Raw genomic sequence first — 57671 nt, 5'->3', positions numbered from 1 at the left:
ATCCGCGGTCGAGGGGGGACACGGCGATCAGGATCAAACCGCTTGCAGACACGAGTAGAAAGGAGCCTTCCGTAGGCGATACGACTCGCGACTTCCACCACAATAGTGTGCCGACAGATATTCCCAATGCAGTGGTCACGAAAGAAATGTTCATCAACCAGTACCAACTGCACACGCCCGCACGACTGTCGCAGACACGAACACCTAGTTCACTTACGAATTGATTTCGGCGCGAGTAGTTTCCTCGCCAGCTCCACACAGTCAAGTATTCAGATACGAAGAACAAGAATGTCGAAGTCCATGCGAATCTGGCAGACAACTCGATAATCCGAGATGATTTGTCATTCCCTTTTTTCGCGACGGATTCTTCGTTGTAGTCCGAGCGAATCATTCAGCGATTCCTTCCCTGAAGAACTTCAGTGGATTCTTGCACGCATTCTCGAAGGCGGATTCGATTCTTTCGGCGTCGAATACATTGTCGTGAAACGAAAACGAGACATTGTTCAAGGTTCCCAGTCGTCCGACTGCAATCACGATATGTTCGGGACTTTCGGGTAACAAAGTCGCGATATAGACAGATTCTTTCGGGGTGCCGGTCAATGGAAAATTCTTGAACTGCGGAGCGCCTGACATATCGCTGTAAGCGATGCGCGCACGAGGGTGTGCAGGAGCGCTCGTCACAGCGTCTCCCGCCGGCCTGCGCGTAATGCGACCCAGTCGGGATTTTACTGAAGTGGCGGCGAGATTGAGCAGCGGTCGACCCGAATCGGCCGCAGCGGAGATGCCGTCCCCGACGGATGCAGGTGAGCCCGCATCGTCGAATGGCAAGTCCAGGCCTGCCGCGAAGTTGGAGAGCGTCCGGTGGTTCTCGGGGAGGTACCGCCTGGCGTCGAACAGGACCTTCACGGTGTTGTCCACCTTGATACCTTCCTCTCGAAGTGCGCGCACCATGGAGGCGAAGAAGATCGACGACAACGACGCGGGAACGGCGTTTGCTTTTCTCCAAGCGGCGAGATCATCAAGCGCAGTGGGTGACGATGTTGCGAATCCGACGTGATGGGAAGGTTGCCACTTCGCTGTAATTGGTTGTGAAGAAACCTGTTTCGGTCTCTCTGCGGTCACGCTGCGGAGAAGCTTGCCGGGACTCGACGCATAAAGATTCCAGGAGGCAGCCGTCAACGGGAATCGTGTCGGTTGTAGCGCAGTGCACCATTGCGGGACTTTGCCGGCACGCGTTGCAGGGTCAGCGAGCGCGCGCGTGAGATTGACTGTGGTCTGGCCGTCTCCCACCCCGTGCGCTAGTCGCACGATCAGGTATCGGCCGCAGACCGTCACCGCAATAGGCAGCGACTCGTCGGCCAGGCGGACCGCGGCGGCGAGGGTGGCGGGTAGGTCTTGTGTGTGAACAGCAGGGATTTCGAACACGCCGCGCTGCAGTGAGTCCGGTTCGAACATCCAATTGCGAGTTCGACTGCTCGGGATCAGTCCGACTCGCGCGTGTGGGCCCGCGGACGCGATTGTGCGGAGCGCAGCGCGAACTCCTTCTACGCCTCCGTGGTCGATTGGCCCCATTGCGACTAATGTCCAGTTTTCAACCATGGCAACGTCGAGATCGGTAACTTTGTAGCGCGTGGGATGAATCTCATTTCGCACGGTGAGGCCTTTCTAATAGTAGAAAGTGGGGAGATATGCGACATTTCGGAAAATGTGTCCTCATGGCGCGTGATTCGTTCTTGGTATGCTAATTCAGTGACGCGTACCGAGGTTATCAAAGTGCTTGGAGTGACGCTGTCGGAGAATGTCGGCGGAACCGATCACAGCTTCCGAAATCTGGCTCTCGCTCTTGCCTCGGGAGGTATTCAATTGTCGCTGGCAGGCCCGTCCGGAGATACCCCGACTCGGCGCTGGTGGACAGAATCGAACCTTGACTATATTCCGCTGGAAATTCCCAAACGAGTTGGATTGCGTCAGACAAGCGGGGAAGGCTTCAATTCCAAGTATGACCTTTTCTCGCAAGTCCCGAAAAGTATGCGCGCGGTCAAGGCTCTGATCCCGAAGGTTCGTTCCTTCGATATCGTCCATTCGAACGACTTGATGACTCACGTGGACGTTGTGCTCGCCGCGCGACTAGCAGGACGGCCGTCGTTGCTCGAGTTGCACGACATCGTGCCCCCAGGTGGTGGGCGGTTGGTGATGAGTAGTGCAGTGTCCACCGCAAACACAGCAGTCGCCGTGAGCGAGGCTGTATTCGAGCAGTTGGGCGCGCTGGCACGGAGGAAGACCCGAGTCGTCCATCAAGGTGTTGACGCTGTTCGATTCAGTCCGGGAGTGGCCGATCCATCGATCCGCGCTGAGTTGTCAGCAGATCCCCGAGCGTTGCTCGTGGCAGTGGTGGGGAGGTTGGACAGAGAGAAAGGCATCGGCGAGTTGATCGAGGCACTGGGGTCGTTGCGACGATCGGGAGTTGACGTACATCTGGCTGTTGTCGGCGCACCGGCCAAGAATGACGCTGCATTTGTCGACTCGTTGCACGCCTCGGCGCGGGTATCGATGCCGGGCGCCCATCGGTTCCTGTCGCCCCGAAATGACATTCCGTCGATTCTGCGTGCCGTCGACGTCCTCGCTTGCCCGTCTCACGACGAGCCTTTCGGACTGATCGCGTTGGAAGCTCAAGCCTCCGGAGTCCCGGTGATAGCCAGTGACAGTGGAGGATTGCGCGACTTCGTTCACGACAACAGGACCGGCGTCGTCTTCCGGACAGGGGACGTCGATTCTTTGACCGTTGCCGCACAACGGCTTCTCGGCGATCCCGCACTATGCACCCGAATCGCCGCCGAGGCGTTGGGCCGGTCCAGGGACGACCTGTCGATCGAGCGCCGAGCAGATTCGTTCGCCACGACGTACAGGGGTCTGCTCCGTGGCGCAGGACGGCGAAGGCGAATATCGAGGTTTGATTCGAACGGGCAGGGGTGATCATGTCTTCATCGGTTTCGGTTTCGAAGGTCGAATTACTCGACAAGACAACATGTTCGGTATCCGTGGTTATCTGCGCGTACAGCATGAGTCGGCTCGAGATGCTGTTCGCTGCGGTTGATGCTGCCATCATCGAGGCAAACGGCCCAGGCGACGAGGTCGTTGTCGTCATCGATCACAACGAGTCCATGCTTGCTCATGTTCGTGCACACGTACCAACGGGGGTCCGGGTGGTGCCCAATACTGGCGAGCAGGGCTTGTCCGGCGCGAGAAACTGCGGAATCAGTGCAGGCAAGGGCGATCTGGTGGCATTTCTCGACGACGATGCGATCCTTCGAACTGGCGGGATCGACGCGATCCGAGCAACGATGAGTGCAGATCCCACGATTGCAGCAGTCGGAGGGGCAGTGCACGCAAGGTACGAGGAGTCTAAGGCTCGGTGGTTTCCGGAGGAATACGGCTGGGTGGTCGGCTGCGACTACCTCGGGCTCCCGCCAGACGGAGAACAGATTCGCAATCCGATCGGCGCATGTATGGCGGTTCGGCGCACCGCGCTCGAGTCCATCGGCGGGTTCTCGAGCGAACTCGGGCGGGTCGGCACGTTGCCGGTCGGTTGTGAGGAGACGCTGATGGGAATCAAGATCCGCCAGCGGGATCACACTGCCAAGATCCTGCGAGTCTGTAATTTCGCAGTCGATCATTTTGTCCCTGCCGACCGCCAGCAATTTCGCTATTTTCGTCGACGTTGTTTCTACGAAGGTCGGTCCAAGCGAATTCTCACCCATGCGGTGGGGAGCGCGGACGGGTTGTCCAACGAACGGGCGTACGTCATCGGTGTCTTGAGCCGTGGAATCCTCACTGCAGCCGAGGATTCGATTCGAGGTGATCGCTTCGCGCCAGCCCGCGCTGCAGCGCTGATCTTCGGGTTCCTTGCCACCTTGCTCGGGTTCCTTTCGGCGAGAACTACATTCGGTGGAGAGCAACTGGTCGATGACTGCAACGACATAAATGCCGATGAACTGGTGTCTGTGGTCGTGGCCACCGTCGGCCGTGATTCGCTCGCTCGGACACTGGGCGCTCTCTTGGGTCAGAGCCACCACAATCTGCAAATTCTGGTGGTCGACAACAAACCTGATACCGGTCGCGTGGACCAGGTCCTGTCGGCGATGGACGATGAGCGTTGCGTGATACTGAGACAACCGGTCAAAGGTGCTTCTGCCGCACGTAATCTCGGACTTCACCACGCGAATGGGCGAATCGTGGCTTTCACCGACGACGACGCGGAGCCCGATCCCTTGTGGATCGAGAAAATTCTGGACGTCTTCGTGCTCGACGCCTCCCACGAGGTTGCTGCGGTGACCGGTCGCGTTGTGGGAATTGGCATCGACACCGCCGAACAACGGTGGTTCGAGGAAGTGGGCATATTCGACAAGGGCGAGACCACGACCTTGTGGGCGACGGAGACGCCGAAGATTGCTTCGATCGGGTTGGGTGAGCGGGGGACTTCACCGCTGTTCCCCTACACGGCAGGCGAACTCGGTAGTGGAAACAACATGGCCTTCCGCACCGAAAGCATCCGACGTCTCGGCGGGTTCGACGAGGCACTCGGGCCCGGAACACCGACGCTCGGCGGCGAAGACCTCGACCTGTTTCGGCGGGTAGTTCTCGCTGGAGCGACGCTGGTTTACGCCCCCGAGGCAATAGTGGGACACCATCACCGCGCGAGTATCGCGGAGTTGCGGGACCAGATGTACGGCTACGGAACGGGAATGTCTGCGGTTTTGGTCAAGATCATTTCAGGTGGCGGCCGGACTGCTCTGGGTTTGTTGAGGGTCGTGCCCCGAGGTGTGCTCATGCTTCTTCTTCCCGACGCTGCCCGCTTCGGTGACCGAAATACAACGATGCCCGGCGATCTCAAGCGAGTGGAACTGGCAGGGTATCTGGCCGGCCCGTATCTGTACGCCTCCAGCAAGCTACGCCTGCGTCGTAGGCGGGCGCAGGCGGATCAGTTGTCCCGATGATCGACCGACAGGAGTCGGCGAAGGACGAAGGGACGACGAGGCGAGGTCGTCATCGAGGTGTTCTCGATGACGGCGGAACCAATCGCACCGCACAACTGGGACTTGATCATGTCGTCCTCATCGCAATCGCTGTATTATCTTGTGCTGCTCTCATTCTCGCGTTGCTTGTTCACCGCGATGGAGGTGAGGGGGTTCCTTTCTCACTGCGCGTGTTGATCGGGGTCGCGACGACGGTTCTGGTTCCTGGTGTGCCCATTGCACTCATGGTTCGCATTCCGGATGCAGTGATCACGACGGCGGTGGGGATAAGCCTCTCACTCGCGGTCAACATCATCGTTGCGCAGTCTCAATTCGTGATCGGCGCATTTCATCCGACTTTGGTTCAGACAGTGCTGTGCGTGCTGTCCCTCCTCTCCTGCGCAGTGGCGTGGAAGGTTGTGCCCTATCGAGAGATCGGACCGCCGCGGGTAGGGCGTCGGCGAATGCTTGCGGGTGTGACAATCGCGGTTGCAGTGCTCTTCTTCGCAGTGGCAGTACGAACTCTGGACACCGATGCTGCAGGTGCAGCAGGAATCATTCCAGAAGTCGGGTGGGCGTACTACGTTGCGCTTTTCCTGGTCTCATTCGTAGCCGGGATCGCACTGACTTCGCGCCGACTCGACGCGGTGGTGCTGACCGTCGCAGCGCTGACGTTGATCACGTTCACGACTTTGCTGGTAAGCCTTGCAGACGGGGTGACATCGATCCCCACAGCTTACGTACATCGTGGTCTCATCGAGATACTCGTCCATTTCGGAGAACTTCCACCCCCCTCCGACGCGCGCTTTAGTTGGGCTGGATTCTTCGCCGGGAGCGCCCAAATGAGTACCGCCTACGGGATCACCGATTTCACCGCCATTTTCATCTGGGCACCCGTGTTCTTCAACGCGATAATCGCGCTGCCGATCTACTCGATCGGGTTGTCGATATCACGGAGTCGGCGTGTGGCATGGCTGGGCGTGTTCGTCTATCTGCTTTTCAACTGGTACCAGCAGGACTACTTTGCGCCACAACCAACCGCAATGATGTTCTACACCAGCGTGATTGCAGTGCTTTTGCGGCAACTGCGTCATGCTCCTCTCCCCGCGATCGAGGGAGGGTTGGTGGCGAGAACTGTCGGCGCATCTCGTCGCACTCCGGGGCGTGCGCCTGGACAGAGTTCGGCACAGACCCTCGCCGTAGAGGCGATCCTGGTTGTGATTCTGGCGGCGATGGTGGTGACACACCAGCTGACGCCGATGGTGATGGTCGGTGCACTGCTGATGTTCACGCTGACGGGATCGACTCGCTATCGGTTGTTGTGGGTGGCCGCCGGCGCGCTCTTTCTCGTCTGGTTCAGCTACGGCGCAGTTGACTACTGGAAAGGACACCTTCAAGCGTTGCTGTCGGATGTCGGGCAGGTGAGCGGCGCGGTGCAAGGCGGTGTCAGCAAACGCATCGGCTCCGGGCCGACCTATCAAGCAATGCAATATCTGCGGCTCGCAGCAACAGGTTTCATGGGGTTGCTCGGGCTCCTCGGCTGGGTCCTGACCCGTGGACGAACGACGTGGTTGATGTCGGGAGTGCTGTGTGTGGTTCCCTTCGGATTGGTGGCGGTACAGAGTTACGGCGGCGAGGTGGTCATCCGGTGTTTTGTCATGGCAGCTCCGATTCTGGCTCCGCTTGGGGCCGTGACAATTGTGCGTAGTGCCGCTGCGGTTCGGAACGTTCTGGTCAATTCGAGACGACGGCGGGACAGGCGTATACCGCGTGTTGTCATGGCGTCGGTGTCGATTCTCGTTCTCTCCGTCGTTCTCACCGCTACTCGAGGGTTGAACACCTCATTCGAGCACTCGTCGCCCTATCAGATCCGGATTGGTGATGCACTCCTCGAATCGGTACCGGACGGCGCCACGATCATGGCGTGGGGACCGTCCGCGCAACTGGTCTCCCCGCGAATTCTCACCGGAGTGACGGTTTCTCAAGTTGATTCGATCGATTGCCTGGACAACTTCGATACATGTGTCGCTGATCGAGATCCGGACTACGTGTTCGTTGCGCAGCAGGCTTCCGCCCAGATATCCCTTCAATACGGATACCCGCCGGGAATGTTCGACGATGCGATCGTCGATATGCTCGCGTCCGGCAATTTCGAGATCGTCGTCAAGGATGCGGATGTCACGGTGCTGCGTCGCGCTGGTGCCCCCGAGATCGACCTGGAACAACGATGACAAATCTGTTGGGGGCATGCATATTCGGACTGTTGTTCGTTGTGCTCACTCTGATTTCGGTGACGCGGGAAGGGCAGGTGCCGGACCGCGGCGCAATCGGCCGTGGGAAGGTTGCGAGAGCTCTTACCATTCTCGGGGTTGTCCTGGTCCTGTGTGCAGTCGCCGTGGTGTTCTTGCGATTCGACCAGATCGCGCTGATCTCGAGTCAGGAGTGAAACACTTTGTTTTCCAACAAGATCACGGCCCTGGGTGGAGTTGTCGCTTTGTGCCTTTTGGTGGGGTGTTCGGTCACGGACGACGTGCCAACCGACGCATGTGGAGAAGGACCAAGCGCGCCAGGCACCACGAACGCCCCGACAGGGGATCTACGCGGGTGGAAGCAAGTATTCGTGGACAACTTCGATCGCTGCGAGCTGGGAAAAATGTGGGGGGCGTACAGCGGCCAACCTGGTGGTGATCCTCACAGTTGGTGGGAGCCTGAGCAAGTCAGCGTCACCGAAGGAGTTTTGCGCCTGCGTGCGCAGCAGGATGGCGACCAGTGGGTTACTGGCGGTGTTTCCAACAGTGCGGTGGCGCAAACCTATGGGAAATGGACGGTTCGCCTGCGGGCGGGGGTATCGGACGAGATCAGCTATCACGTGTTGCTGTGGCCGCGAGACGAGGTGTGGCCGCCAGAGATCGACATCGCGGAAAGTGTGTTAGGTCCACGTGAGTCGATGTCATCTTTCATTCATTGGTCCGACGAGGGGGAGCGTCACTTCGCACAAGCGGACACAACCGGTCGATTCGACGAATGGCATACCGTCGGTGTGGAGTGGGGCCCGGGAATTGTTCGATACCTTGTCGATGATCGTGAGTGGGCTGAATTCGAATCATCGTTTGTTCCATCGACTTCCATGTGGTTGGGGATTCAGGCGCAAGCCGGGGCATGTGACAAGCAGAGGGAGTGGGGAACGGGGGATTGCCCGGTTTCGGGGTCGCCGGCAATCGCCGACATCGATATCGATTGGGTCAGCGTCTATTCGTCCGATTTCGAGGCTCTGGCAGCTGTCGAGTCTGCGCGAAGTACTGATCTCGAACTGATCGAACTGACTCCGCGCCGGTAGTAGCTGTGGGTTAATTGCCGTCGAAAATTTATACCTTTAGTCCCAATTGGTGCGTTATGCTCTCGTAGCAGATGAACATTCACTGCGACTAGACGGTGGCATGATGGAAAATCCACGGCAGCTTTTTTCAAGGCGGTTCTTCGGTTGGCTCAATCTCTTTCTTCTGTCTGTTCTTGTGGGAATAGTGCCGCAGGCAACTGTGAGCGCAGCTCCACTGTGTTCTTCGGTAGCGAGCGCCGGTACCAAACCTGCTCCGGTCGGGAATATTTCGGCCTGGCCGAAGTGGCGGCAAATCTTCATCGACAACTTCGACCGGTGTTCGCTGGGTGGGGACTGGGGGCCTTACTATGGTGCACCAGGCGGTAATCCGGCGAGTTGGTGGGATCCGTCGATGGTTCGCCTCGACGGTGGCAAGTTGCAACTTCGCGCGCAACAAGTCGATGGTCGATGGCTCACGGGTGGGGTTTCCAACTTCACCCGCGCACAGCAGTACGGCAAATGGGAAATGAGATTTAGAGCAGACAAGTCGGACGAGATCAGCTTCCATTTTCTGTTGTGGCCGAAGAACGAAATATGGCCGCCCGAGATCGACATTGCGGAAACTGTTGACGGAAAACGGAAGTCGATGTCGGCGTTCGTACACTGGAACACGCCGACAGATGGATTCGGTCAGGGGCAAGCAGACATCACCGGCGACTTCAGCAACTGGAACACGGTTGGAGTGGAGTGGGGGCCAGGAATTGTTCGCGGCACTCTCAACGGTCGCGTATGGACGACGTTCGAATCTGCAACCAAGGTTCCGGCGACGCCGATGTGGCTCGGACTGCAAACCGAGTCCGGGGCCTGCGCACGGAAAGTGGCTTGGGGAGTGGGGTCCTGTCCTTCCGCGGGTACGCCCGCGGTCTCGAACGTCGAAATCGATTGGGTGAGCGTCTATGCCCCGGGCTGGTGATCGACCGTCGATTCGTTCGACCCGATTTGAACCCGAGTACGTGCCGCGCGTCGCAGCATTCCGACTAATGGAACCGAAACGATTGCTGCGGAGATAATTTCGGCCGCGAGGTACGACCAGCCGACGCCGGCTATGCCGACGTGAGGTGTCAGGACGATTGATCCGGCAATGACTACGATGGTGTTGAGTACTTGCGCAACAACAGCTGCACCCATTCTTTGGTACACCCTGGCGAGCGCGTTGTGCAGTACGACGAGTGCGGATATCGGAATGATGATCGCAGACAAGCGAAGTAGGGTCGTGCCTTCTGTCCGATAGTGATCGCCGACGAATCCCAGCGCAACTGGTGCCACGAGTGCGAGAAAGATTGCACCGAGGACGGCGAGACCTGACAGTAGTGCGAGGAATCGACGGGTCAATGACTGTATCTGCGTCGGAAAGGCGCTCGCCTCTGAGACGAAGGGGCCCATGAGCATGTAGAAGAGTACGAACAGGGCGCTCACCAATGCCCACGTTATCGCGAAGTATGCGTTCTCCTCCGCGCCGAGAAGCGAAATGACAACGAGCGGCACTGCAAGTGGGGCAAGGGAACCGAGCGTCATGAGTCCGTACGAATGACCGAAGTACGACCACAGTTCACGTGCAGGGGGAAGTGCAGGTTGGGCCGCGGACTCAGCTCGCGTGCGCAGTTTACGACGTATAGCAACGCCGAGAACCAAGGCCGCGATCGCCGCCGACCCACCCCAGGCTCCGATGACGGCAAGTTCATGCGCTGTCCATGCCAGTGACGCGACAAGAGCTAGTTTGGCGACGGCATGAACGATGTTCTTCGCGGCTGACCACCTCGCAACTCGAAGACCGTTGGTGGTCTGGTCTTCGAGGGCGAATAGCGCGAGGGCAACGACGAGCCCTACATACGCGAGCATGGCCCACCCCGAGGTGAACAGTTTTTCACGTGGACCGAACATCAACAGTGCGGTGGCGAGGATTGTCGCGAGGAGCGCTACGAGGAGGTATCCGCGCGCCACCAGTGCGCCGGCACGGCTTCCTGCCAAAGGAAGGAATCGCTCATACATCGATCCGAGGCTCAACGTGGCCAGAGTGGAGAGCACCACAGCCGAATTGATCACCGCAGATGCCCGGCCGACAACGTCGACCGGATACATTCGAGCTGTGACTGCCCAGAACACCAGCCCGAGGACTGCCGTCACGGCGCCCGAGATCAGAACGGCGATGGAGTCGTACTCGAACTTGCGCTTGTCTGTCTCTGGCGTTTCTGGTGATGCCACGGTTGTGGCCGGTGATGATTGCGTCATGTCCACTTTCGGAAGTCGATCTTCCGATGCTACTTGCCAGTAGTTAACGAACGCTTGTCGAGGGGGCGGCGTAGATCGCCTTATTCGCAATAGGTGCAGTTCAACGCGGATAAATATTCGAATAACTTGCGAACTTCAGTGTGCGGTCGATTTGCCCGATACGACCGACCGGTCGGGTTTGTGTAGTACCGTACGATAGCGCCGTGGCTAATGGTGAGGGCGAAATATGTGCGTGTGGTCACGCAGAGGTGGCACACAGCCATCATCGTGCGGGAACTGACTGCGCTCTCTGTGACTGCGTCAAGTTCAAGCGTCGTGGGAGCATATTTTCCCGTCTGTTTCGCTGAACAACTGGTGTCAACGCTTGGAGTGGCGTCCACCTGAAGTCGAACCGGCCTTTACCGCACTGCCGGGTGGCCGCGCGAGAATCACGGCGATGGCAGTGGTGAGCGGAACCGAAAGAGCCAGAGCTATTCCGCCGACCGCGGACCTTACGATTTCGATCGCGACGGCATCACCGACCAAAACGTCCTGCAGCGGGCGCCCGCTGACACTGAAGAGCAGCAGCAGCGGCAGCGCCCCGCCCGCGTACGCGAGAACCAAGGTGTAGACCGTGCTGGCGATGTGATCGCGTCCGACCCGCATCGCACCGCTGAAGACTTTTCGGCGGGACGCATGTTTGTCCAGTTCAGCCAACTCGAACGCCGAGGATGCCTGGGTGATGGTGACGTCGTTGAGAACGCCCAGTGAGCCGATGATGAATCCCGCCAACAGCAGGCCGGTGATGTCTATGTGTTCGATGTAGGTCTGAACATTGGTGTTCTGCTCTTCGGACAGTCCGGTGAGATGAGTCAGTTCGATACAGAGGTAGGAGAGAACGGCAGCGAGCACCATCGCGGCGAGGGTGCCCAGCAATGCCGAACTGGTTTTCAACGAGACACCATGCGCCAGATAGAGAACCGCGTACAAGATCACCGCCCCGGCGACCAGTGCAACGGGTATTGCAGGCTTGCCGTCCAGTAAGGCGGGGAGGAGAAATCCGACGACAACGCCGAAGGCGATCACCAGGCCGACGAGTGCGCGCAATCCGCGCCACCGCGCAACGGCGATGATGACGACGGCAAACGCGACGACGATCAACGCCAGCGGGAGTCCACGCGAATAATCCTCGAAGGAGTACTGTGCATTGCCGTTCGGGTCCGTCTGACGCACGAGGCGAATGTGGTCACCCACGCGAAGGTCCGGTTGACCGGCACCCGGAATGACCTCGAGCAATGTCTTGGTTCCGTCATTGGGCCCGGATTCGATATCGACGATACTGCGCTGACACTGATAGGCAGAGGTGGGTGGCGGTTGTGGTGCACCCACGAATACCCTTCCAGCGGAAGCGCTTCCGCAGTCGCCAAGGTCTTGCATCGTGACAGTGCCCGCCTCGGTTTCCACCGAACTGCCGTCGGCGTTCTGAAACGGGAGCGGGACGGGAAAAGAGTTCTTGTCGGGCCACAGTGCGATTGCTGCCGCGACGACAACCATGCCGATGACGACGAGCAAGCCGATGACGACGCGGGATGCGGTGGGCCCGATCTGAATGGGTCCGCCGTGGCCGTGGCCGTGGCTCATCGGAAACGGAGTGTCGGACTGGGGATTTGCACCGGTGCAATGTTATCGGCTCCGAAGCGAATGATCAGCTTCTGTGGATAGTGTCGATCGACGGCAGTGTTGATCGACGGCAGTGTTGATCGACGGCAGTGTCGGCACAGGTAATAACCGGGAGAGAAGTACCGGAGAGCGAAAACTGAGATTGGTCGAGCTGGGTGGCGGGGAACAGGGGGGGGTTGTCCCCGCCACCAACCTGGTATCCACAGGGGGGGGAGGGATACCAGGTGCTCGCGGCACCGAAGTGCTGATAACTAATGTACCCAATTTCAAACCGATTTGGCGCGTTGTCCAACTACCAATTTCACAACGAATCACGTACCGGTTGGACCGTTTTCACATCAGGGCAGGTCACTAATTAGTTAAAGTGTCAATCAAACCGTGTGGTTTGCGAAATATGTGACCAAGGTCGCACAAATGCCCCGCCGTTTTACGTTTACGGGGCATTTGTACAACGAATTGTTTACTCGATTTCGCCCGGATTCGGCCGGAGAATCTACTGCTTGTAACTGGTGAGGAAGTTGCCGAATCGTTCGATGGCCACGGCAAGATCTCGGGCCCACGGGAGCGTCACGATCCGAAGGTGATCGTGGTTCGGCCAATTGAATCCGGTGCCCTGAACCATCAGGATCTTCTCCTGGAGAAGCAGGTCCTGAACCAACTTCTCGTCGTCGTGGATCTCGTAAACGTTCGGATCCAGACGAGGGAACGCGTAGAGCGCGCCGCGAGGTTTCACGCACGAGACACCAGGAATCATGTTCAGCCGCTCCCATGCGACGTCGCGCTGCTCGAGGAGGCGGCCGCCGGGCAGGATCAGGTCCTCGATGCTCTGGTGTCCGCCGAGGGCGACCTGAATGGCGTGCTGTCCGGGGACATTAGGGCACAGCCGCGTCGATGCCAAGAGATCGAGCCCCTCGAGGAAGCCGGCCGCATGATCCTTCGGCCCGGTGATCGCCACCCATCCGGAGCGGTAGCCCGCGACACGGTAGGCCTTCGAGAGGCCGTTGAAAGTCAGGCACAGCAGATCAGGGGCAAGTGTCGCCAGCGAGATGTGCTTCGCGTCGTCGTAGAGGATCTTGTCGTAGATCTCGTCGGCGAGGAGCAGAAGCTGATGCTTGCGCGCCAGATCGACCAACTGCTGCAGAACCTCCATCGAGTACACCGCACCCGTGGGATTGTTCGGGTTGATGACGAGGAGAGCCTTCGTCTTGTCGGTGATCTTGGATTCGATATCGGCGATATCGGGATTCCAGTCGTTGGCCTCGTCGCAGAGATAGTGGACGGGTGTGCCGCCGGACAAGCTCGTCATCGCGGTCCACAACGGGTAGTCCGGCGCTGGGATCAGCACCTCGTCGCCGTTGTTGAGGAGGGCCTGCATGGTCATCGTGATCAGCTCGGAAACACCGTTGCCGAGGTAGATGTTGTCGACGTCGAGTTCGGGGAAGCCGGGAACCAGCTCGTATCGCGTCACGATCGCGCGCCGCGCCGACAGAATGCCCTTGGATTCCGAATAGCCCTGCGCATAGGGCAGAGCAGCAATCATGTCCCGCATGATCACATCGGGAGCATCGAATCCGAACGGTGCCGGGTTGCCGATGTTGAGCTTGAGGATCCGGTGCCCTTCCGCCTCCAACCGGGCGGCGTGCGCGTGCACCGGTCCACGGATTTCGTACAGGACGTTCTGGAGCTTCGACGACTGCTCCAGCTCGCGCTGCGGCTGACGATGGCGGGCGGGTTCTGGTGTGCTCACGAGTTACATGATCCCACCACTGTGCAAGTGCATTGTCGGGGACTGTGCAAGTGCATTGTCGGGGACCGTCTCGCACGACCCGTTGGCTATTGTCGAGCGATGACCCCGAGCGAGCAGATTGCAGCCCCGTACGGATCGTGGACTTCGCCGATCACAGCAGCTGATCTCGCTGCAGGCGGGCACCCCGTCGAGGGCGGACGATACGTCGGCGACGAGATCTGGTGGGCCGAACTCCGGCCGACCGAGAGCGGTCGGACGTCGATTCGTCGGTCTGGTCTCGACAACCAACCCGTCGACATTCTCCCCGCGCCGTGGAACGCGCGGACCAGGGTTCACGAGTACGGCGGTGGCGCCTGGACCGTCACGGAGTCCGGGAAGCTGGTCTTCAGTGAATTCTCCGATCAACGTGTGTACGTCCTCGACGGCGTCACTCCGCGGGCTCTGACGCCAGAGCCGGCGTCGCCGGCCGCGCTGCGGTACGCGGATCTGCAGATCGTGAACGGCGAAGTGTGGGCGGTTCGGGAAGCGCACGCTGATGACGGGACGATCACTCGCGACATCTGTGCGATACCGCTGGACGGCTCCGGTGAGATTCGCTCGATCGTCGGCGGCTCCGATTTCCTCTCCTCACCGAGGCTTTCGCCGAGCGGAACCAAGATCGCCTGGATCGCGTGGGATCATCCCCAAATGCCCTGGGACGGTACCGAACTACGGGTCGCTCCACTCGTCGACGGCGTCGCGCAAGCGTATTCCGTGCTGGTCGGTGGATCCGAAGAGTCTGTCCTGCAACCGGAGTGGATCACCGACGACGAGCTCTACGCAATCAGTGATCGCAGCGGCTGGTGGAACATCTATCGCGTCGGCGCCGAGATCACCCCGATCTGCCCGACGGATGCGGATTTCGGTGGGCCGCAATGGCGATTCGGCGCACGCTGGTTCGTCGAACTCGACAACGGACACCTTCTCACCGCACGCACCGTGGGAACCGACACACTGGCGGTACTCGACCCGGCGTCGGGAGAACTGCGCGACATCGCGATCCTTGGCGTCACCAGCATCGGCCTCATGCAGGTCCGTGGAGACCGACTGCTGCTCACCTCGGGCGGAGCAAAACTGGCGAGTGCGCTACGTGAATTGAACCTCGGTACCGGCGAACTCGAAGAAATCCGTTCTTCGGTCGAAGAATTGCCCGAGTCCGCCTATCTCTCGGAAGCGCGGGCCGTCGTCGCCCACGGACAGGGGCGAGAAGTGCATGCCGTCGCGTATCCGCCGCGCAGTCCGCGATACAAAGGTCTCGACGGTGAACTGCCGCCATACGTCGCGTTTGTTCACGGTGGCCCGACGGCGCACGTAGCACCGGCACTGAACCTCGTCTACGCCTTCTTCACCAGCCGCGGAATCGGCGTCGTCGACGTGAATTACGGAGGGTCGACCGGTTACGGACGGGAGTATCGCAACCGACTGCGCGGACAGTGGGGCGTCGTCGACGTGCAGGATGTCGTCACCGCCGTCACCGGGTTGGCCGAGCAGGGACTTGCCGATCCGGCCCGCCTTGCCATCGAGGGCGGATCTGCCGGTGGATGGACCGTTCTGGCCGCACTGACAACCTCCGACGTGTTCGCTTGTGGTGCTTCCTATTTCGGCGTGGCCGAACTGGACCTGTTCGTGCGGGAAACTCACGATTTCGAATCGCGCTACGTCGACGGTTTGATCGGCCCGCTGCCGGAATCTGCCGACCTGTATGCGGAACGTGCTCCGCTCAACAACGTCGACGGGTTGAACTGCCCGGTGTTGCTGCTCCAGGGTCTCGACGATCCGATCGTGCCACCCTCGCAGGCGGAGCGATTCCGAGATGCTTTGGTGGCCAAGGGTATTCCGCACGCGTACCTGGCCTATGAGGGTGAATCCCACGGATTCCGCAAGCAGTCGACCATCATCAGCTCACGTAACGCCGAGTTGTCCTTCTACGGGCAGGTACTAGGATTCACCCCACCGGGCATTCCGGCACTGGAGCTGTGGGAGCCGGCTAGTACCTGACCGGCCCGCGCGAGAAGGCCGCCGTGATCCGACCTGCCACCACCGAAGGAGTCGACAGGTCGGACCAGGTCCACCTCGCGACCTGCCAACCTGCGTCACGGAGCCGGTCTTCGCGGAGTTTCTCGTTCCAGAGCACGTCCTCGGTGCTGCGACCGGCGGGTACCAGTCGGCCGTACTTGATGCGACCGTCGAATTCTCCGACAGTGCGCTGTTCACGCCACAGGAAGTCGACGCGACCGACCAGCCCGCGAGCGCCGTGGATTTCGACCTGTGGCTCGGGGAGCGGCAAGTGCTCGCGGATGAACAGCGCGAGGCTGCGTGATTCGCCGACGCTTTCGATACGGGAGTCCATCGCAGCGAGGGCGTGGAGCGCGTGTCGATGTCGCGGGTGGTTCGGGCTGAGCGCAATCGAGTCCGTGAGCGCTTCCGTCGTCAATGATGACCGGTGCAGTGCTGAATTGCCAACCACGAGAGCCTGTTCGAAAGGCAGCACTCTGGCGAGATCGGCAACTGTGCGAGCCGGAGTCGTGACGCGCAGACCATCGACTTCGGTGATCTCGTTGTCCGTCAGCGATGCCGAGTGCACGTGACGTCGAGCGGACTTTCGGCCACCACCTCGCCGGTTCCGGGACAGGTGGACGACCTCGAGCGGAGTGTTCCAGAGTTCGAAACCGTGCAGAACCGCAGCCGAGATGTGGCTGACAGCGGCACCGGTTGAAGCGGCGCAGGCCACGGCCTCGGTCCGCAATCGATGTCGTCCGTACGCGTCGAGGCGGGACAGGTGGCCGCTGTTCACGTACACACCACGATGGATTCTGGCCCAGGTTCCACTGGCGCAGGCCTGTCGGATCTCGGCATCGGTGCGACCGATCGACAGTTGGTCCGGCCTGCGGATTATATGTGTCTGTCCCCCCATGCCGATCGATCTTGGTGCACGCGGCGACGAGAGGGAAGTGGTGATCCGGAGGCTGTGGATAAGTTCGAGTGAGCACCACTTGTCCACAGTATGAACTGGTTTCACCCCGTTGGAGGGGGTGTTGAGTAAACGAAAACGGTGCCAGGTTCGTGATGTATCGCCCGGGTGTTCCTTGCGTTCGGAGCGTTTGCGTGCCACGCTGTAGAACTATGACTACAGGAAAGGCGGACACCGCCACCGTCGCGTGAGCGCCGCACCGATTCGCTCGTCGGCATCACGTCGAGCGACATTGCCCGAGAACTTCAATCTCTTCGATGAAGACAGTCTGGCCTTGGAAAAGATCCGCGACGTTTGGCTCGAACGCGGATTGTGTACTCGTCCTGCTGATCGAAACACTGCAGAATCCTCTGTCTCGCAACTGTATCGGCGGTCCGGATTCCCGAAACCGGAGTTCGTCTGGGTTCCGTCTCCCCGTGCCGGTTCGGACCTGCTCGTCACCGAAGGACTGTCGACCAAGATGTCCTTGGACGGCGCCGGACTCGACTGCGCATCTGGGTATATCGCGAGCATGTTTGCGGCATCGCGCCGACGCATGGACGCGCGAATCGAATGTCGGAGAACCGGCTGGCAGATAGAACGCCGGCAGAGGGAGCGCCTTATCAGGGCATCCGTTTGGGAATCGTTGCACACCACGCTGTTCGACGGCGTCGCAGCTGCGATACGAACGATGTTGACCCCGGTGGCCGGCAGGGTGACCTGGTACGGACAGCAAGAAGCCCATCGAATCGCGTACTACGACACGTTCCGCCGATATGGTCTTGCGACATTCGAGTCGGAAGACCGTGAGCTTCTGGACGTGCAAACGGCGCTGGCTGACTCGACCGGGTGGTGGTGGGCGTTCGACAATGTGTGCATCATGGCTGAACGACCCACCGCCTTACATGCCGAACCGATTCCGGGCAGCGCGCAGGGAGCGCAGCGGTTGCACCATTCTGATTCCCCCGCAATCGAATTCGACGACGGCACAAACGCGTTCGTTCTGCACGGGGCGATCGTTCCCGACTGGGTGGTGCTCGACCCGAACCCCGACCGGATCGCGCAGGAGCGCAATGTCGAGATCCGCCGATGTGCGATCGAGCGCATCGGCTGGGATACCTACATCGAGATTGCCGGACTGACACTGGTCGACGAAACTGACGATCCCGGCAATGCAGGTTGTCTCCTTCAGCTCTACGCGTCACCGGAAGCCTGGGGCCGAAGTGTACGAATCCTGCTCGCGATCAACGGCTCTCTCGAGCGCGATGGGCATCGTCGGCGATACGGTCTTCACGTGCCGGGATGGTTCACGTCCGCGATGGATGCCGCCGGATGGACCTACGGCATCACCGGTGCCGCCTATGCACGCCTCGTTCGCCGAACCTGAACGTCAAACGCACCCCAACCTCAAACCTCAGGTGATACTTATGAACTCGAACATGACCTTGTCCGCTCTTACCACCCTCACGGGCCTCGATGTCTTCGACTATCTCGACAAGGAAGTGTCCATTCCTGTGGTCGACGGTCTTCAGGCACAGGGCGATCTCATCGTGATCCCGTTCTCGCTGCTTGCAAACATCGTCGCGCCTCTGCCGTGGACTCGATCAGTGAACGTTCCGCTCTCCGGAGTGGAACTGCTGCGAAGTGCGGCGGGCGGGAACCCTCACAGCTTGGTTGCAGATGCAGGGGAGTGCACCTGGTCGACGCCGGTGAAAGATGCGCGGGGCCTTGCACTCGGCGTGCTCGACACCCGGGTGACTGCGTACCTCATCCATCCGGAGCACGGCGCGACCGGCATCGCTCCGGGGCGGTACGTCATCGGACGGCAGCAGGAAAGGGGTGTCGGGCGTGCGCGCGGTGCGGTGATGCTTGTCGCTGATTGACACGCCGGTCTCGAGTTGGCGGGGGAGTGAGCACCACTTGCGTAGGGCGAGCACCGGTTTCCGCGTGCTGCACGGTGTGTTGGGTCGAGGGAAAGGGTGCTCGGTCGGCTAGGGGTTCCCATACAAACGCGAATGCCCCCACCATGACGGTGAGGGCATTCGCAGGTGGTGCGTCTACTTCTTGCGGCCGGGAGCCTTTGCGCCGGCCTTGAATCCGAGTCCGCCTGCCTTGGGGGCGGGCGGCGCAGCAGCAGGTGCCGGAGTTTCCGCGGGTGCGGACGCCTCAGCAGTTGCTTCGGCAGTTGCTTCTGCCTTCACGGGTTCTGCCTTCACGGGTTCGGCCTCCGCAGCCGGTGCCTCCGCAGTCGGTGCCTGCGCTGCCGGCGCCTGGGCTGCCTTCCGAGCACCGGGAGCCTTTGCGCCCGACTTGAATCCGAGTCCGCCGGCCTTGGCGACCGGTGGAGCCTTCGGAGCTTCCGCCTCGGCGGCCGGAGCCTCTGCCGGTGCAGCAGGTGCAGCGGCGGGTGCTTCGGGCGCAGCGGCAGGTGCTTCAGAAGCAGGGGCTGCCTTCGCTCCAGGCGCCTTGGCCCCGCCCTTCATCTGCAGTCCCTTGCCGCCGGGAGCCTTGGCGCCGGACGCCAGGCCCAGACCCTTCGGCTTGGCGACGGGTGCAGCAGCTTCGGGTGCAGCAGCAGCCTCAGCAGCGGGAGCTTCCGCTGCCGGTGCGGCTGCAGCCTTGGCTCCGGGTGCCTTGGCGGCGCCCTTCATCTGCAGTCCCTTGCCGCCGGGAGCCTTGGCTCCGCCCGCAAGACCGAGGCCCTTGGGCTTTGCCGCCGGTGCGGCGGGTGCTGCGGCTTCGGCAGCGGGAGCTGCGTCGGCTTCGGCAGGAGCTGCCTTCTTGGCGCCGGGAGCCTTGGCCCCGCCCGCCATTCCGAGTCCCTTGCCGGGTGCCTTGGCGCCGGGAGCTTTCGCCCCGGGTGCCTTGGCAAGGCCCTTCATGGCGAGGCCCTTGCCGGCGGGAGCGGCCTTGGCTTCCGGCGTCGCAGCTGCTTCCTCGACTTCGGCGACCCGATCCTGCTCGACGGTTTCGGCCTTTGCCTCAGCAGCGACCGGTGCCTTCTCCCGCGGGATCACCTTGATGTTCTCGGTGAGCTTGGCGGGTTCGAGACGGGTGACGGAGTTGAGCATCAGCTGTGCGACATCGACAACCTCGACGCCTTCGCCCTGGCCTTGCTCCTGGCGGGCAGTGACGCCGTCGGTGAGCATGACGCGGCAGAACGGGCAACCCGTGGCGATCTTCTTGGGGTTGGTGGAGAGCGCTTCGTCGACGCGGTCGACGTTGATGCGCTTGCCGATGTTCTCTTCCATCCACATGCGGGCGCCACCGGCACCACAGCACATGGAACGTTCACCGTGACGCGGCATTTCGACGAGCTTGGCGCCGGAGGCTTCCATGAGTTCACGAGGAGCGTCGTAGACCTTGTTGTGGCGTCCGAGGAAGCACGGGTCGTGGTAGGTGACGTCTTCGCTCACGGATGCAACGGGGATCAGCTTCTTCTGGCGCACCAGGCGGTTGAGCAGCTGGGTGTGGTGCACGACCTCGTAGTCGCCGCCCACCTCCGGGTACTCGTTGCCGAGGGCGTTGAAGCAGTGCGCACACGTGACGACGATCTTGCGCTTCTTTTTCTCGATACCGTCGAAGACGGAGTTGAGCATCTCGATGTTCTGCATCGCGAGCTGCTGGAACAAGAACTCGTTGCCGGCACGACGAGCGGAGTCGCCGGTGCAGGTTTCGTCGGCGCCGAGAACCATGAACTTCACTCCGGCGGTGGCGAGGAGCTCGGCAACGGCCTTGGTGGTCTTCTTGGCACGGTCTTCGTAGGCTCCGGCGCAGCCGACCCAGAAGAGGTACTCGTAGTCCTCGAAGCTGTCGGCATCCTTGCCGAAGACGGGGATCTCGAAGTCCATCTCGCCTATCCAGTTGAGACGGTCCTTGGAGTTCTGACCCCAGGGGTTGCCCTTGTTCTCGAGGTTCTTGAACAGGCCGGCGAGCTCGGAGGGGAATTCCGATTCGATGAGGACCTGGTAGCGGCGCATGTCGATGATGTGGTCGACGTGTTCGATGTCGACGGGGCACTGCTCGACGCAGGCGCCGCAGTTGGTGCAGCTCCACAGGGTTTCGGCGTCGATGACCGGGGCCATCTCACCTTCGACGGTCTCACCGACGAGCTTGCGGTCGGCCTCGAGTCGTGCGGCCTCCGGGATCGCGGCGAGGGCGGCTTCCTTGACGTTGCCTTCCGCGTCGACGAGACCGATCTCGTCGCCGCCCATGTCCTTGCGTCCACCGGCCAACAGATACGGGGCCTTGGCATAGCCGTGGTCACGCAGCGACATGATGAGCAGCTTGGGGGAGAGCGGCTTTCCGGTGTTCCACGCGGGGCACTGGGACTGGCAACGCCCGCACTCGGTGCAGGTGGTGAAGTCGAGCCAGCCCTTCCAGGAGAAGTCTTCGATGTTTCCGGCGCCGAGGGTGTCGGTGTCGGGGTCGACGTTGTCCATGGTGAGGGCTTTGCCCTTGGACATCATGGGCTTCGCGGCGCCGAGGGCGACGGTGCCGTCGTCTTCACGCTTGAAGTAGATGTTGAAGAACGCCGAGAAGCGGTGCCACGCGACGCCCCAGGTGATGTTGCGGCCCACGATCGCGAGCCAGATCATGCCGGTCATCAGCTTGACGAACGCGAACACCGAGATCATGACGGGGCTGGCGGGAAGCAGTTTCGCGACCTGCATGGTGAAGAAGTCGGTCCACGGGTTGGCGTGGCCGTAGGTCGCGATCTTGCCGGCCTTGACCATGATCATGCCCAGGCCCTCGAGCAGGACGATGCCTTCGATGACGTAGGCAGCCTTGAAGTTGGAGCCGCCGAAACGGGACAGGCGCGCGGGCAGACGCGGGTGGTTGAGCTGACGGATCACGATCAGCGTGGTGATACCGATGACGGTGCCCAGGCCGAGGATCTCGTCCCACAGGTGCCACGCCCACGTGTTACCGAAGATGGGCCAGTGGAACTCGGGGTTGAACGTCTGGCCGTAAGCCTCGAACCACAGCAGGAATCCGCCGAGGAAGCCGACCATGACGAGCCAGTGGGCCCAGCCGACGCTGCGGAACTTGTTCATGCGCGTGTGCGCGATGAACTCGATGATCATCTGCTTGAAGCGAGGGAAGAACGGGCGCCATCGATCGGGTGCCGACTGGCCGATGCGCACGGTGTTGAACATCCTCAATGCACCTGAGAGGAAGATGTACCAACACACCAAGCTCAGCAGTGCACCAATCGTGCCCAACGTAATCGTCAGGGCATTCATGTCGCGGCCTTTCGTTTCAGGGCGACGCGTCGGCCACCTCGGGACAGCCCACTGATACTAACCTGCGTTATGTTACCCGCCAGTAACTAGCATTACCAGCCTGTAGGTACCGGCTGGTAACCGCTCGTGGCCTGGAGAGATCAATCTTCTGCGTCCGACGGGCTTGGCCAGACGCAGACATGTCTGGTCGTCACGTTAGGCGGTGCCCATCAGGTGTCCATCTGTCAGGCAGCCCTAACTCGGGTTCCGAGCAGGTGAGGACAACCGACCGGCTGTTATCGTTACGCCCGTCACGCACAGGGGAAACGGGTGGTGTGAGTCATCGACTTGCGCCCGCCCGATCCCGGGGAGGATTGAAAATGTTCATTCGTAAAGCTGCGGCCGTCGCAGCGATGACCATTGCCGCTACGGGCATCGCTGCAGGTACTTCTTACGCAGCTCCGGAGACGTCACCCGACGTTTCTTACACCGCCGAGGTCGTCGACCAGGCTGTCGTCACCACCATCGATGCCGGGGCATTCCGCGTATCCGGTGACGGAACACACGTCGACCTGCAGAACAGCCAGGGCGCAACTCTCGTGAGCCTGCCGCTCGCGTTCAACCTCGGCGACGTTCAGTTCCCGTTCGACGAGACCATCAGTGAGGACGGCAAGACCCTCACCCTCAAGCCGAACCTGGATCCGGCCAGTTCCAAGCCGAAGCCGGTCGCTGCCGAGTTCACCCCGGTTGCGTCGCCTGACGAGGATCAGAAGGCAATCGAGAAGTTCCAGTCACAGCTCGGGCTTGCCACGCAGATCGGTAGCCTCACCGGCACGATCGTCGGGGCGGTCATCGGTTGCATCGTGGGTCTGGCCGGCCTGGTCGTCGGTTGCCTGCCCGGCTTTGTCACAGGGGCCGGTATCGGTGGAGTCGCCGGTACCATCCTCGCCGGCGGTGGAACCGCCATCGTCGCGGGTATGGACCTGATCAAGGTCCTGAACGCTCCGGCTGGAACAACTCTCTTCCAGTAGAACGTCACAAACGCCGAAACGGGCGCCACACCTTCAGAAGGTGTGGCGCCCGTTTTGCTGTCTCGAGGAATGCGTGTGATCAGTAGTCGCGAACCTTCAGACCCGGATTGGCCGCGAGGATGTCGTTGATCGGCGTCGCGTACTGCGTCGGTGCTTCCTGTCCGAACAATGTCTCGGCCTGAGCGATCTCGCACAGGGGAGAGGTGGCGACGTTGGAGGCGCTCGTGATGCCTACTGCCAATGTTCCGGAGACGATGGGGCCACCGCTGTCACCCTGCAGGACGCAGATGTTCGTGGTGAAACCGTTGTCGAGGGTGTGATCTAAAACCTTGGCGACGCGGTTGACGCCGGTGACGACGCCGCAGCTGAAGCCGGTGGTCGACCCTGCCTTGCAGACCGGGGCTCCCACAACAGGATCGGCGGTACCGGTGATGTTGACCGAGCGGTTGAACGGGACCCGCACGCTGTTGTTCTCGAAGCGGTACTTCGCGTTGTCGTCGATGTTGATGATCGAGTAGTCGCGTCCGTCGAAGCTGCTCTTGGCGAAGTATCCGACGCGGGGTCCGGTCTGGTTGTTCACCATCGGGAAGACCTGGCTGGAGTTCGAGGTGCCGGCAGCGGCGCGGTTGGGATCACAGTGGCCGGCGCTGATGTTGACCGTGCGTCCCGAACCGTCGGTGCCGTTGAAGCCGAACGAACAACGCAGCCCGGTGTTGCCGGAGGTTGCGCCGAAGGCGTCTCCGCCCAGTGCGGCGTCGCCGGTGGCGGACCCGGTTGCGGGGATGAGGTCCGCGACGATCGGGGGAACCAGTAGCGGGGCAGCGGTGTGCACGACAGTCCGCTTCAGGAATTCAGGCAATTCGATGCCGGCGGCAGGATCGGCCGTGAGGGCGACTCCGTTGCCGACTACGTCGACGGCAATGCCACGCACGAGGTCAGCGACCTCGGCAGGCTGCGAATCGAGCCACGTGTTGAGCGCCGAGAGCTGACCCTGCAGAGCCTGCTCGCTCTGAGCGACGTCCTTGACCTCGAAGCCCGCCTTCTCGGCAGCCTCGCGGGCGGCGTCCTTGTCTCGACCGTCAGCGAGTGCGACGACGCCCTTGCCGAGGTCGTCGAGCCAGACACCGGCAAAGGAGTCGGGGAACTGGACGCGCGCGATGGCGGCGAACTCGGCGAGCTTCTGCGCGAGCTCGGAACGTGAGACGAACTGGTCGGGCGTCAGCGCCAAGTCATGCTGTAGAGCTTCGGCGAGTTCTACGGGCAGATGGGCTGCCTGATCGGATACCCCGGATTCATTCGGTTCTGCGTTCGCGACCGCGGTAATCGGTCCGAGGAGCAGCAGCGCGGCCGAACCGAACACTGCGGCACGACGTGCGATGGAGCTTCGCATGAGGGCCTTTCCACTTCGTTGACCGCGTACCACCCCCCTGGGAGCACACGGATACGGCTCACGGACTTGTGGTGAGCCGATCACAGTCGACCATGACTATATGGGTTCGAACGCACTAATCCCACCCGTTACACAAGCGCGCAGCGGTGACTCCGACCGCCGACAGCACTGTGCCCGCCGATCGAGAAACGGATCGGCGGGCACAGTGAGTAGCTCAGGGCTTGGTCAACCCGCCGTGCGAACGCGGATTCCGGAACCGACACCGCCACCGGATGCGCGATCTGCCGCGTCGAGAATGTCTCCGACCGGAATACCGAGATTCGAGGTTCCACCCGAGGTCGCCAGTACCAGGTTCGCTTCGTTGCAACTGGGGGCGCCGCTGCTGTTCGAGCCGCTGGTGATGCCCAGCGCCAAGGTTCCGGAGACGATGGCGCCGCCACTGTCGCCGGCGAGGGTGCACGCGGTACCGGCGAATCCACGGACGGTTCGCGAATCTCCGTCGGCCATGACCAGCTGTGTTTCGACTCGATCCGCCGCCACGACGCCACAGGTGAAGGACGACGTCTGGCCCGACTTGCAGATGGGGGCACCGATCACGGGGCGTGCTGTTCCGGTGATCGCGAGGGTGGTGCCGTTGGCGCCGCGGACGGCAGCGCGATCGAGGCCGGCGTCGATGCCCGACTGGTCGAACTTGATGACCGAGTAGTCGAGATCGCCGGCGTTGTTGCCGACGGAAGACTGTGAGAAGGCGCCGATCAATTGACTGTCGTCGACGTTCGCGTGATTCGGCAGGTAGACCGGCGACTTCGAACCCTCGGCCGGATTGCAGTGTCCAGCACTGATATTGAGTGCGTTGTCCTGATTGTCGACGGCATTGAACCCGAACGAGCAGACCGAGATGTTCTCGGTCGGTGTCTCGCGAATGGGGCCCGTCGACGTGATGTAGGTGTCGCCGCCGAGTGCCCGGGGATCAACCGATCCGCCACCGTCCGGGCTGAGAACGATCTTGGTGTTCTCGAGCCGGGTCGGAAGATTGAGTGCCTGCCCGACGGGGCTGTTCGCGACGTCGATGACAACCTGGTTGTTCAGGACGTCGATAGTCGCCGAATTGACCGCGCGTGAAATTTCCTTGGGCAGCCCGGCAATCCATCCGTTGACGTCGGCCAGTGTCTTCTCGAGAGTGTCGGCGGAGACCGGGGCGACGTGCGTGCGGTAACCGTCGTCGGCGGCGATGCGTGCAGCTTCGGTGGCGGTGACGGCTACGACGGGTTGACCGTCGAGTCCCATCCACGAGCCGGCATAGTCGCCGGGGCGCTCGGACTTGAAATCCTGGGCGTATGCACCGAGCTCCTGAGCTTTGGCAGCGCGGTCCAGATACTCCTGCGGGGAGATCTTCAGATCGCGGGTGATCGCCTCGACAAGCTCAGCCGGAAGCTGGTCGGCTTCGAGCTGTTCGACATGCGTGTCGGAGGCGGGCTCTGCCGATGCCGTCGTGATGAATGGAGCTGCGAGCAGTAGTGCCGAGGCGCCGACCACAGCGGTGCGGATCGCCAACGAGTTACGCATGAAATCCCTTCAAGTCCCCGGCACCGAGCCGGTAGGTACCGCACCCACCATAGGGGAAAAGTTTCGACGAGGAATGTGCGCCTCCCGTCGAACACTTGAATTCTTTTGGCTAACTGGGCATTCCAGGTCTCGGGGCCACTGGCATTGCAGGCATGTCGGGATTCGGTACCACCGGATCGGTTGTGACGGTCGGGTTGGACGGCTCCGTCGGCGTCGTCTGTGTATCAGTGGGGTCGGTCACGGTGGGAGTGTCCGGGGTGGCCGGATCCAGCGGTCTGACGACCGGCGGCAGGTGCTCGATCCGAAGCGGGTCGATCTGGACGGTGATCGGGGATCCCTGCTGCACGGGGGCATTCGCCGTCGTCGATTTCTCTGCACTGGCGCGCGGGCTCTCCGGCGTTGGCTGGGATTCGGATGAGGTCGATTCTGCTTCGGATGACCACCACTGCGCCGTCGGCTGCGCGCCGAGTACGGGTACTTCCGAAGGGAGCGTGGTCGCTGATTGTGAAACCGCGCCGGACGGACTCGCCGCGGTGGTGGGAGTGGTGCCGGGTGCCAAGGGAGATTGTGCGTCGAGAATCCCGGGTGCCGGAACTGTCGGGGTGTGTCCGATGATGACCGCTGCCGCACAGCCCGACACCGTCAGAAAAACTGCGGCGGCTGCTGCGGCGATGATCGGTCGGCGCTCCGACTGCCACTGACGACTGCGCCAACTGTCGACACTCGCTGCTTTCGTGACCGTTGCCTCCACGTCGGATTCCGGCTCCGGTTCGATCAGGACGAACGGCGGAAACTCCTCGGGGGTCTCCTCCGGTTCGAAAAGAGCGGTTGGCTCGGGTTCGGAACACGCAGTGGTGATCGAGAAGGGCGCGGCCAACGCTGCGGCTCCGCGAGCCGCACTGTCGTCGGCATCCGGATCTGCGAGCCAAGCCGCGGAGGCGTCCTCTTCCGGAATCAGTTCGACGCCGTCGAGATCCATGCTGTCGAGTGCGACGCGCAGTGCGTCGACGGAATCGCTCGACCAACCTGCGGGAATCACGGCAGAGATGTCCAAGTTGTGTTCGGTGAGTGCGCGAACCTCCCTGACCAGGCAATACATAGCCGTCGCTACGAGTTCTTCCCCTCGCGTCATGTGCTCGGAGAAGTTGTCGATATCGTCAGTTCCGACCCTGTCGAGGAACCCCCGCAACCCGGCGGAACCAGTCGCGGTTTCACCTAGCTGAACGGTGCCGTCAGGGGCGTGGTGCAGCACCGATTCGCGTTCGAGGGTCACCAGCACCGAGTCAGGTTTCGCGATCGCAGCAATGCTTCGTTTATTGCCGACGGCGAGTCCGACTCCCCAATTCATAGCGATCCCCGTTTCACAGTTACCGAACTTTGCTCGGCATGCATGTCCTGATTCCTGTGAAAACTATCACTTAAACGGATATACGCAACCCTCCGGACAATATTCAGCTAACTATTTGTTCGCCGGTGTCATGCTTCGAAGGATGGTGAGCAATTCCGAACGGGACTGTGCCCCGACGCGCCGCTTGATGCGTGCGACATGGTGCTCGACGGTTTTGGCGGAGATATAGAGACGTTCGCCGATTTCCCGATACGTCAGGCCGACGACGACGAGTTCGGCAACTTCTTGTTCGCGCTCGGTCAGTACCGACGGTGGTGTCGCGCTGTCGGCCGAATCGGTTGCGATCGTCTCGGCCGTCGACGTTGTGCGTAGCGAGCGTGCAACGTGGAGCAATGCCGTCGCCGATTTGGTGTCCGGGGTGCGCAGCGCTGCTTCGCCGGCGAGGCGGGCCGCGTCCCAGGGGAGTCCGATTCGGCTGAGCGTTCGCGCAGCGGCTTCGACTTCGTCTGCGTCGACGCTGCCCTGCATGAGTAGGAGCCACTGGCGGCCGGCGGTCGCCAAACCGGCTGCGTAAGTGTGGGTTTTGGCTGATTCCGCGAGTGCATGCGCGTGTGGAAGGAGGTCGGCCGGCGACTGCGCGAGGATCGATGCCTGGACGCCGTACCAATGAAGCGGCGAAGACCACAGCGGCGGCTCGCCGAGTGCGCGGAGGAGTGAGCGCGCGTCGTCGACAAGATGCTCGACCTGCTCGGCCTCGTCGAGTCGTACTGCTGCAAGCCACAGTTCGCCGATGGGAAGCAAATTGAAGAGATCCACGCTGCAGGACGCGAGGGTGCCTGCCGCGCCCGACCAAGCCCGACGCAACTGCGCGAGATCACCGGAGCGCCGAGCGAGACCCACCATCAGAGCATGTAGAAACAGTGCATCACGTTCGCGGAGGGGGCCGCGGACTACATCGTCCGGTAGGTCGTCGACAGCAGTTTCGTTCCCACGAATCATCGCGATCCAGGCGCCGAGAATGTGAAGCCGCGCCCACGTGTGGCTGCTTGCGTCGTCGCCGGCGATCGCGGCGGTGACAACAGCGGCGGCGCGTTCATGGGCACCGTTGTGCAGGAGCGCCAGAGCGACCAGTGCCGGGGCGGAATCTGGCTGGAATTGCGAGGTGTCGGCGCCGCCGGGGAGGGAGAGTGCGCGTGACATCGTGTTGAGCGCACTCGGTGCACCCCCCGTTACCGATTGCATCAGTCCGTTGGCGAGTGTGGCAGCGCCGACCGTGGTGCTCGACGGTGATCCGGTGTGTCCGGTGAGCGCCGCGTTCGCGTCGTCGACCTTGCCGATGCCGAGGAAGGTGATTGCGGCGAAGGGGGATTCGGTTCCGGTGCGCTCTGGCCCGAGCCAGGCGTAGAGATCAGCAGCAGCGCCGAGTTGACCACAGCTAGCGGATGAAGCCGCGCGGACCCGCACTGCCGTCGCCAGTTTCGCGTTGTCGAGATCGGGTTCGGCGATGACGGAATCTGCCAGGCGGCACGCGGTGTCGAGGTCACCACTTCGAGCCGAGGCCTGGGCGTACAGCAGCGTGTCGGTCAGGTCGAGAGGCTCGATCGAATGCACACGACGAAAGAGATCTGCTGCGACCGCCGGCATGATGCCGTCGACTGCGTCTCGTAGCACGGCCGTGAGATCTCGGTGGCGGATGCCGGAGTCGAAAAGCCTTATTGCTGTGTCGATGTCGAGAGTTCGCGCGTGCGCGCGTGATTCGACGATTCTGATCAGCTCGCTGCGGATACGCCCCGTACTGGTCGACTCTGCCAAAACGGTTGCGACGAGAGGAGATCGTGAACCGAACAGTCCGGACGCCAGTGCGCGGTCGAATGCGGCTGTGAGGCTGAACTTCTCCTGTCCCAGATCGAGTTCGAAAGCGTCGACGTCCGGGACGGCCAGTGAAACCTCGAGGATCTCCCGCTCGATCGGATGCAGAGCAGTGACCTGATGGAGAAAGTGTGTGCGTACAGCCGGCGCCATTTCCGGGCGGCCCGCCGCGGCGGCGGCGAAGTACGCTTCGATTGCCCCGAAGGAACCACCGGCAAGGTGCTCGAGCGTCAGCACTGCACGGTCGTCAAGTGGGATTCTTCGCTCTGCGGCGATCTTCCGAATATCGGATCGGTTCAACGGGTTCAGGTGAAGGACGGTACCGAAACTCGAGATGCTCGCGTAGATCGGTGCGAGTGGAGGATCGATCCGATCGGAGGCGATGACAACTCCGAGGTCGTCGCGTTGAACAAGCTCGTTCAGGGCGCGGATTTCATCGGAGGTCAGAGCCTGCGCGTCCGCGATCACCACAATCGCATCGGCCGGGGCGTCATGTGCGAGCGTGGTGACCACGGGCTTGTCACCCGATTCGATTCTTTTCCGGACTGCCCTCGACACCTGGGGCCGAGCGCTGGCGTCGGTCCCGGTGATGAACAGGCGCAGTGGCGATGCAGTCAGATCGATGCCGCGCAAAAGTCCTGCGATGTACGACGATTCGGTGCCGCTGTCACGGTTCATCGAAGGCCTGCCGGTCAGCGGATCGGCGCGGTGACGCCGCCGACGACACCTCCGACGACGTTTCCGACACCACCGACGACGTTACCGAGACCTCCGACCACGCCGCCGACACCGTTGACCAAACCGCCGACTCCGTTGCCGATGCCGGTCGCAGCATCACCGATACCGGTTCCGACGCCAGCTCCAGGTGCAGGCGCAGGCGCGGGCGCCGGGGCGGGAGCCGGTGCGGGCGCCGGGGCGCCGGGTGCGGCAGGTGCAGGCGCCGACTGGGCGGTCTCGCCCGGTGCGGGCGCTGATCCAGCTGGTGCGCCGGCAACCGGAACTGCCCCTGGCGCCGTCGTCGAACCGCCTGCGGCAGCAGGAGAACCGGGCTGATTGTTCTGAGTTCCGTTGTTCGCAGTCGTGGATCCGGTACCTGCCGCTTCGGCTGCCGTCGTGCTGCCGGGAGTAGAGCCTGCGGTGGTCGATGCGGTCGAGGAGGTGGACTCGCTCGTGGTGTTCGCTGAACTGGACGGGACGTTGATCTTGTCCATGGCTGTTCCGATTCCGAGCCCGCCTGCGGCGAGCACGATGAATGCTCCAACCACCGCAGCAACTACGCCCACCCTCGACGAGCGTCGAGTCGCCGTGTTCTCTTCCTCGGTCGGCTCGGCAAGCAGCGGAGTGGAGAAGGCAGGAACCGGTGCGGGCTTGCGGGTGGGCTCGGCGGGGACAACAGGGACAGCGAGTGCCGTGGTGGCTGTCATTTCTGTCGCCAGCGTCGCAGCGCCGGACGCCGCGCACGACGCCGGATCGGCGTCGGCGATCACGGGAACACGAAGCTCCGCAGACAATAGTTCGGCGACAAGGGGAATGGACGAACTTCCGCCGGCCAGAACAACCTGATTGACATCGCTGGATTCGACGCCGGCAGATCGCAGGCTTTCGCGAACCAAGGCCACCGATTCAGTGAGGGCGGGGCGGATCAGATCCTCGAGCTCGGAACGAACGAGTCGAACGTCGCTGATTGCACCGGGAAGTGCGACGCGGGCAACGGTTTCCGTCTCGGTGGAAAGCTCCTCCTTGGCTGCGCGAGCATGCTCACGCAGCGTTTCCAGCGCTTCAATCGTCTGGGGAGCAAAGGGATCGAGGGCTGCGAAGTGATCCGACACCGCATCGAGCAGGTGCACGGTGACGAGGTGATCGAATTCGTCACCGCCGATGTCCTCGCTGCGCAGCGGCTTGCCGAAGATGTCGCTCCGTCCGCCGGTCGTGGACATCATCGTGACGTCGAGCGAACGGGCGCCGAGGTCGTAGACGACGGTCAGACCGTCGTTGACAACAGTTCCGGAAGCGGCGAGCCACGCCATGACGGCCGCGGGTTCGGCGACGAGAGTTGCGCCGTGAACCCCGGCGCCATCCAGCGCGGACTCCATGGTGCGTGCTGTGTGGCGGTTCCACCCCACAGGGTGAGCCAGGACAACCGTCGGCCCTTCGCCGCTGCCCGCCTGGCCGACGAGCGCGTCTACCGCTGTTGCCGCGAGATCCTCGCCGCGGTACTCGGTGCCGTCGGCGGCAAGTATCGGAATCGGATCGCCGACGCGCTCGACAAATCCGGTGATGACGGATCCGTCGTCCAATTGCAGTGCACTGGGTAAGCGGACCTGTTGCGTTTCACCGGTTGAGCCGTCGCTGACAGCTACGAGAGTGGCCGAACCGATGCTGATGCCGAGCCCTGCCGCCATGAACGAACTCCCCTGGTCGTGGGCGACAGAAGGACTGTCGCGGTTGTCTGCGATGTCGGTTTCAGGACCAAGATCGTTACCGGATTGGAGGCGCTCCGACGAAGTAGGGGGCCGATCCCCTAATCGGGGCAAATCCCCTAACCAGGCCAGTCGTGGCCCGTAGGGGACTTCCCCGTCCGCCCCGGCAGAAGAGGGGGGTGCTCCCCGTTGGCCCCGGTCGCAAAAGTTCTTAGCGTTGATTCCACTCGCTACCTCTGGCAGCGCACCAGTTTCCGGAGCACCGGCAACAACCCACCGGCAACATCACGGTCAACATCACGGTCAACGAACTTCAGGAGAACCCGCCATGGCAACGAACGCCGTACTCGAATTCATCCTCGGGCTACTTCGCGACGACGAGGCAGCTGCCAACTACTGCGCCAACCCGACCGCGGCTCTCAACGCTGCAGGTCTGTGCGACGTCAGCCCCGCCGACATCGTCGCTGTTGCTCCGCTGGTCGCCGAGTCCGGACTCTTTGCCGGTGGCGGCGCCGACCTGTCCGCGATCGTCAACGCCGGCGCGTCCGCTGCCGGTGCGATCGGCGGCGGGCTCGGAATCGGTGGTGGACTCACCGGTGGCCTCGGTGGCGGTCTGGGGGGCAGCCTGGGTCTCGGCGCCGGTGCGGGCCTGGGAGTCGGAGGCGCCCTCGGCGGCCAGTTCGATCTGGTCGGCGACTTCGCAGCAGCCCTCAGTGCTGCGCTTGCCATCGGCGGCGAGATCAGTGCCGACCTCGGCGCAGCCTTCGGCGCCGTCATCGAAGCCGGCCTCGGCCTCGGTGGCGCACTCGACCTCGGCGGCGCACTCGATCTCGGTGCACAGCTCAGCGCGGCTCTGGGTGGTGCGCTCGGAGTGACCGGCGGCCTGACCGCGGAACTGGGAGCAGCGCTCGACGCCGCAATCGGCGCAGTCGGCGGACTCGACCTGACGGCAGGGCTCAGCGGAGCCCTCGCACCCGTCTTCGCCATCGGCGGCGACCTCGGAGCGGACCTCGGACTGGCTCTCGGTGGACTCCTCGGCGGCGCAGCAGACCTCAGTGGTCTCCTCGACATCGGCGGCGAACTGGGTGCAAGCCTGACCGGCGCACTCGAATCCGCCCTTGCCCTCGGCGGCGGCCTGGACCTGGCCGGCGCTCTGACGGGTGACCTCAGCACGGCGTTGTCCGGCGCGCTCTCCGGTGTCCTGGGAGCCGGCGGCACGATCGGCGCTGATCTGGGTGCATCGCTCGGCGGCGTTCTCGGCGCGATCACCGACGTCAGTGTTCTCACGGATATCGCGGGAGGGCTCGATCTCGGTGCTGCCCTCAGCGGCGCCCTCGGCGGAGCACTCGGCGTCGGCGGCGGCTTGGAAACTGCACTCGGAGGCGCACTCGACGCAGCACTGGGCCTCGGCGGCGGACTCGACCTCGACGCAGTGCTCGGCGGCGGCGCAGACCTCGGCGCGCAGCTCAGCGCGGCACTCTCCGGCGCTCTCGGTGCCGGCGGGACGGTCGGAGCCGACCTGGGTGGCGCACTCGGCGGACTGCTCGGGGGAGCACTCGACATCGAAGGTGGACTCGGCGCCGACCTCGCGGCGGCTCTGGGCGGCGGCGCGAATCTGTCGACGGCCCTCGAAGGCGTCCTCGGTTCGGCACTCGGCGTTGATGCCGGGCTCGCGGGCGGCCTCGGCGGCGCACTCGACGCAGCACTGGGCGCAGGCGGACTTACCGGAATCGACCTCGGTGGTGCACTCGGCCTGGGCGGCGAAGCAGGCTTGGCTGCCGGTGTGGCGGCGGCTCTCGACACCGCTCTCGCGGGTGCAGGCGGCCTGGGTGCTGTCGGTTCGGTGGGTACAGACCTCACCGGCGCGCTCGACGGTGCCTTGGGCGCAGGCCTCGGGGCTGGATTGGGCGGCTCTCTCGACAGCATTCTCGGTGCCGAAGGTGCCCTCGGTGGAGCGCTGGACTCGGCACTGAACATCGGCGGAATCGGTACCGGCGCTATCGGCGCCGACCTGCCCTCCGTCGACCTCGGCGCAGTGAACCTCGGTCCGATCTCCGCCGAACTGCCTTCAGTCGACCTCGGAAGCATCGCGGCGGACGGCCTGAACCTCGGCGCTGTGACCGGCGATCTCGGAGCAACGGTGGGCGGCGCTCTGGACGCAACAGCAGGTCTCGACGCAACCGCAGGCCTCGATGCAGCCACGAACGCGGCGGCCGGCTTGGGCGGGTCGCTCGGCGGTGCACTGAACGGCGTCACCGATCTCGGTGGATCGCTCGGCGGGGCTGTCGGAGCAGTCACCGACGTGACCGGTTCGATCGGTGCAGACGCAACCGCGGCTGCCGGTGGCACCGTCGACGGTGGCGGTACCGTTGGCGGCGGTGGAGTCGCTGACCTGGGTGGATCTCTCGGTGGAGCGGTCAGCGGAGTGTCCGACCTGACGAGTTCGTTGACCGGTGCGCTGAACCCGTGGTCGTCGATCGATGCGACCGACGCTTTCGGTTCGGGTTCCGCTTCGGGACTGAGCGCCGATACCGGACACTCGCTCTTCGCCGAGGATTCGGTTGCAGCACCGGTCGATCACATCGACCCGGTTGCGGTTGTCGATCACCTGCATCCCTGATCTGCTGACGCAGGAACTGAAATCGGTCAAAATGACCTGATGTAACAAATCCGGCCCTGCGCGCGCTATGCGTTCGCAGGGCCGGATATTCGAGTCGGGAAGAATTGCGGGTCAACGTAGCTCATGAGTGATTCAGCGAGTCAGGTAAGCAACCGGAAGGCGCGCGTCGCGTCGTCGACGGCGTCGTTGCTCGAACGGACAGCCGCAGTGGCGAAGGATTTCGGGCGCACGGATCTGGTGCGGCGACTCGAGAACGCTCAGGTCAGAGTCAACGACCCGCGTATTCGCATCGTGGTGGTCGGCCCCCTCAAGCAGGGCAAGAGCCAGTTCGTCAATTCGCTGCTCGGCATCGACGTCTGCTCGGTCGGTGACGACGAGACCACTGCCGTGGCGACGGTCGTACAGTACGCGGAGACCGCGGTTGCCGAACTTATTCTCGCCGATCCGGGCGCGACGCCCATCCGGGTACCACTTCCGCTCGAAGAACTCATGGGGATCACCCCGGCCACACCTCGCGCCGAAGGGCGCGAGGTGTTGCGCGTCGAGGTCGGTGTTCCCAGTCCGCTGTTGGCCGACGGTTTGGTACTGATCGACACCCCTGGCGTCGGCGGTCATGGAAATCCGCATGCTGCAGGAACATTGGGTTTGATCACCGCGGCCGATGCCGTGTTGGTTCTGTCGGACTCCAGTCAGGAGTTCACCGAACCCGAGCTTGGATTCATCCGCCAGGTCGTCAATCTGTGTCCTGCGGTGGCCGGGCTGATCAGCAAGACCGATCTGTACCCGCACTGGCGGCAGATCCTCGACGCCGACCGCGGACACCTCCAGCGCGCCGGGTTGGACCTGCCGCTCATTCCGATCTCCTCGGTACTGCGCTCGCACGCGCTGAGGCTGGGGGACAAAGAACTCGAAGCGGAATCCGGCTTCCTGGACCTCTATCAGTTCTTGCGGGACAACGTCGTTGCGCGTGCCGAGTCGAACACCCGACGCGCGGTAGCGATGGACGTGCGTTCTGCGGCAGCGCATCTGACGTTGGAGATGGGCAGTGAGCTTGCGGCGCTGAAGGATCCGTCGACCGCTCAGGCGGCGGTCGCCGGACTGCAGCGCGCCCGGGCGGCGGCCGAGGAACTGCACAAGAAGACCTCACTCTGGCAACAGAGCCTCGGCGACGGCATCGCGGACCTCGCCGCCGACATCGATCACGACCTCCGGGACCGGTTGCGCCGGGTTACCCGCCAGGCCGAGGAGACGGTCGACGAAGGCGATCCCGGTAAGGACTGGGACGTCGTGGGGGAGTGGCTCGAGCAGGAGATCGCCACCGCGATCGGTGACAACTTCGTATGGGCGCATGATCGCGCACAGTGGTTGGCAGAAGTTGTGGCGCAGCACTTTGCGGAGACCGGTGACGTCGCGCTACCGCATCTCGACGTCGCCGACACCGACGGTTTCCTGGAACCGGTCGGTGCATTGGCGGACCTCGAATCCGGCCGAATCGGCATCACTCAAAAGGTTCTGGTCGGTATGCGCGGCTCGTACGGTGGCGTTCTGATGTTCGGCTTGATCACCACGATGATGGGCATGGCTCTGGTCAACCCGATTTCCATCGGCGCCGGGGTCCTGCTGGGTACCAAGGCTTATCGTGAAGACAAGCAAGCTCAGGTACTCAAGCGTCGGGCCGAGGCGAAAGCGGCTATCCGGCGGTTTGCCGACGACGTCAGCTTCCAGGTGGGCAAGGAGTCGAAGGATCGACTCCGCCTGGTGCAGCGGCTTTTGCGTGATCACTTCACCGACATCGCCGAACAGGCGTTGCGCTCGATCAACGAATCCCTTCGCGCCACGCAGGAAGCCGCGCAGCTGGAGTCGAGCGAACATGCCGCTCGTATCAAGCGGCTGGAGACCGATATGCGCGTCGTCGCGGAGCTCGACGCCGTTGCCGGAACGTTGATCGGCGAAACTCTCGCTCCTGCTTCGGCAAAGGTGACCAACGCATGAATGCAACGACCGCCGTGACTGCTGTGGAGTCGGCACACGCACTGATCGACCACGCCAGACGGGTCTACGCCGATCAGCCACAGACTCGCGCCCAGTTGGAAGAATGTGCGGCCAGGCTCGACGAGCCGCTGAGGGTGGCGCTTGCCGGCTCCCTCAAGGCTGGTAAATCGACACTGCTCAATTCGCTTGTCGGACAGGATATAGCGCCGACCGACGCGACCGAGTGCACGCGCGTCGTCACCTGGTATCGGAACGGGACAACGCCGCAGGTGACCGCGACGGCCGAGAACGGCGCCGAGTTCAACGTGCCGGTGACCCGCCGCGACGGCAGGCTCACCTTCGATCTGGGCGAGTACACCGCAGACTCGGTGGACCGCATCGACGTCGACTGGCCGTCTTCGGCTTTGGCGCGTACGACGATCATCGACACACCGGGTACCTCGTCGCTCTCGACCGAGGTTTCGGCCCGCACCTGGGACATGCTTGTTCCCGACGGCGGGGCGCCGGGCGCGGATGCAGTGGTCTATCTCCTGCGGGCCCTGAACGCCAGTGACATGCAGTTTCTCGGGAAGATCGCGGATCACGTGGGCGGAGAATCCGGGCCGCTCGGAGTGATCGGTGTTCTCTCGCGTGCCGACGAGGTCGGCGCAGGCAGGCTCGACGCGTTGTCTTCGGCGAAGGACGTCGCGGCACGATTTGCCGAGGAGTTGGAGCGAACTGGCCTGTGCCAGTCGGTGGTTCCGGTGGCAGGTCTGCTCGCACTCGCTGCTCGGACGATGAGACAGAGTGAGTTCGCGGCCTTCTCGGCGCTCGCGCAGGTTCCGGCCGAGGATCTGAGCCTGGCGCTCCTCTCCGCGGATCGCTTTGCCAGGCAGGACAGTCCGCTGCCGGTCGATGCGGCCATGCGGGCGCAATTGGCCGATCGGTTCGGGCTCTTCGGAATTCGCCTCGCCGTGACGTCGATCAAGTTGGGGGCCACTGATTCGCCGTCGCTGGCGGCCGAATTGTTGGAGCGCAGCGGCCTGGACGAACTGCGTCAGGTGATCGACGTTCAATTCGGTCAACGAGCAGATCAGCTCAAATCGCATACGGCGCTGGTGACACTGGGAAGAATCCTCGAAGCCGACCCGAGCGAGGAAGGCGATCAGATCGCGGCGGAGGCGCAACGGTTGCTCGCCGATGTTCACGGGTTCCACGAACTTCGCCTCCTCGGGCGTCTTCGTTCGGTACACACAGATCTGCCACCCGACGACCTGGCACAACTGCAAAGACTGATCGGTGGCTACGGAATCCGGGCCAGTGACAGGCTGGGCTGCGAACCGGAAGAATCGCCGGAGGCGCAGCGTGCGCGGGCTACTGCGGCGGTCCGGCGATGGCGCGAACTGTCCAGACATCCGCTCTTCGACAGATTCACCTCGCGCGCCTGCCTGGTTGCTGCCCGCAGCGCCGAGGGCGTCCTGGCTGAAATTGTGCCCGAATAGGGACCCGTTCACTGTGCGAGCGCCGGAAGAGGGTTCTATCTTGAGTTCGGGATGATCCGGACATAACTCCCAGGTTCGGGTCCCACCTCGATGGGAGCACGCGCATGGCGAGTGACATCAAGTCCGCATCACCGGATCGAGCCACCTTCGTCCTGGGGACGCTCATCCTGGTGGCTGCGGTCGCGAACCTCAATCTCTCGGTCGCGAACGTCGCGCTACCCGACATCGGGCGGGCTTTCGACGCCAGTCAGACGCAACTGAATCTGATCGCGGTCGGCTACTCGCTGGGCCTGGCCGGAACGGTGCTCTACCTGGGGGCCTTGGGAGACCGATACGGTCGCAAGATGCTGCTGGTCACCGGCATGGCGCTGTCCATTCCGGCGTCGATCGTGGCGGGATTCGCCGGGAACTTCGAAGTTCTCTTCCTCGCCCGCATAGTCGGAGGTGTGTCGGCAGGTCTGGCATTCCCGACGACGCTGGCCATCATCACAGCGTTGTGGGCAGGACCGGCACGAACCAAGGCGATAGCCATGTGGTCGGCCATCGGCGGCGCGATCTCGGCACTGGGGCCGATCGTCGCGGGCGCGTTGCTCGAGCAGTTTCACTGGGGATCGGTTTTCTTCGTCACCCTTCCGTTGGCTCTCGTGGCACTGATCTGCGCACTGATGTTGGTACCCGCTCACGTCAACGAGACGACCGAACGAGTCGATCATCTCGGCGGCATCGTTTCGATCGTCTTCATCGGGGCGCTGGTGCTGTCCATCAACTTCGCGCCGGTCAAGGGTTCGGGCACGATGGCACTCGTGCTCGGTGCGATCGCGCTCGTCGCGGGCATCGGGTTTTTCCTGCAGCAACGACGCGCGATCAATCCACTGTTCGACCTTCACGTAGCTGCGCGCCCAACCTTCTGGGTCGCAGCCGTGGGCGGGTTGGTGGTGTTCGGATCGCTCATGGGTGCGATGTTCATCGGTCAGCAGTTCCTGCAGAACGTACTGAGTTACTCGACGCTGGCGGCCGGTGCGGCCATCATTCCGGCGGCCCTGGCGATGGTGATCGTTGCGCCGCGTTCGGCGACCATGATCGAAAGGTACGGCGCCCGAGTCACTCTGCTCTCCGGGTATCTGTTTGTGGTTCTCGGATTGTTTGTCGCGCTGTTCATGTGGAACGAAAAAACGCAATACTGGCAGGTTGCGTTGGCCTACGCACTTGTCGGGATCGGGGTCGGGCTTGCCGGCACACCGGCATCTCGGTCCCTCACCGGATCCGTACCCGTGCATCGCGCGGGTATGGCGTCGGGAACGTCGGACCTGCAACGCGACCTGGGCGGCGCCATCATGCAGTCGATTCTCGGCGGCATACTCACCGCCGGGTACGCAAAATCGTTGGGGAATGCGATCTCGTCATCGCCGAACGCATCCGAGGTGACTCCCGAAACTCAAGCCGCGCTCACCAAATCCTTCTCCAGCGCTGAAGTTCTGGCGGAACGCTACCCGCAATACGCGGACCAAATCATGACCGCCGCCAAAAATGCCTTCCTGGACGGGGATACACATGCCTACCTCGCGGCAATCATCATCGTGTGTGCCGGTGCCGCAGTGGTGACGTTCTTCTATCCGCATCGCGAGCGTGAGCGTGTCCTGCTGGCGCAGTACGCGGCCGAATCCGATCTCGCCGCGGAGAAGAGTGCTGAGAAGAGTTGAGCGCGCTCTGGTACTGATGAGGGATGCCACAACTACTTCACATCGATTCGTCTGCCGAACTCCGCAACTCGACCTCGCGTGACCTGACCGCACTGTTCGCTGCGCAGTGGTCGGAGATCAGCCCGAATCACACGACGGTGACGTTGGACCTGCACCGAGACCCCTTGCCGCACCTCGCGGACGCGGCCCTGCACTACGCACCACGCTTGCGCGTCGACGGAGAGAGTCCGGACGCCGACGCAGAAGCACTGCAGGCTCGGGTCATCGAGCAACTCGCCGCGGCGGACGTAGTCGTGATCGGTGCACCGATGTACAACTGGTCGATCCCGTCCACGTTGAAAGCGTGGATCGATTACGTACACGTCCTGGGTACAACGGTGCCTTTCGACACTCGCACTCAGCCCATGGCAGGCAAGCCCGTGGTGATCGTGTCCAGTCGCGGAAACACCTATGCACCGGGTTCGGGGAACGAGGCAAACGATCACACCGTCCCGCCGCTCGTTCAGGTGCTGGGGGTGTCGATGGGAATGGATGTCTCCGTCATCACCGCGGAACTGACTTTGGCGCAGCGTATTCCGGCGATGGCACCGCTGATCGAGCAGGGTGAGGCGAGCCTGCGCGCTGCCCGGGAATCGCTCGTCGAGTTGGCCCGTACCTTAGGAGCCTGATCAGGGGCTTGATCAGGGCGCCTGACCAGGTTCAGGCGAGAGCCGAGATCATCGACGCCACGTCTGCCGGCTCTGTGTCGTAACCGGGGAAGTAGCAGCACACTTCGTCGGCATGCTCGCCGAACCGCCGCCGAATCTCGGTCGCACATTCTTCCGGGGTGCCGACGACGGCGAGTGTGGTCAGCATCGGATCGGTGATCAACGAGGCCATGTCGGCATAGCCGCCTCGCTTCGAGAGGGTATTGAGTTCCGGCTGGACCTCGCCCCACCCTTCGACGTCGAGCACCGGACGGTATGCGGGCGTCGATCCGTAGAACGAGAGCAGCGCCCGGACGCCTCGGGCGGCCGCGGCGAGTTGATCGTCGCTGCGGCCGACGCCGACGATGACCTGCGGGATGATCGTGAATTCGTCTCGGGTGCGCCCGGATTCGCGAAGGCCTGTATCGACGGCCGGAAGTGTGCGCTCGAGGAAATGTCGCTCCGAGTGGAACGGCATGACCAGTAGTCCGTCGGCAACCTCCGCGGCGGTACGGGTCATCACCGGCCCGAGTGCCCCCATCAGGATGGGCGGCGGTCCATAGGGATTGGGGCCGGGGTCGAATGTCGGCGGCATCAGAGTGTGGGTGAAGAACTCGCCGCGGAAGTTCAGCGTCGAGGTGTTCTCCCACGCCGTGAAGATCGCCTTGACCGCGGCGACGGTCTCCTTCATGCGGGCCGCTGGACGCGACCACGTTGCGCTGTAGCGTTTTTCGATGTGCGGTTTGATCTGCGACCCGAGACCGAGCCGAAAGTGGCCGCGACTGAGCAACTGCAGGTCGTTGGCCGAATGCGCCAGATGCATGGGACTGCGGGGGAACGCGATGGCGACGTTGGTCATCAGGTCGAGGTCGACGGCCGAAGCGGCTTCGACGAGTGGGAAGAACACGTCGTGCGGCCCCTCGAACGTGAACAGTCCGCCGGCGCCGGTCTCCGCGAGTTCACGGCTGCGAGCAGCGCCTGCGCCCGGCGCGGAGTCGAGTTGTACGTGAATCTTCATCGGCGTGCTCGGAGCCAGTCGCTGACACCGGGAGCGAACGGAGCGATAGCCGCCACCGCGACAAGGACGCAGTAGAGAATCGGACCCCACGTCAGGACTCCAGCGCCGATATCCGCTGCGCCGTCGACCAGGGACATGAAGCCGAGCCCGGCCGCGATGCTCAGGGCTCCGACGACCGCCGTCATCACCCTCCCGGCGTTCTTGCGTGCGCGGAGGAGTTGAAGGCTCATGAGCGCGAGCAGGACCAGGACGAGAGCGCCGCCGCCGCTGCCCGCCAGCACGACGGTCACGGCGTCGGAGATGTCGGTGGACGAGTATCCGGGGTTGTCGCGTGCAGTCGATTCTTCGAGAGCGGATCGGACGTCGTCGAGGCTGGTGACTACCACTCCGGCGATTCCGGCCAGCACGACGAACGAGCCGATCCAGGCAGAAGCAGACAAGGTCACGGCTTTGGGGGTCTCGTCGCTCGCCGGCGCTCGGAGTGGCCGAACCGAGACGTCGGGTCGCTCGGGTGCCGGGCGTGGAGGTGACGGGCGAGCAGGTCGAGCGGGGGAATTGTCGGGATCGGTCACCGGCCGATCGTAGCCATTTGGAGAGATGTGGAAGTGATGTGGCGCACTTTTTCGGCTTTTCGGGGAAGGCGGGAACAAATCTACGTGGGCTGTAGTTGACCATTTCGACAAGCTTGAGCGCCCTCGGCTCAACTTCAAGTTGACTCCCGGCCACGGTCGGAGGCAAACTTGAGCGGAGGACGCTCACCAAGCGAAAAACTCGCGGTCATGTTCGAGATCAACCACTCGAGCAGAGAACCGCAGAACGAAAGGTAGGAACACTATGGCTCGTGCAGTCGGTATCGATCTCGGTACGACCAACTCGGTAGTTGCAGTGCTGGAGGGCGGCGAGCCCGTAGTGGTCGCCAACGCCGAAGGCTCACGTACCACCCCCTCGGTGGTCGCATTTGCCAAGAACGGCGAGGTTCTCGTCGGTCAGCCCGCGAAGAACCAGGCAGTCACGAACGTCGACCGCACCCTCCGTTCCGTCAAGCGCCACATCGGCACTGACTGGAACGTTGAAATCGACGGCAAGAAGTACACGCCGCAGGAAATCAGCGCCCGCACGCTCATGAAGCTCAAGCGTGACGCGGAGGCTTACCTCGGCGAAGACATCACCGACGCCGTCATCACCGTCCCCGCGTACTTCGAGGACGCACAGCGTCAGGCAACCAAGGAAGCCGGCCAGATCGCCGGCCTCAACGTCCTTCGTATCGTCAACGAGCCCACCGCGGCTGCACTGGCATACGGACTGGACAAGGGCGACACCGAGCAGACCATCCTGGTCTTCGACCTCGGTGGCGGCACCTTCGACGTCTCCCTGCTCGAAATCGGCGACGGCGTCGTCGAGGTTCGTGCAACCTCCGGTGACAACCACCTCGGTGGCGACGACTGGGACGAGCGCGTCGTCGCTTGGCTGGTCGACAAGTTCAAGGCTCAGAACGGCATCGATCTGACCAAGGACAAGATGGCCCTGCAGCGTCTGCGTGAGGCTGCGGAGAAGGCGAAGATCGAGCTCTCCAGCTCGCAGAGCACCTCCATCAACCTCCCGTACATCACGGTCGACGCGGACAAGAACCCGCTCTTCCTGGACGAGCAGCTCTCCCGCAGCGAGTTCCAGAAGATCACCTCCGACCTGCTCGATCGCACCCGTGCGCCGTTCCAGGCAGTGATCAAGGACAGCGGAATCGCCGTCAAGGACATCGACCATGTCGTGCTCGTCGGTGGCTCCACCCGTATGCCGGCCGTCTCCGATCTGGTTCGTGAACTGACCGGTGGCCGTGAGCCCAACAAGGGTGTCAACCCGGACGAGGTCGTCGCCGTCGGCGCCGCACTCCAGGCCGGCGTGCTCAAGGGCGAGGTCAAGGACGTTCTGCTCCTCGACGTCACGCCGCTTTCCCTCGGTATCGAAACCAAGGGTGGCGTGATGACCAAGCTCATCGAGCGCAACACCACCATCCCCACGAAGCGTTCCGAGACCTTCACCACGGCTGACGACAATCAGCCTTCGGTGCAGATCCAGGTCTTCCAGGGTGAGCGCGAAATCGCTTCGCACAACAAGCTGCTCGGCTCCTTCGAGCTCACCGATCTGCCGCCCGCCCCGCGTGGCGTTCCGCAGATCGAGGTCACGTTCGACATCGACGCCAACGGCATCGTGCACGTGACGGCGAAGGACAAGGGCACCGGCAAGGAAAACACGATCAAGATCCAGGACGGCTCCGGTCTGTCCAAGGAAGAGATCGAGCGCATGGTCAAGGACGCCGAGGCTCACGCCGAGGAAGACAAGGCCCGTCGCGAAGAGGCAGAGGTCCGCAACCAGGCCGAGTCGCTGGTCCACCAGACGGAGAAGTTCGTCAAGGAGCAGCGTGAAGGTGAGAACGCGGGCAAGGTCTCCGAGGAGATCCTGACCAAGGTCGAGGCAGCGGTCAAGGACGTCAACGACGCCCTGGCAGGCACCGACATCGCTGCAGTGAAGACCGCAGTGGAGAAGCTGGGCACCGAGTCGCAGGCTCTGGGCCAGGCCATCTACGAGGCTTCCGCTGCAAACGAGGCCGGAAACACCGACGGCGCAGGCAATGACGACGACGTCGTCGACGCCGAGGTTGTCGACGAGCCCACCGACTCGGACAAGAAGTGACCTCGGACAACTCCGAGAACAACCCGGTCGACCCCGAGACCGGTGCACAGGGAGAGGCGGCGGGGGAATCCCTGCCGCCGCTCGACTCGGAAGACACAGGGGTAGTTCAGGAAGCAGAGTCGATCGTGGAGGAAGCATCCGCCACCGATCAGCTCGCCGAACGAACTGCGGATCTGCAGCGCTTGCAGGCGGAGTTCACCAACTACCGTCGTCGCGTCGAGCGTGACAAGCAGGTCATCAAGGAAACCGCGCGGGCTTCGGTCATCACCGAGCTCATCGGAATTCTCGACGATCTGGATCGCGCTCGGGCGCACGGTGATCTGGAAACAGGTCCGTTGCGTGCGCTAGCGGACAAGCTCAACACGACCCTGACGGGTCTGGGTTTGACCGACTTCGGTAACGAGGGTGACGATTTCGATCCCGCGCTCCACGAAGCGGTGCAGCATGAAGGCGAAGGCCACGACCCCGTACTCGGGACGGTCATGCGCAAGGGTTACAAGCTCGGCGACCGGGTCCTTCGGACCGCGATGGTGGCCGTGACGGACCGGGTGGGCGACAAGCCTGCAGACGGTTCAGAGGAAGAAGCGAAGTAAGAGTGAGAGGAGGAGACGCCCAGTGAGTCAACGGGAGTGGATCGAGAAGGACTTCTACAAGGAGCTGGGCGTCTCGTCCACCGCCACGGCCGACGAGATCAAGAAGGCGTATCGCAAGCTGGCCCGGGATCTGCATCCCGATGCCAACCCTGACGACGCGAAGGCCGAAGAGCGTTTCAAGACAGTCAGCGAAGCTCATGCAGTGCTCTCCGATCCGGAAAAGCGCAAGGAGTACGACGAAGCCAGGCGTCTGTTTGCCAGCGGCGGCTTCGGTCCCCGCGCGCAAGGCGGCGGCGGATTCAACCCCGGCGCTGGTGGTTTCGACATCAACGACCTGTTCGGCGGCGGCGCCGGTGGACAGGACTCGGGTCTCGGAGACATCTTCGGCGGATTGTTCAACCGTGGGGGAGCGGGCCAGCGCACAGCTGCGCCCAACCGTCCGCGTCGAGGCAAGGATCTCGAGACCGAGACGACGCTCGCCTTCCGCGAAGCAGCGCTCGGTGTCACCGTCCCACTTCGTTTGACCAGCCCGACGTCGTGCACCACGTGTCACGGCAGCGGCGCAAAGCCAGGCACCAGCCCGCGAGTGTGCCCGCATTGCAACGGAACCGGCGTAGTGAGCCGGAACCAGGGCGCTTTCGGATTCAGTGAGCCGTGTGACGACTGCCGGGGAACCGGCTCGATCATCGACTCGCCTTGCGAGGACTGCCACGGTAGCGGCGTCACCAATCGCACACGGACCATCACGGTACGGGTGCCTGCCGGTGTGAGCGATGGCCAGAAGATCAGACTCAAGGGCAAGGGTGAAGCGGGACTCCGCGGAGCTCCGGCCGGCGACCTGTTCGTCAACATCCGCGTCAAGCCGGACAGCGTCTTCGGCCGCAACGGTGACGACCTGACACTGACGGTTCCGGTGAGCTACGGCGAGCTGGTACTGGGTACGACCCTGTCGGTGCCGACGTTGGACGGCCGTGTCGGAGTGAAGGTTCCGGCCGGAACGGTGGACGGACGCATTCTGCGAGTTCGCGGACGTGGCATCCCCAAGCGTCCCGAGGGCGCTGGTGACCTTCTGGTCACCGTCAAGGTATCCGTCCCGCAGAAGTTGGACGACCCGGCGATCGAAGCGCTGAAAACCTATCTCGAGGCCGAGAAGGCGAGCGGGTTCGATCCACGGGCCGGGTGGGCCGGTGCATGATGACCGAGCGACCGCAGAATCAATGGGATGCGACGGTCGATCCTGACGCTCAGATCTTCGTGATCTCGGTGGCAGCCGAGTTGGCCGGAATGCATGCGCAGACCTTGCGTAACTACGACCGGCTCGGGTTGGTCACCCCGCACCGAACCACCGGTGGTGGACGACGGTACTCCCCGCGTGATGTTGCCCTTCTTCGTGAAGTGCAACGGCTTTCGCAGGACGAGGGCGTCAACCTTGCCGGAATCAAACGGATCATCGAACTGACCAACCAGGTCGAGGCTCTGCAGCACCGCGTCCGTGAATTGGCCGAGGAAATCGCGAAAGTCCATGCGGGCTATCGCCGGGACCTCGTGCCGATCCCGCGCAACAACGCGTTGGTGGTTTGGAAGCCTCGCAACCAACGCTAGTCGGAACTCTGGAAACAGGGCCCCACGCCTAGTGGGATTCACTTCGTCGAATCCCCTGAGCGTGGGGCCGTTTTGTGTTTCCACCCAGCGGGAATCGATCTGTTGACGCGACTCCGATGTGCATAGCGTCCGCTTTCATGACTCCTCTTTTGCGCGTTTGACGTTATCCAGATCACATTCTATGCTCCAACCCAAGCAACTGCTTGCTAGATCATCAAGCGGGCGCTTGGTTGGCTGGTGCTCGAAATCAGGCGTGTCCACCGGCCGACCCTTCTTTCGTCAGGTATTCGCCTGACGTTCGGTGCATACATGTGTTCTAGGAGTGCAGACATGAATCGTCGGCCCATTCTTGTTGCGGCAGTAGCCGTGACGGCTCTGGCTCTTGCAGGGTGTAGTGGTTCTTCGGAGTCCGATGGTGGCGCGGACTCGCCTTACCGAGTTCTGCTGACCGGCGGAATCAGTGCACAGGGAGTCCTCGCGGCGAACTCGCAGACCTCGCTGCTCGCAACCAAGGCGGGAGTTCAGGTCCAGAACGAGGCCGGGGGAATCGGTGGCCGTCAGATCGAACTCACCACGGTGGACGACGCAGGTGATGCAACGATCGCCGTCACCAAGCTGCGCGAAGCCATCAACTCGGGTAACAAGCCTGACCTCTACCTCAACTCGGGTCCTTCGTCGATCGCGGCTGCGGTTCTCCCGATCCTCAAGCAGAACAACATCCTCTCACTGAGCATGGCGCCTTCTCCTGATTCGACGGACCCGTCGAAGTTCCCGCTGAACTTCGACCTGGCTCCAGGTGCGACGGACACTGCTCGCGGAATCTCCGAGTATGCAAAGACCAAGGGCTACAGCAGCGTCGGAGTGCTGCACGGCAGTACCGCCTACGGTGAGCTGTTCGGCGAAGAGATGACCAGCGCTCTGCAGTCTGCCGGTCTGAAAGCTGCCGGAAACGAGGAGTACGACGCCGCCGCGCTGGACATGACGGCGCAGTTGCAATCGCTCAAGAATGCCGGTGCCGCGGCAATCGCCTTGGACGCGTACGGCGCTCCCCTCGGATATGTTCTGCAGAGCCTCGAGCGTCTCGGCTGGGACGTACCGCTGGTCGGAAACACCTCGGTCTCTGCCACCAACCTGATCGCGAACGATCCGCCGGCCGGTGTGCTCGGCACGCCCCAGGTGAAGAACCTTGTGACACAGGTGTTCACCAGCACGGTGTTCGATCCGAACAATGCGCTCGTCAGCACCATGGTGGACACGATGGCGTCGCTGGGCTCCATCCCGTCGACACTCATCCTTGCCGACAACTACGACGCTTTCCCCCTCGTCGCGGCGGCAGCGCAGAAGGTCGGCAGTTCGACCGATCCGAAGAAACTCGCCGAGGCGCTGGAAACCTCGGAGGTCCAGGAGAATGCCAAGACTGCCTTCCTCTCGCGCTACAACTTCAGCTCCGACAACCACGGCCCGAACCCGGACACCAGTGAGCTGAAGTTCATCAGTCCGACGAAGATCCTCAACGGTCAGTTCGGAAACCCGGCCGCATCATGACCATTCTGTGGTCCGGTTTGGCACTCGGCGCGGTCTACGTGCTGGTTGCCATCGGGTACAACATCGTTTTCGTTTCCTCCAACACTTTCAACTTCGCTCAAGCTCAGCTGATGATGGTGGGCACCTTTGTCGCCTACACGGGTCTGGTGACCCTGAAACTCCCTGTTCTCGTGGTGGCCGTCATGGCGACCGTGACCGTGATGCTCCTCGCATCGGTCGAGGAGATCGTCGCGATCAGACCGGTGGCCGACCACCAGAACCAATTGGTCACGACGTTGGGTGTTGCCACTCTGCTCAACGGCGCCACCCAATTGATCTGGGGCGGTGAACCTCTCACGGTTCCGTTCTTCGGATCGAACGAACCGATCACCCTGCTCGGCGGCCGTACCTACCCGGTCGAGATCGCTCTGCTGGTGGCGGCGATCGCACTGGTCATCGGGTTGAGTTACGTCTCGAAGAAGACGATGACGGGTCTGGCTCTGATCGGTATCTCTGAGGATCGTGAAGCGGCGATGCTGCGCGGAGTCAACGTACGACGGTTGGCGTTGGGTGCGTTTGCCTTCTCGGGTGCCTTGGCCGGAGTCCTCGGACTCCTTGTCGGTCCCAAGACGTTTGCGGTTGCGACGTTGGGTGCCGCACTGGCACTCAAGGGGTTCGTGGCGCTGGCGATCGGCGGGTTCGGCTCTCTGCCAGGCGCTTTGATCGGCGGGTTGACCGTCGGCCTGGTGGAGTCGTTCACCGCCCTGTGGGCGGGAAGTCAGTACAGCAATATCGCCGTCTTCACGGTGCTGATCGTCATCTTGATGGTCAAACCTGCCGGCTTGTTCGGCAATGTCCGAGAACGGGTGGTGTGAGATGGTAAGTGCGTGGCGGACTTTCCGTTCCCTTCCGAGCTGGATCATCCCGCTGGTCCTGGCCGTGGTGATCTTGCTGCTCCCGGTCCTCGGGCTCGATCTGTCGACATCACGGCAGATTCAATTGGCCTGCATCCTGGCGCTTGTCGTCAGTGGCCTGAACCTGAGCCTCGGCTTTGCCGGTGAACTGGCCCTCGGCCAGGCCGCGATGTACGCGGCCGGTGCCTACACCGCAGGTCTGATGTCCCAGGCCGGTCACACCGACATCCTGCTCCAGCTTGCTGCTTCCGGTGCGGTGGCACTGGCTGTCGGCATTCTGACCGGTGTTCCCGGTCTGCGCCTTGGCAACTGGTCTCTGGCGATGACGTCGTTCTTCCTGGTGCTGCTGGTACCGGACGTACTGGCGATCTTCGGCGGCAAGACCGGAGGCCGAAACGGCCTCACCGGTATGGAACCCCCGACGCTGTTCGGTTCCGAACTCGACACCCAGCAGTACTACATGGTGGTAGTCGTCGTCACCGTCCTCTGGTTCGCGGTGATGCGCAACCTTGTGGTCTCACGCCACGGCATCGCGTTCCGCACACTCAAGCAGTCGCCAGTTCTGGCGTCGTCGCAGGGTGTGTCGGTCTTCCGCATGAAGCTGCTCGGCTACGCAATCGGCGCGTTCCCGGCCGGGCTGGCGGGTGCGCTGTTTGCCAACACCGACCTGTTCATCTCGCCGGAGGCCTTCGGGTTCACCTTTGCCACAGCAGTTCTGGCGGCGTCGATCCTCGGCGGTGCGGCAAGTGTGTACGGCGCCGTAGTCGGTGCCGCGATCATGCAGCTCGGTCCCAACCAGTCGACGGCATTCCAGGAGTATTCGCTGATCTTCTACGGCGGCTTCCTGATCATCGGCGGTGTGCTGCTCTCCGGTGGTTTGACCAAGGTCGGGCGAGCGATCGTCTCGAAACTCGATCGCAAGGCCGGCTTGGGCGTTGTCGCTGTGAAGGAAAACAGCGGTGGAACACCGGAGTTGGCGCCGATCAACGGCGCACGGTTGGTGGTCGACGGAGTGTCCAAGGCGTTCGGTGGCAACCAGGCACTCAATGCGGCAACTCTGACTGCAGAAGCCGGTAAGGTCACTGCGTTGATCGGGCCGAACGGTTCAGGCAAGACGACCATGCTCAACATGATCTGCGGTTTCTACACCGCCGATGCGGGCGTGATCACGATCGGTGACACGGTCGTCTCGCAGTCGTCGCCGCACAAGGTGGCGCGCGTGGGTGTGGCGCGGACGTTCCAAACTCCGACGATTCCGGAGAACATCACGGTTCTGGAAGCGGTTGCATCCGGACGTTATTCGGTGCACCGTGCGTCGATGGCGTCGGCCGTGCTTCGCCTTCCCAGCTTCCGCAAGATCGCGAAGGCCGACATCGTCGAGGCCGAGCGTGTCCTCGAACTCGTGGGGATGTCGCACTTGCGCAACGAGATCGCGACCTCACTGCCACTGGGGATGCGTCGCATGCTCGAGGTTGCTCGCGCCGTGATAGCCGAGCCGAGGGTGGTCCTCTTCGACGAGGTGGCATCGGGACTCGACGAGGACGAACTCGAACGCCTGGCAGATCTGATCCGGGTACTGCGAGATGCCGGGGCCACAGTGGTGTTGGTGGAGCACAACTTCCGCCTCGTGCTCTCGTTGGCCGACGAGATAGTCGTGCTGGCACAAGGGCAGGTGATCGCTACCGGTGATGCCGCGACGATCGAACATCACCCGCGCGTGTTGAGCGAGTATCTCGGAGTCAAGTCCGGTGACGAAGAAGCGCTTCTCGAAGAAATCGGCGCAGTAGACCATCAGACCAGCGAGGTGAAGTGATGGAACCGATTCTCAAGGTCCGGAACCTGCAGACAGGGTACGGCGATCTGCGCGTCGTCTGGGATGTGTCGTTCGACGTCTATCCCGGTCAGGTGACCGCTCTGCTCGGACGCAACGGGGCAGGCAAGACGAGCACGCTCCGCGCCCTGTCCGGCCTCAACAAAGTGGCTTCGGGCACCGTTGAGATGGACGGCGCCGACATCACCGGAGTTCCCGCGCACAAGCGGGTGCGGCAGGGGATGGCGTACGTGCAGGAAGGCAAGCGGGTCTTTCACAAGCAGACCGTCGAGCAGAACCTCCTGCTCGGCGGGTACACCCGCAAGGTGAAGCGCAGCGAACTCATGGAGTCCGTCGAGTCAATGTACGAGATGTTCCCGATCTTGGGGGAAAAGCGTTCGCTTCCCGCCGGTTCCATGTCGGGCGGTCAGCAACAGATGCTCGCGATCGGTGCGGCGCTGATGGCGCAGCCCCGATTGCTCCTGCTCGACGAACCTTCGGGAGGGCTGGCTCCCGTGATTGTCGGCGAGGTGATGGACCGCGTGCAGCTACTCAAGGAAACCGGGCTCGCGGTCCTGCTGGTGGAGCAGGCGGTGGAGGCCGCGATGAGCGTCGCCGATCACGTGACAGTCCTCGACATCGGCAAGGTGGTTCTCGACGCCGACGCGAAGGACATCGACGACCTGGCAGTTCTCAAGGACGCGTACTTCGGACGCGTCTGAACAGCAGTGACGTACTTCAGCCCGGCCACCTCGGCCGGGCTGAAGTCGTTTCCCGCTCCGTGGCACGGGTACTAGCCGGCTCGGGGCCATCGATCTACCGTCCTGCACACAACTCCCGCGAGAGGCAAACTTGATGACCGCTGCTCCCGACGTACTTGCCCCGGCAAAGCTAGGCCCGGTGACCCTTCGAAATCGAATCATCAAGTCCGCGACATTCGAAGGCAAAACTCCCGACGCCCTGGTCACCGACGAGCTGATCGAGTTCCATCGCCGCCCGGCAGCCGGGGGAGTCGGGATGTCCACCGTCGCGTACTGCGCCGTCGCACCGGAAGGGCGCACCGAATACGGCCAGCTGTGGATGCGACCCGAAGCCCTTCCCGGACTGCGACGACTCACCGATGCCATTCACGCCGAAGGGGCAGCAGCGTCGGCGCAGCTGGGGCATGCCGGTCCGGTGGCAAATCAGAAGTCGACCGGTCTGCCTGCGCTGGCGCCGTCGAGTTCGTTCAATCCGTTGAGCATGAAGATGATTCGCAGCGCCAGTACAGCGGACATCGCCAGAATTGCTGCAGCACACGGCAGTGCCGCGCAACTTGCCGTCGAGGCAGGGTTCGACGCCGTCGAGATCCACTTCGGTCACAACTATTTTGCGAGTTCGTTCCTGAGCCCGAAACTCAACCGTCGTAAGGATTCTTACGGCGGATCACTGGAGAACCGGGCCCGCGTCGTACTCGAAACTGCGCGCAGTGTGCGCGATGCCGTCGGCGACAGGATCGCGATCTTGGCCAAGCTGAACATGGACGACGGTGTGCCAGGCGGGTTCTGGGTGGACGAAGCAATCCAGGTGGCGCAGTGGCTCGAAGCATCCGGAAGCGTCGACGCGCTCGAGTTGACGATGGGCAGCTCACTGCTCAACCCGATGTACCTGTTCAAGGGCGATGCGCCGATCCGCGAGTTCGCCGCCGCTATGCCGCAACCAGTTCGACTCGGTGTGCAGTTGGTGGGCAAGAGCATGTTGCATACCTATCCGTACAAGCCGCTGTTCATGCTGGAAGAGGCTCGACAGATCCGTGCTGCGGTGAAGTTACCGCTCGTGCTCCTCGGCGGTGTCACGGACAAAGCGGGTATGGATACGGCGATGGCGGAGGGATTCGAGTTTGTCGCCATGGCGCGGGCGCTGCTCAGAGAACCGGATCTGATCAATCGGATCGCGGCCGAATCCGATACTCGTTCACTGTGCATCCACTGCAACAAGTGCATGCCTACGATCTTCAGTGGCGCCCGCTGCGTGTTGGTCGAGCGGGTCTAGGGGCCGGCACACACCACGTCCCGACATCCATGTGGATACCGGGTCGTGGGCCGTAGCGAAACAAGTTTGATTGATTCAGCCCGTCTGGTTCAGTTCTGTGTGAAGACGTCGTACGACGCGTTCATCGTGGGGTAGCCGGTGGCCATGTAATCGGTGAGGATGACGTGCGTCGGGTCGCCGATGATGCGAGTTCCGTCGAGAGTGGGGTTGCCGGCGTAGTTGTTGGCCGCCATGACGGTCTGTACACCGTCGGCCACGTTGTAGGTGACATCGACGCCGATACCGCGGGGATCGCTGCTGTAGGCGGTGACGATTTCGGTGGTGTGCGGGGCCAGGTAGGAGCGGGGGCCGTTGATCCACTGTCCGTAGGGGTTGGACGCGCTGTCCAGCAGCATCGGGTTGTCGGTGTTGTTGGTGATGGTCATGGCAACCGTCGGGCCGTCGGTCGGCATGGTGCCGGCGTTGGCGACCGCTGCCGTTCCCAGTGCGGTTCCGCCGACAGCGAGGGCGATTGCGGTGACTGCTACGAAGCGAGTGGTGTTGGTACGCATGATGTCTGCTCCTGGGATGGTGTGTGGTTGCCGTTCTCGGCGATGAATCAATCTTGTCGCGAATGAGTGCTGCTGTATGTCCGCCGACGGGGCCTTGGCGGGGTTGAATCGTCTGTCCCCCGATCGGGGGAGGCGTAAGTGCTCGCATTGCTGGTACGGGCGTGAGAAAGTGAACAATGCGCGAAGGCACGAAGCCGCTGGCCGGCAAGGTTTCCGTGGTGGTCGGCGACGATCACCCGTTGTTCCGTGAGGGCGTGGTTCGGGCTCTGACCGGCAGTGACAGCATCAACGTCCTGGGCGAGGCCGACGACGGCGCAGCAGCGCTCGCAATGATTCGCGAACTACGCCCGCAGGTCGCGCTGCTCGACTTCCGGATGCCGCACCTGGACGGAACTCAGGTCGCCGCCGCAGTGGTTCGAGACGAGCTTCCGACGCGGGTGCTACTGCTCAGTGCTCACGACGAGTCGTCCGTCGTCTATCAGGCTCTGCAAGCGGGTGCTGCCGGATTCCTGCCGAAGGAATCCACTCGCGCCGAGATCGTGAGCGCCGTGCTCGACTGTGCTGCGGGACGAGATGTGTTGCCGCCCAGTATCGCCGCCGGATTGGTCGGAGAGGTTCGGCGTCGCAGTGAACCGTCCGGCCCGACGCTCAGCGCCCGCGAACGTGAAGTCCTCGGATTGATCGCGCAGGGCGCCAGCATCCCCGCCATCGCCTCTCAGCTCTTTCTCGCGCCCTCCACCGTCAAAACCCACGTGCAGCGCCTCTACGAGAAACTCGGAGTCAACGATCGAGGCGCCGCCGTCGCCGCCGCGATGCGGCAGGGTCTGTTGGAGTGAGCAGGCGTCACCGGAGGACGTACGTGACATTCATGGCCGGGTAACCCGAGGTCATCGTCACCGTGACGTCGTGGCCGTCGGGGGCGTACGTTCCGCCGGCATCCGCCCTGGTCTTCGAGTTGGTGGCGCTGAAGACAAACACTCCACCGTCGTCGGAGCGGTACGTGAGCACGATGGGGAAGTCGTTCTGGTTCTTGCTGGTGGCGACAACGTTCACGTTCATGTTCGGGAGGATGTAGTCGGCCGGCGGGACGATCCAGTCGCCGTTCGGATTGGACGCGTCGACCAGATACAGGGCCCCGAAGCCCGAGTTGCTGATCATCGCCGTCGTGACGGAAGTGTCGGTCATCGACTTCACAGCGTTCGCACCGGCGGCGCGGGCGACCAGAGCTGCCATGCTGAGGCCGGAAAAGGAAACTGCTTCGGATCCAATTGTATTGGTGCTCATGATGTTCTCCTCGGGTTTGTCGGTCTCGGTGACCGTGTGTTTCGGTGATGAGATAACTATGGCCCCCAATTTCATTCGGGTCTGTCCGCCTACCGGTCCGAGTGCTGGACGACATCGGTGTCCCCCGATCAGTGGACAGCAGTGCTCTCCGCCCACCCAGTGTCAGGGGGTGGAGGCTCCGCCCACCCAGCGGGAGACCCCGTTCCTCTATGAACCTGTCCACTCGTAGCGTGGCGACCATGACCGATCCTGACTTCTCCACCGCACCACTCGACGTCGTAGTCATCGGCGCCGGCGTCGCCGGCATGTACGCCATGCACCGACTTCGCGAGCAGGGGCTGCGTGTCCACGGCTTCGAGGCGGGCTCCGGAGTGGGCGGAACGTGGTACTTCAACCGTTACCCGGGCGCACGCTGCGATGTCGAGAGTTTCGACTACTCCTACTCCTTCTCCGAAGAGCTGCAACAGGATTGGGACTGGAGCGAGAAGTACGCGGCGCAGCCGGAGATCCTGTCCTACCTCGATCATGTTGCCGATCGCTTCGACCTGCGAAGTGGGTTCACTTTCGATACCCGTGTCCAGAGCGCACAGTTCGACGAGGGCTCGTCGACGTGGCGAGTGCACACCGACGGTGGTCATGACGTCACCGCACGCTTCGTTGTCTGCGCCACCGGCAGTCTCTCGACCGCGAACGTCCCGAACATTGCAGGTCGGGAGACTTTCGGCGGCGAGGTGTTCCACACCGGCTTCTGGCCGCACGAGGGCGTCGATTTCACCGGCAAGCGAGTCGGGGTCATCGGCACCGGATCGTCGGGCATCCAGTCCGTTCCTCTGATCGCCGAGCAGGCCGATCACCTCTTCGTGTTCCAGCGTTCCGCGAATTACAGTGTGCCGGCGGGAAACACGCCTCTCGATGACAAGCGGCGCGCCGAGATCAAGGCCGACTACGCAGAGCGTCGAGCGCAGTCCAAGCGCAGTGGCGGCGGATCACCGTTCGTCTCGGACCCGCGCAGTGCACTCGAGGTGTCCGAGGCAGAGAGGAACGCGGCCTACGAGGAGCGGTGGAAGCTCGGCGGTGTTCTGTTCGCCAAGACCTTCGCAGACCAGACCAGCAACATCGACGCCAACGCGACGGCGGCTGCGTTTGCCGAGGCCAAGATCAGATCGGTGGTCGAAGATCAGGCCATCGCAGACCTGCTGATCCCGAACGACCACCCCATCGGGACCAAGCGGATCGTGACGGACACCGACTATTACCAGAGCTACAACCGTGACAACGTGAGCCTGGTCGATCTCAAGAGCGCACCGATCGAGGCAATCGACGAGGCCGGGATCAAGACGGCCGACTCGCACTACGAACTCGACGCATTGGTGTTCGCCACCGGTTTCGACGCGATGACCGGGGCACTCGATCGCATCGAGATCCGTGGACGCGGCGGCGAGACCTTGCGGGAGAATTGGCACGCAGGCCCGAGAACATACCTCGGGTTGGGCATGCACGGCTTCCCGAACCTGTTCATCGTCACCGGGCCGGGTAGCCCGAGTGTGCTGTCCAACATGATTCTCGCTGCCGAGCAGCACGTCGACTGGATCGCCGACGCGATCGGCCATCTCGATTCCAACGGCATCGACACGATCGAACCCAGCGCAGAAGCTGTGAACAGCTGGCTCGAGGAGTGCTCGCGCCGGGCGTCGGCAACGCTGTTTCCATCCGCGAACTCCTGGTACATGGGAGCCAACATCCCGGGAAAGCCGAGGATATTCATGCCATTCATCGGGGGTTTCGGTGTCTACTCCGACATCTGTGCTGACGTGGCAGCAGCGGGATACCGAGGCTTCGAGCTGAACAGTGCGGTGCACGCATGAGTCGGCTCGAGGGCAAGCGCGTACTGGTGACCGGTGCGGCCGGCGGAATGGGGCGCTCACACTGCGAGCGGCTCGCCGAAGAAGGCGCGTCCGTGATCGCGCTGGATGTCGAACAGGCGCAGTCGGGGTTGGCGGAAACCGCTCAGGCAGTGCGTGATCGAGGCGGTATCGCGGTCACCGGCGTCGCGGACATTCGGGACTTCGACGGCTTGGCTGCCGTGGTGGCAGAGTGCGTTGCCGAAATCGGGGGTCTGGACGTGGTTGTCGCCAACGCCGGCGTCTACGACACGCCGGGACCGTCGTGGACCATCGATCCTGCAGTGTGGAACCGCTCGCTGGACGTCAATCTGACCGGGGCGTGGCACACGGTCAAGGCCTGTGTTCCGCATTTCGCCGACGGTGGGTCTGTCGTTCTGGTCAGCTCGACCGCGGGAATCAAAGGTATTGCCGGAGCGGGTCATTACAGTGCTGCCAAGCACGCCGTGGTGGGTCTGGCCAGAACGTTGGCCAACGAGTTGGGGACGGAAGGCATTCGGGTCAACTCCGTGCATCCGGGTTCGGTACGTACTCCGATGATCATCAACGAGCGAGTGTTCGCGAACCTGTGCCCGGACATCGAGAATCCCACCGAATCCGACGCCGCTGCCGTGCTGAGCGCACGCAACCTGTTGCCCGTTCCCTGGGTCGATCCGGTGGACGTCAGTAATGCGGTCCTGTTTCTTGCATCCGCGGAGTCCCGCTACATGACCGGCTGTCAGTTGGTGGTCGACGCCGGCCTGACCCAGAAAGTGTGAATTGATGACTTCTCGATTGGAAGGCAAGATCGCGCTGGTCACCGGTGCGGCACGTGGAATCGGGCGGGCTCAGGCCGTACGTTTTGCCGAAGAGGGCGCGGACATCATCGCGGTCGACGTGTGCACGTCGGTGGAAACGACTGTCACCCCGCCCGCGACGGAGGCTGATCTGGCCGAGACCGTCGCGCAGATCCAGGCGCTGGGGCGAAAGGTCGAATCCGCTGTAGTGGACGTTCGGGATCTCGAGGCGCTGCGAAGTGCCGTCGACTCGGCCGTCGAAGCGCTCGGTGGTCTCGACATCGTCTGCGCTACAGCCGGTATCACGTCCTCTGACGGGGCGCTGACCATGTCGGAAACGATGTGGCAGACCATGCTGGACGTGAACCTGACCGGCGTGTGGCACACCACCACCGTTGCGGCTCCGCATTTGATCGAGCGAGGTGGGGGATCGATGACACTCACCAGTTCCATCGCCGGACTGCGGGGGTTGGTCGGGGTTGCGCACTACACAGCGGCCAAGCACGGTGTGGTCGGTTTGATGCGCTCGCTGGCAAAGGAATTGGCGCCGTACAACGTGCGCGTCAACACTGTTCATCCCACCAACGTCGACACCCCGATGATTCAGAACCCGTTGGTTCGCGGCAAGTTCCGCCCGGA

At 62.7% G+C, this 57671-nt stretch carries 44 protein-coding genes (2 of these 44 running past the window's edge); 28 read left to right on the top strand and 16 right to left on the bottom strand.

The window, feature by feature from the left end:
• Positions 1-391: the 5' portion of a DUF998 domain-containing protein gene (locus ACWF6P_RS18035; RefSeq protein WP_452621903.1), read on the bottom strand. The gene continues 296 nt to the left of window position 1, outside the view; 391 of the gene's 687 nt are visible here — the first part of the coding sequence; the start codon lies at positions 389-391; the stop codon falls past the left edge of the window.
• Positions 388-1572, bottom strand: a complete 1185-nt coding sequence (locus tag ACWF6P_RS18030; protein WP_452621902.1) for a hypothetical protein — start codon at positions 1570-1572, stop codon at positions 388-390. Before ACWF6P_RS18030 ends, ACWF6P_RS18035 begins: the two co-directional genes overlap by 4 nt.
• A 177-nt stretch (positions 1573-1749) precedes the next feature.
• Here ACWF6P_RS18030 and ACWF6P_RS18025 point away from each other — a divergent pair, with 177 nt between their 5' ends.
• The 6 genes from ACWF6P_RS18025 to ACWF6P_RS18000 all read left to right on the top strand — a co-directional run bounded on the left by ACWF6P_RS18025 (position 1750) and on the right by ACWF6P_RS18000 (position 9301).
• The gene (locus tag ACWF6P_RS18025) at positions 1750-2973 is read left to right on the top strand and encodes a glycosyltransferase family 4 protein (protein WP_452621901.1); all 1224 of its coding nucleotides are present in this window, start codon (positions 1750-1752) and stop codon (positions 2971-2973) included.
• Between the two features lie 2 nt (positions 2974-2975).
• Positions 2976-4994: a glycosyltransferase gene (locus tag ACWF6P_RS18020; RefSeq protein WP_452621900.1), complete on the top strand. Its 2019-nt coding sequence runs from the start codon at positions 2976-2978 to the stop codon at positions 4992-4994.
• On the top strand, positions 4991-7243 hold the full coding sequence (locus ACWF6P_RS18015; protein ID WP_452621899.1) for a serine/threonine protein kinase: 2253 nt from the start codon (positions 4991-4993) through the stop codon (positions 7241-7243). The genes ACWF6P_RS18020 and ACWF6P_RS18015 overlap by 4 nt, the downstream gene beginning before the upstream one ends.
• Positions 7240-7458: a hypothetical protein gene (locus tag ACWF6P_RS18010; protein ID WP_452621898.1), complete on the top strand. Its 219-nt coding sequence runs from the start codon at positions 7240-7242 to the stop codon at positions 7456-7458. Before ACWF6P_RS18015 ends, ACWF6P_RS18010 begins: the two co-directional genes overlap by 4 nt.
• 174 nt (positions 7459-7632) lie before the next feature.
• A complete protein-coding gene (locus tag ACWF6P_RS18005) occupies positions 7633-8349 on the top strand; it encodes a glycoside hydrolase family 16 protein (protein WP_452621897.1) in 717 nt (238 codons plus the stop codon).
• Positions 8350-8740: 391 nt separating this feature from the next.
• A complete protein-coding gene (locus tag ACWF6P_RS18000) occupies positions 8741-9301 on the top strand; it encodes a glycoside hydrolase family 16 protein (protein ID WP_452621896.1) in 561 nt (186 codons plus the stop codon).
• Here ACWF6P_RS18000 and ACWF6P_RS17995 read toward each other — a convergent pair.
• The 3 genes from ACWF6P_RS17995 to ACWF6P_RS17985 form a co-directional block, all read right to left on the bottom strand.
• Positions 9283-10617, bottom strand: coding sequence for a lipopolysaccharide biosynthesis protein (locus tag ACWF6P_RS17995; RefSeq protein WP_452621895.1), 1335 nt, complete (start codon positions 10615-10617; stop codon positions 9283-9285). The two genes, ACWF6P_RS18000 and ACWF6P_RS17995, sit on opposite strands and share 19 nt — an antisense overlap.
• 357 nt (positions 10618-10974) lie before the next feature.
• Complete coding sequence (locus ACWF6P_RS17990; protein WP_452621894.1) at positions 10975-12237, bottom strand: YibE/F family protein; 1263 nt, start codon at positions 12235-12237, stop codon at positions 10975-10977.
• 532 nt (positions 12238-12769) lie between these two features.
• A complete protein-coding gene (locus tag ACWF6P_RS17985; protein ID WP_452621893.1) occupies positions 12770-14023 on the bottom strand; it encodes a pyridoxal phosphate-dependent aminotransferase in 1254 nt (417 codons plus the stop codon).
• Between the two features lie 99 nt (positions 14024-14122).
• On the opposite strand from ACWF6P_RS17985, the gene ACWF6P_RS17980 reads away from it, so the two are divergent.
• Positions 14123-16060 carry a prolyl oligopeptidase family serine peptidase gene (locus ACWF6P_RS17980; RefSeq protein ID WP_452621892.1) on the top strand — a complete coding sequence of 646 codons (1938 nt, stop codon included), beginning with the start codon at positions 14123-14125 and terminating at the stop codon, positions 16058-16060.
• On the opposite strand, the gene ACWF6P_RS17975 is transcribed toward ACWF6P_RS17980, so the two are convergent.
• Complete coding sequence (locus ACWF6P_RS17975) at positions 16050-16976, bottom strand: hypothetical protein (RefSeq protein ID WP_452621891.1); 927 nt, start codon at positions 16974-16976, stop codon at positions 16050-16052. The genes ACWF6P_RS17980 and ACWF6P_RS17975 overlap by 11 nt on opposite strands.
• Positions 16977-17220: 244 nt before the next feature.
• On the opposite strand from ACWF6P_RS17975, the gene ACWF6P_RS17970 reads away from it, so the two are divergent.
• Both ACWF6P_RS17970 and ACWF6P_RS17965 read left to right on the top strand, forming a co-directional pair.
• A complete protein-coding gene (locus tag ACWF6P_RS17970; RefSeq protein ID WP_452621890.1) occupies positions 17221-18399 on the top strand; it encodes a DUF6745 domain-containing protein in 1179 nt (392 codons plus the stop codon).
• A gap of 40 nt (positions 18400-18439) precedes the next feature.
• Positions 18440-18895 (top strand): hypothetical protein, encoded by a 456-nt coding sequence (locus ACWF6P_RS17965; protein WP_378448579.1) that lies wholly within the window; start codon positions 18440-18442, stop codon positions 18893-18895.
• A gap of 174 nt (positions 18896-19069) precedes the next feature.
• Here ACWF6P_RS17965 and ACWF6P_RS17960 read toward each other — a convergent pair whose 3' ends face one another.
• A complete protein-coding gene (locus ACWF6P_RS17960; protein ID WP_452621889.1) occupies positions 19070-22258 on the bottom strand; it encodes a (Fe-S)-binding protein in 3189 nt (1062 codons plus the stop codon).
• 359 nt (positions 22259-22617) lie between these two features.
• On the opposite strand from ACWF6P_RS17960, the gene ACWF6P_RS17955 reads away from it, so the two are divergent.
• Positions 22618-23268 (top strand): ammonium transporter, encoded by a 651-nt coding sequence (locus tag ACWF6P_RS17955; RefSeq protein ID WP_452621888.1) that lies wholly within the window; start codon positions 22618-22620, stop codon positions 23266-23268.
• Between the two features lie 79 nt (positions 23269-23347).
• Here ACWF6P_RS17955 and ACWF6P_RS17950 read toward each other — a convergent pair whose 3' ends face one another.
• The 5 genes from ACWF6P_RS17950 to ACWF6P_RS17930 form a co-directional block, all read right to left on the bottom strand.
• Positions 23348-24658 (bottom strand): S1 family peptidase, encoded by a 1311-nt coding sequence (locus ACWF6P_RS17950; RefSeq protein WP_158170301.1) that lies wholly within the window; start codon positions 24656-24658, stop codon positions 23348-23350.
• Between the two features lie 225 nt (positions 24659-24883).
• A complete protein-coding gene (locus tag ACWF6P_RS17945; protein WP_452621887.1) occupies positions 24884-26224 on the bottom strand; it encodes a S1 family peptidase in 1341 nt (446 codons plus the stop codon).
• A gap of 109 nt (positions 26225-26333) precedes the next feature.
• Complete coding sequence (locus ACWF6P_RS17940; protein ID WP_452621886.1) at positions 26334-27572, bottom strand: hypothetical protein; 1239 nt, start codon at positions 27570-27572, stop codon at positions 26334-26336.
• A gap of 111 nt (positions 27573-27683) precedes the next feature.
• Positions 27684-30119 (bottom strand): LuxR C-terminal-related transcriptional regulator, encoded by a 2436-nt coding sequence (locus ACWF6P_RS17935; RefSeq protein WP_452621885.1) that lies wholly within the window; start codon positions 30117-30119, stop codon positions 27684-27686.
• A 14-nt stretch (positions 30120-30133) separates the two neighbouring features.
• Positions 30134-31843 (bottom strand): Hsp70 family protein, encoded by a 1710-nt coding sequence (locus ACWF6P_RS17930; protein ID WP_452621884.1) that lies wholly within the window; start codon positions 31841-31843, stop codon positions 30134-30136.
• A 346-nt stretch (positions 31844-32189) separates the two neighbouring features.
• On the opposite strand from ACWF6P_RS17930, the gene ACWF6P_RS17925 reads away from it, so the two are divergent.
• From ACWF6P_RS17925 to ACWF6P_RS17905, 5 genes are all read left to right on the top strand, one after another.
• Positions 32190-34481: an IniB N-terminal domain-containing protein gene (locus ACWF6P_RS17925; RefSeq protein WP_452621883.1), complete on the top strand. Its 2292-nt coding sequence runs from the start codon at positions 32190-32192 to the stop codon at positions 34479-34481.
• A gap of 123 nt (positions 34482-34604) precedes the next feature.
• Positions 34605-36473 carry a dynamin family protein gene (locus ACWF6P_RS17920; RefSeq protein ID WP_452621882.1) on the top strand — a complete coding sequence of 623 codons (1869 nt, stop codon included), beginning with the start codon at positions 34605-34607 and terminating at the stop codon, positions 36471-36473.
• The gene (locus ACWF6P_RS17915) at positions 36470-37954 is read left to right on the top strand and encodes a dynamin family protein (RefSeq protein WP_452621881.1); all 1485 of its coding nucleotides are present in this window, start codon (positions 36470-36472) and stop codon (positions 37952-37954) included. Before ACWF6P_RS17920 ends, ACWF6P_RS17915 begins: the two co-directional genes overlap by 4 nt.
• Before the next feature lie 104 nt (positions 37955-38058).
• The gene (locus ACWF6P_RS17910; protein ID WP_452621880.1) at positions 38059-39654 is read left to right on the top strand and encodes an MFS transporter; all 1596 of its coding nucleotides are present in this window, start codon (positions 38059-38061) and stop codon (positions 39652-39654) included.
• A gap of 23 nt (positions 39655-39677) precedes the next feature.
• Positions 39678-40322 carry an FMN-dependent NADH-azoreductase gene (locus tag ACWF6P_RS17905; protein WP_452621879.1) on the top strand — a complete coding sequence of 215 codons (645 nt, stop codon included), beginning with the start codon at positions 39678-39680 and terminating at the stop codon, positions 40320-40322.
• Positions 40323-40353: 31 nt separating this feature from the next.
• Here ACWF6P_RS17905 and ACWF6P_RS17900 read toward each other — a convergent pair whose 3' ends face one another.
• The gene (locus ACWF6P_RS17900; protein WP_452621878.1) at positions 40354-41358 is read right to left on the bottom strand and encodes a TIGR03617 family F420-dependent LLM class oxidoreductase; all 1005 of its coding nucleotides are present in this window, start codon (positions 41356-41358) and stop codon (positions 40354-40356) included.
• Positions 41355-41930, bottom strand: a complete 576-nt coding sequence (locus ACWF6P_RS17895; RefSeq protein WP_452621877.1) for a hypothetical protein — start codon at positions 41928-41930, stop codon at positions 41355-41357. Before ACWF6P_RS17895 ends, ACWF6P_RS17900 begins: the two co-directional genes overlap by 4 nt.
• Positions 41931-42192: 262 nt before the next feature.
• On the opposite strand from ACWF6P_RS17895, the gene dnaK reads away from it, so the two are divergent.
• From dnaK to ACWF6P_RS17850, 9 genes are all read left to right on the top strand, one after another.
• The gene (dnaK, locus tag ACWF6P_RS17890; protein WP_019749384.1) at positions 42193-44046 is read left to right on the top strand and encodes a molecular chaperone DnaK; all 1854 of its coding nucleotides are present in this window, start codon (positions 42193-42195) and stop codon (positions 44044-44046) included.
• Positions 44043-44639: a nucleotide exchange factor GrpE gene (gene grpE / locus ACWF6P_RS17885; RefSeq protein WP_249037189.1), complete on the top strand. Its 597-nt coding sequence runs from the start codon at positions 44043-44045 to the stop codon at positions 44637-44639. The genes dnaK and grpE overlap by 4 nt, the downstream gene beginning before the upstream one ends.
• Positions 44640-44661: 22 nt before the next feature.
• Positions 44662-45834 (top strand): molecular chaperone DnaJ, encoded by a 1173-nt coding sequence (gene dnaJ, locus ACWF6P_RS17880; RefSeq protein ID WP_050656306.1) that lies wholly within the window; start codon positions 44662-44664, stop codon positions 45832-45834.
• Entirely contained in the window at positions 45831-46241 is a 411-nt protein-coding gene (locus ACWF6P_RS17875; protein WP_003944355.1) for a heat shock protein transcriptional repressor HspR, read from the top strand. Before dnaJ ends, ACWF6P_RS17875 begins: the two co-directional genes overlap by 4 nt.
• A gap of 330 nt (positions 46242-46571) precedes the next feature.
• Positions 46572-47786 carry an ABC transporter substrate-binding protein gene (locus tag ACWF6P_RS17870; RefSeq protein ID WP_378635545.1) on the top strand — a complete coding sequence of 405 codons (1215 nt, stop codon included), beginning with the start codon at positions 46572-46574 and terminating at the stop codon, positions 47784-47786.
• Positions 47783-48640, top strand: coding sequence for a branched-chain amino acid ABC transporter permease (locus ACWF6P_RS17865; RefSeq protein ID WP_378536030.1), 858 nt, complete (start codon positions 47783-47785; stop codon positions 48638-48640). The genes ACWF6P_RS17870 and ACWF6P_RS17865 overlap by 4 nt, the downstream gene beginning before the upstream one ends.
• Before the next feature lies 1 nt (position 48641).
• The gene (locus tag ACWF6P_RS17860) at positions 48642-50492 is read left to right on the top strand and encodes a branched-chain amino acid ABC transporter ATP-binding protein/permease (RefSeq protein ID WP_452621876.1); all 1851 of its coding nucleotides are present in this window, start codon (positions 48642-48644) and stop codon (positions 50490-50492) included.
• The gene (locus ACWF6P_RS17855; RefSeq protein WP_138870008.1) at positions 50492-51211 is read left to right on the top strand and encodes an ABC transporter ATP-binding protein; all 720 of its coding nucleotides are present in this window, start codon (positions 50492-50494) and stop codon (positions 51209-51211) included. Before ACWF6P_RS17860 ends, ACWF6P_RS17855 begins: the two co-directional genes overlap by 1 nt.
• Positions 51212-51344: 133 nt before the next feature.
• Complete coding sequence (locus ACWF6P_RS17850; protein WP_452621875.1) at positions 51345-52520, top strand: NADH:flavin oxidoreductase; 1176 nt, start codon at positions 51345-51347, stop codon at positions 52518-52520.
• A gap of 89 nt (positions 52521-52609) precedes the next feature.
• On the opposite strand, the gene ACWF6P_RS17845 is transcribed toward ACWF6P_RS17850, so the two are convergent.
• Positions 52610-53071, bottom strand: a complete 462-nt coding sequence (locus ACWF6P_RS17845; RefSeq protein ID WP_283305945.1) for a hypothetical protein — start codon at positions 53069-53071, stop codon at positions 52610-52612.
• Between the two features lie 176 nt (positions 53072-53247).
• Between ACWF6P_RS17845 and ACWF6P_RS17840 the strand changes: the two genes are divergently transcribed.
• Entirely contained in the window at positions 53248-53907 is a 660-nt protein-coding gene (locus tag ACWF6P_RS17840) for a response regulator (protein ID WP_378448558.1), read from the top strand.
• A gap of 7 nt (positions 53908-53914) precedes the next feature.
• Here the strand turns inward: ACWF6P_RS17840 and ACWF6P_RS17835 are convergent, their stop codons facing one another.
• Entirely contained in the window at positions 53915-54355 is a 441-nt protein-coding gene (locus tag ACWF6P_RS17835; protein WP_452621874.1) for a hypothetical protein, read from the bottom strand.
• Between the two features lie 239 nt (positions 54356-54594).
• Here ACWF6P_RS17835 and ACWF6P_RS17830 point away from each other — a divergent pair, with 239 nt between their 5' ends.
• The 3 genes in view from ACWF6P_RS17830 to ACWF6P_RS17820 are tightly spaced (at most 4 nt apart) and all read left to right on the top strand, a layout consistent with a single transcriptional unit that may run on beyond the window.
• Positions 54595-56220: a flavin-containing monooxygenase gene (locus ACWF6P_RS17830; RefSeq protein ID WP_452621873.1), complete on the top strand. Its 1626-nt coding sequence runs from the start codon at positions 54595-54597 to the stop codon at positions 56218-56220.
• Positions 56217-57014, top strand: coding sequence for a mycofactocin-coupled SDR family oxidoreductase (locus ACWF6P_RS17825; protein WP_452621872.1), 798 nt, complete (start codon positions 56217-56219; stop codon positions 57012-57014). Before ACWF6P_RS17830 ends, ACWF6P_RS17825 begins: the two co-directional genes overlap by 4 nt.
• 4 nt (positions 57015-57018) lie before the next feature.
• Positions 57019-57671, top strand: partial view of a mycofactocin-coupled SDR family oxidoreductase gene (locus ACWF6P_RS17820; RefSeq protein ID WP_452621871.1) — the 5' portion only. It continues 178 nt past the right edge of the window; the window shows 653 of its 831 coding nt (coding positions 1-653); it begins with the start codon at positions 57019-57021; its stop codon lies beyond the right edge, outside the window.

The organism is Rhodococcus sp. NPDC055024 (assembly GCF_053608585.1).
This window is presented reverse-complemented; position numbering and strand designations above follow the sequence as displayed.

Bases quoted from the DNA above. Each gene is read 5' to 3' on its own strand.
- ACWF6P_RS17940 (WP_452621886.1), bottom strand. From the start codon at position 27,572: ATGAATTGGGGAGTCGGACTCGCCGTCGGCAATAAACGAAGCATTGCT.
- ACWF6P_RS17850 (WP_452621875.1), top strand. From the start codon at position 51,345: ATGACCGCTGCTCCCGACGTACTTGCCCCGGCAAAGCTAGGCCCGGTG.
- ACWF6P_RS18015 (WP_452621899.1), top strand. From the start codon at position 4,991: ATGATCGACCGACAGGAGTCGGCGAAGGACGAAGGGACGACGAGGCGA.
- ACWF6P_RS17875 (WP_003944355.1), top strand. From the start codon at position 45,831: ATGATGACCGAGCGACCGCAGAATCAATGGGATGCGACGGTCGATCCT.
- ACWF6P_RS18000 (WP_452621896.1), top strand. From the start codon at position 8,741: ATGGTTCGCCTCGACGGTGGCAAGTTGCAACTTCGCGCGCAACAAGTC.
- ACWF6P_RS17865 (WP_378536030.1), top strand. From the start codon at position 47,783: ATGACCATTCTGTGGTCCGGTTTGGCACTCGGCGCGGTCTACGTGCTG.
- ACWF6P_RS17825 (WP_452621872.1), top strand. From the start codon at position 56,217: ATGAGTCGGCTCGAGGGCAAGCGCGTACTGGTGACCGGTGCGGCCGGC.
- ACWF6P_RS17935 (WP_452621885.1), bottom strand. From the start codon at position 30,119: ATGAACCGTGACAGCGGCACCGAATCGTCGTACATCGCAGGACTTTTG.
- ACWF6P_RS17955 (WP_452621888.1), top strand. From the start codon at position 22,618: ATGTTCATTCGTAAAGCTGCGGCCGTCGCAGCGATGACCATTGCCGCT.
- ACWF6P_RS17855 (WP_138870008.1), top strand. From the start codon at position 50,492: ATGGAACCGATTCTCAAGGTCCGGAACCTGCAGACAGGGTACGGCGAT.
- ACWF6P_RS17950 (WP_158170301.1), bottom strand. From the start codon at position 24,658: ATGCGAAGCTCCATCGCACGTCGTGCCGCAGTGTTCGGTTCGGCCGCG.
- ACWF6P_RS17930 (WP_452621884.1), bottom strand. From the start codon at position 31,843: ATGGCGGCAGGGCTCGGCATCAGCATCGGTTCGGCCACTCTCGTAGCT.
- ACWF6P_RS17910 (WP_452621880.1), top strand. From the start codon at position 38,059: ATGGCGAGTGACATCAAGTCCGCATCACCGGATCGAGCCACCTTCGTC.
- ACWF6P_RS17945 (WP_452621887.1), bottom strand. From the start codon at position 26,224: ATGCGTAACTCGTTGGCGATCCGCACCGCTGTGGTCGGCGCCTCGGCA.
- ACWF6P_RS17845 (WP_283305945.1), bottom strand. From the start codon at position 53,071: ATGCGTACCAACACCACTCGCTTCGTAGCAGTCACCGCAATCGCCCTC.
- ACWF6P_RS17870 (WP_378635545.1), top strand. From the start codon at position 46,572: ATGAATCGTCGGCCCATTCTTGTTGCGGCAGTAGCCGTGACGGCTCTG.
- ACWF6P_RS17905 (WP_452621879.1), top strand. From the start codon at position 39,678: ATGCCACAACTACTTCACATCGATTCGTCTGCCGAACTCCGCAACTCG.
- ACWF6P_RS18020 (WP_452621900.1), top strand. From the start codon at position 2,976: ATGTCTTCATCGGTTTCGGTTTCGAAGGTCGAATTACTCGACAAGACA.
- ACWF6P_RS17975 (WP_452621891.1), bottom strand. From the start codon at position 16,976: ATGGGGGGACAGACACATATAATCCGCAGGCCGGACCAACTGTCGATC.
- ACWF6P_RS17980 (WP_452621892.1), top strand. From the start codon at position 14,123: ATGACCCCGAGCGAGCAGATTGCAGCCCCGTACGGATCGTGGACTTCG.
- ACWF6P_RS17830 (WP_452621873.1), top strand. From the start codon at position 54,595: ATGACCGATCCTGACTTCTCCACCGCACCACTCGACGTCGTAGTCATC.
- ACWF6P_RS17900 (WP_452621878.1), bottom strand. From the start codon at position 41,358: ATGAAGATTCACGTACAACTCGACTCCGCGCCGGGCGCAGGCGCTGCT.
- ACWF6P_RS18010 (WP_452621898.1), top strand. From the start codon at position 7,240: ATGACAAATCTGTTGGGGGCATGCATATTCGGACTGTTGTTCGTTGTG.
- ACWF6P_RS17995 (WP_452621895.1), bottom strand. From the start codon at position 10,617: ATGACGCAATCATCACCGGCCACAACCGTGGCATCACCAGAAACGCCA.
- ACWF6P_RS18030 (WP_452621902.1), bottom strand. From the start codon at position 1,572: ATGGGGCCAATCGACCACGGAGGCGTAGAAGGAGTTCGCGCTGCGCTC.
- ACWF6P_RS17960 (WP_452621889.1), bottom strand. From the start codon at position 22,258: ATGAATGCCCTGACGATTACGTTGGGCACGATTGGTGCACTGCTGAGC.
- ACWF6P_RS17990 (WP_452621894.1), bottom strand. From the start codon at position 12,237: ATGAGCCACGGCCACGGCCACGGCGGACCCATTCAGATCGGGCCCACC.
- ACWF6P_RS17840 (WP_378448558.1), top strand. From the start codon at position 53,248: ATGCGCGAAGGCACGAAGCCGCTGGCCGGCAAGGTTTCCGTGGTGGTC.
- ACWF6P_RS17835 (WP_452621874.1), bottom strand. From the start codon at position 54,355: ATGAGCACCAATACAATTGGATCCGAAGCAGTTTCCTTTTCCGGCCTC.
- ACWF6P_RS17915 (WP_452621881.1), top strand. From the start codon at position 36,470: ATGAATGCAACGACCGCCGTGACTGCTGTGGAGTCGGCACACGCACTG.
- dnaK (WP_019749384.1), top strand. From the start codon at position 42,193: ATGGCTCGTGCAGTCGGTATCGATCTCGGTACGACCAACTCGGTAGTT.
- ACWF6P_RS17860 (WP_452621876.1), top strand. From the start codon at position 48,642: ATGGTAAGTGCGTGGCGGACTTTCCGTTCCCTTCCGAGCTGGATCATC.
- ACWF6P_RS17925 (WP_452621883.1), top strand. From the start codon at position 32,190: ATGGCAACGAACGCCGTACTCGAATTCATCCTCGGGCTACTTCGCGAC.
- ACWF6P_RS17920 (WP_452621882.1), top strand. From the start codon at position 34,605: ATGAGTGATTCAGCGAGTCAGGTAAGCAACCGGAAGGCGCGCGTCGCG.
- ACWF6P_RS17965 (WP_378448579.1), top strand. From the start codon at position 18,440: ATGAACTCGAACATGACCTTGTCCGCTCTTACCACCCTCACGGGCCTC.